Source organism: Zestomonas insulae, assembly GCF_016901015.1.
In the GTDB taxonomy this organism is placed as follows: domain Bacteria; phylum Pseudomonadota; class Gammaproteobacteria; order Pseudomonadales; family Pseudomonadaceae; genus Aquipseudomonas; species Aquipseudomonas insulae.
Window position 1 is genome coordinate 451655 of record NZ_JAFEUP010000003.1, and the last position, 53214, is coordinate 504868.

Annotated in this window: 59 protein-coding genes and 1 pseudogene (2 of these 60 only partly in view); 20 read left to right on the plus strand and 40 right to left on the minus strand. The window is 68.6% G+C overall.

The genetic code is table 11. The annotated features are described in order from the left end of the window. The 5 genes from JQX08_RS11880 to leuS form a co-directional block, all read right to left on the minus strand. A protein-coding gene (locus JQX08_RS11880; RefSeq protein WP_205348585.1) for a lytic murein transglycosylase crosses the window boundary here: on the minus strand, positions 1-1074 show its 5' portion. The gene continues 231 nt to the left of window position 1, outside the view; the window shows 1074 of its 1305 coding nt (coding positions 1-1074); the start codon lies at positions 1072-1074; its stop codon lies beyond the left edge, outside the window. A 55-nt stretch (positions 1075-1129) separates the two neighbouring features. Further along, positions 1130-1279 carry an alternative ribosome rescue factor ArfA gene (arfA, locus tag JQX08_RS11885; protein WP_205348586.1) on the minus strand — a complete coding sequence of 50 codons (150 nt, stop codon included), beginning with the start codon at positions 1277-1279 and terminating at the stop codon, positions 1130-1132. A 77-nt stretch (positions 1280-1356) separates the two neighbouring features. Continuing rightward, complete coding sequence (gene holA, locus JQX08_RS11890; RefSeq protein WP_205348587.1) at positions 1357-2394, minus strand: DNA polymerase III subunit delta; 1038 nt, start codon at positions 2392-2394, stop codon at positions 1357-1359. 37 nt (positions 2395-2431) lie between these two features. Next, positions 2432-3046 (minus strand): LPS-assembly lipoprotein LptE, encoded by a 615-nt coding sequence (locus JQX08_RS11895; protein ID WP_205348588.1) that lies wholly within the window; start codon positions 3044-3046, stop codon positions 2432-2434. Between the two features lie 51 nt (positions 3047-3097). Next, positions 3098-5719: a leucine--tRNA ligase gene (gene leuS / locus JQX08_RS11900; RefSeq protein WP_205348589.1), complete on the minus strand. Its 2622-nt coding sequence runs from the start codon at positions 5717-5719 to the stop codon at positions 3098-3100. 272 nt (positions 5720-5991) lie between these two features. On the opposite strand from leuS, the gene JQX08_RS11905 reads away from it, so the two are divergent. Together JQX08_RS11905 and JQX08_RS11910 are read left to right on the plus strand one after the other, a co-directional pair. Continuing rightward, entirely contained in the window at positions 5992-6441 is a 450-nt protein-coding gene (locus JQX08_RS11905) for a hypothetical protein (protein WP_205348590.1), read from the plus strand. A 24-nt stretch (positions 6442-6465) separates the two neighbouring features. Beyond that, the gene (locus JQX08_RS11910; protein ID WP_205348591.1) at positions 6466-7236 is read left to right on the plus strand and encodes a YdcF family protein; all 771 of its coding nucleotides are present in this window, start codon (positions 6466-6468) and stop codon (positions 7234-7236) included. A 36-nt stretch (positions 7237-7272) separates the two neighbouring features. On the opposite strand, the gene lnt is transcribed toward JQX08_RS11910, so the two are convergent. The 5 genes from lnt to miaB all read right to left on the minus strand — a co-directional run bounded on the left by lnt (position 7273) and on the right by miaB (position 12668). Then, entirely contained in the window at positions 7273-8793 is a 1521-nt protein-coding gene (gene lnt / locus JQX08_RS11915; protein WP_205348592.1) for an apolipoprotein N-acyltransferase, read from the minus strand. A gap of 115 nt (positions 8794-8908) precedes the next feature. Continuing rightward, positions 8909-9748: a CorC family transporter gene (locus JQX08_RS11920; protein WP_205348593.1), complete on the minus strand. Its 840-nt coding sequence runs from the start codon at positions 9746-9748 to the stop codon at positions 8909-8911. Between the two features lie 21 nt (positions 9749-9769). Next, entirely contained in the window at positions 9770-10225 is a 456-nt protein-coding gene (gene ybeY, locus JQX08_RS11925; RefSeq protein WP_205348594.1) for an rRNA maturation RNase YbeY, read from the minus strand. Next, positions 10218-11222: a PhoH family protein gene (locus JQX08_RS11930; RefSeq protein ID WP_205348595.1), complete on the minus strand. Its 1005-nt coding sequence runs from the start codon at positions 11220-11222 to the stop codon at positions 10218-10220. The genes ybeY and JQX08_RS11930 overlap by 8 nt, the downstream gene beginning before the upstream one ends. A 96-nt stretch (positions 11223-11318) precedes the next feature. Next, a complete protein-coding gene (gene miaB / locus JQX08_RS11935; RefSeq protein ID WP_205348596.1) occupies positions 11319-12668 on the minus strand; it encodes a tRNA (N6-isopentenyl adenosine(37)-C2)-methylthiotransferase MiaB in 1350 nt (449 codons plus the stop codon). A 126-nt stretch (positions 12669-12794) separates the two neighbouring features. Here miaB and JQX08_RS11940 point away from each other — a divergent pair, with 126 nt between their 5' ends. Beyond that, positions 12795-13121 (plus strand): DUF1820 family protein, encoded by a 327-nt coding sequence (locus JQX08_RS11940; protein WP_205348597.1) that lies wholly within the window; start codon positions 12795-12797, stop codon positions 13119-13121. A 21-nt stretch (positions 13122-13142) separates the two neighbouring features. On the opposite strand, the gene JQX08_RS11945 is transcribed toward JQX08_RS11940, so the two are convergent. From JQX08_RS11945 to JQX08_RS11965, 5 genes are all read right to left on the minus strand, one after another. Continuing rightward, a complete protein-coding gene (locus JQX08_RS11945; protein ID WP_205348598.1) occupies positions 13143-13691 on the minus strand; it encodes a tetratricopeptide repeat protein in 549 nt (182 codons plus the stop codon). Between the two features lie 91 nt (positions 13692-13782). Further along, positions 13783-14415 carry a hypothetical protein gene (locus JQX08_RS11950; RefSeq protein WP_205348599.1) on the minus strand — a complete coding sequence of 211 codons (633 nt, stop codon included), beginning with the start codon at positions 14413-14415 and terminating at the stop codon, positions 13783-13785. Continuing rightward, positions 14415-15698, minus strand: a complete 1284-nt coding sequence (gene hemL, locus JQX08_RS11955; protein ID WP_205348600.1) for a glutamate-1-semialdehyde 2,1-aminomutase — start codon at positions 15696-15698, stop codon at positions 14415-14417. The genes JQX08_RS11950 and hemL overlap by 1 nt, the downstream gene beginning before the upstream one ends. 52 nt (positions 15699-15750) lie before the next feature. Beyond that, positions 15751-16383 carry a thiamine phosphate synthase gene (thiE, locus tag JQX08_RS11960; RefSeq protein WP_205348601.1) on the minus strand — a complete coding sequence of 211 codons (633 nt, stop codon included), beginning with the start codon at positions 16381-16383 and terminating at the stop codon, positions 15751-15753. After that, positions 16383-17180, minus strand: coding sequence for a hydroxymethylpyrimidine/phosphomethylpyrimidine kinase (locus tag JQX08_RS11965; protein ID WP_205348602.1), 798 nt, complete (start codon positions 17178-17180; stop codon positions 16383-16385). Before JQX08_RS11965 ends, thiE begins: the two co-directional genes overlap by 1 nt. A 288-nt stretch (positions 17181-17468) precedes the next feature. Between JQX08_RS11965 and JQX08_RS11970 the strand changes: the two genes are divergently transcribed. From JQX08_RS11970 to amn, 5 genes are all read left to right on the plus strand, one after another. Further along, positions 17469-19859: a hybrid sensor histidine kinase/response regulator gene (locus tag JQX08_RS11970; protein ID WP_205348603.1), complete on the plus strand. Its 2391-nt coding sequence runs from the start codon at positions 17469-17471 to the stop codon at positions 19857-19859. Between the two features lie 127 nt (positions 19860-19986). Continuing rightward, the gene (locus JQX08_RS11975) at positions 19987-20640 is read left to right on the plus strand and encodes a TetR/AcrR family transcriptional regulator (RefSeq protein ID WP_205348604.1); all 654 of its coding nucleotides are present in this window, start codon (positions 19987-19989) and stop codon (positions 20638-20640) included. Continuing rightward, positions 20637-22289, plus strand: a complete 1653-nt coding sequence (locus JQX08_RS11980) for an acyl-CoA dehydrogenase family protein (protein WP_205348605.1) — start codon at positions 20637-20639, stop codon at positions 22287-22289. The genes JQX08_RS11975 and JQX08_RS11980 overlap by 4 nt, the downstream gene beginning before the upstream one ends. A 72-nt stretch (positions 22290-22361) precedes the next feature. Beyond that, positions 22362-22790: a PaaI family thioesterase gene (locus JQX08_RS11985; RefSeq protein ID WP_205348606.1), complete on the plus strand. Its 429-nt coding sequence runs from the start codon at positions 22362-22364 to the stop codon at positions 22788-22790. 90 nt (positions 22791-22880) lie between these two features. Beyond that, positions 22881-24347, plus strand: coding sequence for an AMP nucleosidase (amn, locus tag JQX08_RS11990; protein ID WP_430472533.1), 1467 nt, complete (start codon positions 22881-22883; stop codon positions 24345-24347). On the opposite strand, the gene JQX08_RS11995 is transcribed toward amn, so the two are convergent. The 3 genes from JQX08_RS11995 to JQX08_RS12005 form a co-directional block, all read right to left on the minus strand. Next, positions 24344-24787, minus strand: coding sequence for a GNAT family N-acetyltransferase (locus JQX08_RS11995; protein ID WP_205348608.1), 444 nt, complete (start codon positions 24785-24787; stop codon positions 24344-24346). The two genes, amn and JQX08_RS11995, sit on opposite strands and share 4 nt — an antisense overlap. Further along, positions 24784-25818: an NADPH-dependent aldehyde reductase Ahr gene (gene ahr, locus JQX08_RS12000; protein ID WP_205348609.1), complete on the minus strand. Its 1035-nt coding sequence runs from the start codon at positions 25816-25818 to the stop codon at positions 24784-24786. The genes JQX08_RS11995 and ahr overlap by 4 nt, the downstream gene beginning before the upstream one ends. Positions 25819-25903: 85 nt before the next feature. Beyond that, on the minus strand, positions 25904-26956 hold the full coding sequence (locus JQX08_RS12005) for an MBL fold metallo-hydrolase (protein WP_205348610.1): 1053 nt from the start codon (positions 26954-26956) through the stop codon (positions 25904-25906). An 81-nt stretch (positions 26957-27037) separates the two neighbouring features. Here JQX08_RS12005 and JQX08_RS12010 point away from each other — a divergent pair, with 81 nt between their 5' ends. Then, positions 27038-27667 carry a pseudouridine synthase gene (locus tag JQX08_RS12010; protein ID WP_239482135.1) on the plus strand — a complete coding sequence of 210 codons (630 nt, stop codon included), beginning with the start codon at positions 27038-27040 and terminating at the stop codon, positions 27665-27667. A gap of 24 nt (positions 27668-27691) precedes the next feature. Here the strand turns inward: JQX08_RS12010 and JQX08_RS12015 are convergent, their stop codons facing one another. The 5 genes from JQX08_RS12015 to JQX08_RS12035 all read right to left on the minus strand — a co-directional run bounded on the left by JQX08_RS12015 (position 27692) and on the right by JQX08_RS12035 (position 30702). After that, complete coding sequence (locus tag JQX08_RS12015) at positions 27692-27910, minus strand: DUF2788 domain-containing protein (protein ID WP_205348612.1); 219 nt, start codon at positions 27908-27910, stop codon at positions 27692-27694. 163 nt (positions 27911-28073) lie between these two features. Next, on the minus strand, positions 28074-28553 hold the full coding sequence (locus tag JQX08_RS12020) for an Lrp/AsnC family transcriptional regulator (RefSeq protein WP_205348613.1): 480 nt from the start codon (positions 28551-28553) through the stop codon (positions 28074-28076). Positions 28554-28876: 323 nt separating this feature from the next. Beyond that, the gene (locus JQX08_RS12025; protein ID WP_205348614.1) at positions 28877-29293 is read right to left on the minus strand and encodes an MAPEG family protein; all 417 of its coding nucleotides are present in this window, start codon (positions 29291-29293) and stop codon (positions 28877-28879) included. A 52-nt stretch (positions 29294-29345) separates the two neighbouring features. Continuing rightward, positions 29346-30239: a cation diffusion facilitator family transporter gene (locus JQX08_RS12030; RefSeq protein ID WP_205348615.1), complete on the minus strand. Its 894-nt coding sequence runs from the start codon at positions 30237-30239 to the stop codon at positions 29346-29348. Positions 30240-30282: 43 nt separating this feature from the next. Further along, positions 30283-30702, minus strand: a complete 420-nt coding sequence (locus tag JQX08_RS12035; RefSeq protein WP_205348616.1) for a polyribonucleotide nucleotidyltransferase — start codon at positions 30700-30702, stop codon at positions 30283-30285. A gap of 131 nt (positions 30703-30833) precedes the next feature. Between JQX08_RS12035 and hrpB the strand changes: the two genes are divergently transcribed. Further along, positions 30834-33341 carry an ATP-dependent helicase HrpB gene (gene hrpB / locus JQX08_RS12040; protein ID WP_205348617.1) on the plus strand — a complete coding sequence of 836 codons (2508 nt, stop codon included), beginning with the start codon at positions 30834-30836 and terminating at the stop codon, positions 33339-33341. Here hrpB and JQX08_RS12045 read toward each other — a convergent pair. Beyond that, positions 33281-34084, minus strand: coding sequence for a substrate-binding periplasmic protein (locus JQX08_RS12045; RefSeq protein ID WP_205348618.1), 804 nt, complete (start codon positions 34082-34084; stop codon positions 33281-33283). The genes hrpB and JQX08_RS12045 overlap by 61 nt on opposite strands. 93 nt (positions 34085-34177) lie before the next feature. Next, the gene (locus tag JQX08_RS12050) at positions 34178-35269 is read right to left on the minus strand and encodes an endonuclease/exonuclease/phosphatase family protein (RefSeq protein WP_205348619.1); all 1092 of its coding nucleotides are present in this window, start codon (positions 35267-35269) and stop codon (positions 34178-34180) included. A gap of 94 nt (positions 35270-35363) precedes the next feature. Here JQX08_RS12050 and JQX08_RS12055 point away from each other — a divergent pair, with 94 nt between their 5' ends. Then, the gene (locus JQX08_RS12055; protein WP_205348620.1) at positions 35364-35603 is read left to right on the plus strand and encodes a CDGSH iron-sulfur domain-containing protein; all 240 of its coding nucleotides are present in this window, start codon (positions 35364-35366) and stop codon (positions 35601-35603) included. Positions 35604-35616: 13 nt separating this feature from the next. After that, entirely contained in the window at positions 35617-36450 is an 834-nt protein-coding gene (locus tag JQX08_RS12060; RefSeq protein WP_205348621.1) for an SDR family oxidoreductase, read from the plus strand. 1 nt (position 36451) lies between these two features. On the opposite strand, the gene JQX08_RS12065 is transcribed toward JQX08_RS12060, so the two are convergent. From JQX08_RS12065 to JQX08_RS12085, 5 genes and pseudogenes are all read right to left on the minus strand, one after another. Beyond that, positions 36452-36856, minus strand: coding sequence for a VOC family protein (locus JQX08_RS12065; protein ID WP_205348622.1), 405 nt, complete (start codon positions 36854-36856; stop codon positions 36452-36454). Positions 36857-36928: 72 nt separating this feature from the next. After that, positions 36929-37585: a YciC family protein gene (locus JQX08_RS12070; RefSeq protein ID WP_205348623.1), complete on the minus strand. Its 657-nt coding sequence runs from the start codon at positions 37583-37585 to the stop codon at positions 36929-36931. Between the two features lie 73 nt (positions 37586-37658). After that, complete coding sequence (locus JQX08_RS12075) at positions 37659-37871, minus strand: hypothetical protein (protein WP_205348624.1); 213 nt, start codon at positions 37869-37871, stop codon at positions 37659-37661. Next, the gene (locus JQX08_RS12080; RefSeq protein ID WP_205348625.1) at positions 37868-38353 is read right to left on the minus strand and encodes a YbaK/EbsC family protein; all 486 of its coding nucleotides are present in this window, start codon (positions 38351-38353) and stop codon (positions 37868-37870) included. Before JQX08_RS12080 ends, JQX08_RS12075 begins: the two co-directional genes overlap by 4 nt. Before the next feature lie 68 nt (positions 38354-38421). Then, positions 38422-38766 (minus strand): annotated as a pseudogene (locus tag JQX08_RS12085) (hypothetical protein); the annotation flags it as partial. Between the two features lie 138 nt (positions 38767-38904). Between JQX08_RS12085 and JQX08_RS12090 the strand changes: the two are divergent. Further along, on the plus strand, positions 38905-39384 hold the full coding sequence (locus JQX08_RS12090) for a LabA-like NYN domain-containing protein (RefSeq protein ID WP_205348626.1): 480 nt from the start codon (positions 38905-38907) through the stop codon (positions 39382-39384). Positions 39385-39426: 42 nt separating this feature from the next. Further along, complete coding sequence (locus JQX08_RS12095; protein WP_205348627.1) at positions 39427-40038, plus strand: exonuclease domain-containing protein; 612 nt, start codon at positions 39427-39429, stop codon at positions 40036-40038. Between the two features lie 140 nt (positions 40039-40178). Here the strand turns inward: JQX08_RS12095 and JQX08_RS12100 are convergent, their stop codons facing one another. From JQX08_RS12100 to JQX08_RS12110, 3 genes are read right to left on the minus strand one after another with little or no spacing between them, the layout of a single operon-like run. Further along, complete coding sequence (locus JQX08_RS12100) at positions 40179-40796, minus strand: TPM domain-containing protein (protein ID WP_205348628.1); 618 nt, start codon at positions 40794-40796, stop codon at positions 40179-40181. A 27-nt stretch (positions 40797-40823) separates the two neighbouring features. After that, a complete protein-coding gene (locus JQX08_RS12105) occupies positions 40824-41570 on the minus strand; it encodes a TPM domain-containing protein (protein WP_205348629.1) in 747 nt (248 codons plus the stop codon). After that, positions 41570-42178: a LemA family protein gene (locus JQX08_RS12110; protein ID WP_205348630.1), complete on the minus strand. Its 609-nt coding sequence runs from the start codon at positions 42176-42178 to the stop codon at positions 41570-41572. The genes JQX08_RS12105 and JQX08_RS12110 overlap by 1 nt, the downstream gene beginning before the upstream one ends. A 199-nt stretch (positions 42179-42377) precedes the next feature. On the opposite strand from JQX08_RS12110, the gene rhlE1 reads away from it, so the two are divergent. Next, the gene (rhlE1, locus tag JQX08_RS12115; RefSeq protein WP_205348631.1) at positions 42378-43697 is read left to right on the plus strand and encodes an RNA helicase RhlE1; all 1320 of its coding nucleotides are present in this window, start codon (positions 42378-42380) and stop codon (positions 43695-43697) included. Positions 43698-43813: 116 nt separating this feature from the next. Here the strand turns inward: rhlE1 and JQX08_RS12120 are convergent, their stop codons facing one another. From JQX08_RS12120 to JQX08_RS12140, 5 genes are all read right to left on the minus strand, one after another. Beyond that, entirely contained in the window at positions 43814-44182 is a 369-nt protein-coding gene (locus JQX08_RS12120; protein WP_205348632.1) for a VOC family protein, read from the minus strand. A 75-nt stretch (positions 44183-44257) separates the two neighbouring features. Beyond that, positions 44258-44872, minus strand: coding sequence for a GNAT family N-acetyltransferase (locus tag JQX08_RS12125; protein ID WP_205348633.1), 615 nt, complete (start codon positions 44870-44872; stop codon positions 44258-44260). A gap of 79 nt (positions 44873-44951) precedes the next feature. Further along, positions 44952-46214 (minus strand): TIGR03862 family flavoprotein, encoded by a 1263-nt coding sequence (locus JQX08_RS12130; RefSeq protein WP_205348634.1) that lies wholly within the window; start codon positions 46212-46214, stop codon positions 44952-44954. Positions 46215-46226: 12 nt separating this feature from the next. Beyond that, on the minus strand, positions 46227-46841 hold the full coding sequence (locus JQX08_RS12135; RefSeq protein ID WP_205348635.1) for a hypothetical protein: 615 nt from the start codon (positions 46839-46841) through the stop codon (positions 46227-46229). A gap of 60 nt (positions 46842-46901) precedes the next feature. Further along, positions 46902-47816: a histone deacetylase family protein gene (locus JQX08_RS12140; RefSeq protein WP_205348636.1), complete on the minus strand. Its 915-nt coding sequence runs from the start codon at positions 47814-47816 to the stop codon at positions 46902-46904. Positions 47817-47870: 54 nt separating this feature from the next. Here JQX08_RS12140 and JQX08_RS12145 point away from each other — a divergent pair, with 54 nt between their 5' ends. From JQX08_RS12145 to JQX08_RS12160, 4 genes are read left to right on the plus strand one after another with little or no spacing between them, the layout of a single operon-like run. Next, complete coding sequence (locus JQX08_RS12145) at positions 47871-48434, plus strand: GNAT family N-acetyltransferase (RefSeq protein ID WP_205348637.1); 564 nt, start codon at positions 47871-47873, stop codon at positions 48432-48434. Next, the gene (locus JQX08_RS12150; protein ID WP_205348638.1) at positions 48431-50047 is read left to right on the plus strand and encodes a SagB/ThcOx family dehydrogenase; all 1617 of its coding nucleotides are present in this window, start codon (positions 48431-48433) and stop codon (positions 50045-50047) included. Before JQX08_RS12145 ends, JQX08_RS12150 begins: the two co-directional genes overlap by 4 nt. Beyond that, positions 50044-50916 carry an acyl-CoA thioesterase II gene (gene tesB / locus JQX08_RS12155; protein ID WP_205348639.1) on the plus strand — a complete coding sequence of 291 codons (873 nt, stop codon included), beginning with the start codon at positions 50044-50046 and terminating at the stop codon, positions 50914-50916. The genes JQX08_RS12150 and tesB overlap by 4 nt, the downstream gene beginning before the upstream one ends. Next, positions 50913-51500 (plus strand): HAD-IA family hydrolase, encoded by a 588-nt coding sequence (locus JQX08_RS12160; protein WP_205348640.1) that lies wholly within the window; start codon positions 50913-50915, stop codon positions 51498-51500. Before tesB ends, JQX08_RS12160 begins: the two co-directional genes overlap by 4 nt. A 13-nt stretch (positions 51501-51513) precedes the next feature. Here JQX08_RS12160 and ypfJ read toward each other — a convergent pair whose 3' ends face one another. Both ypfJ and JQX08_RS12170 read right to left on the minus strand, forming a co-directional pair. After that, positions 51514-52407, minus strand: coding sequence for a KPN_02809 family neutral zinc metallopeptidase (gene ypfJ / locus JQX08_RS12165; protein ID WP_205348641.1), 894 nt, complete (start codon positions 52405-52407; stop codon positions 51514-51516). 66 nt (positions 52408-52473) lie between these two features. Next, complete coding sequence (locus JQX08_RS12170) at positions 52474-52908, minus strand: DUF411 domain-containing protein (RefSeq protein ID WP_205348642.1); 435 nt, start codon at positions 52906-52908, stop codon at positions 52474-52476. Positions 52909-53090: 182 nt separating this feature from the next. Between JQX08_RS12170 and JQX08_RS12175 the strand changes: the two genes are divergently transcribed. Next, positions 53091-53214: the start of an NnrS family protein gene (locus tag JQX08_RS12175; protein WP_205348643.1), read on the plus strand. Its footprint extends 1073 nt past the window's final position; 124 of the gene's 1197 nt are visible here — the first part of the coding sequence; its start codon is at positions 53091-53093; the stop codon falls past the right edge of the window.

Consider the following 53214-nt stretch of genomic DNA (forward strand, 5'->3'; position numbering starts at 1 on the left):
GCTGCGCAGGCCGTCGGCGAGCAGGCCGATGGCCAGCGCGTAGGAGGTCGAGTTGTTGTAGCGCAGGATGCTGCGGAAGTTGTTCAGCACCAGGAACGCCGGGCCGCGATGGCCGGCTGGCAGCAGCAGGGCTGCCGACTGCTGTTCCAGGCCGGCTGCCACCGGCGCCAGCGGCTGCACGCCGAGGGCGCGCCATTCGGCCACACTGCGGCGGCTGTCCGGGTCGGCCAGGCGGTAGTCGAACGCTTGGCCCAATTGCACTTCGAAGCCCCACGGCTGGCCCGGCTGCCAGCCGGACTTGCTCAGGTAGTGGGCGGCGGAGGCGAGGGCGTCGGCGGAGGAGTTCCACAGGTCGCGCCGGCCGTCGCCATCGAAGTCCACCGCGTGCTGGTTGTAGGTGGTCGGCATGAACTGGGTCTGGCCCATGGCCCCGGCCCAGGAGCCGATCAGGCGCTCCGGGGTGATGTCGCCGTGCTGGAGGATCTGTAGGGCGGCGAGCAGCTGTTCGCGCCAGAACGTGGCGCGCCGGCCTTCGTAGGCGAGGGTGGCGAGCGAGCGGATCACGCTGTAGTTGCCGATGTGGCTGCCGAACGCGCTTTCCATGCCCCAGATCGCCACCAGCACTTCTTCCTGCACGCCGTACTGCTGCTGGATACGTTCGAAGGTCGCGCGGTTCTCGGTGATCAGCCCGCGCCCGCGCGAGATGCGGGCCGGCGACACGGCGCTGTCCAGGTACTCCCACACCGGGCGGGTGAACTCCGGTTGGCTGCTGTCGGCGGCGACCACGCTGGGGTCCGGGGTCACGCCGGCGAAGGCGCGGTCGAACAGCCCGGCGTCGATGCCGCTGCGCAGTGCGTCCGCGCGCAACTGGTCGCGCCACTCGGCGAAGCTGAGGGCGGGCGCGGCGGGCAGACTGGACGTTGCTGGGGTGGTCGCGGCAGGCGCCGGCTGGGTCGGGCTTTTCGTCGGGGCAGGCGGGGTGGATTGGGCGGGGCTGCTGGCGCAGGCGCCGAGCAAGCCGAGGTGCAGGCTCAGGGTTGCACAGGCGAGTTTGTGCAAGGGCAGTTTCAACATGGGAAGTCTCATCGCGGTGTTGCCAGCCGCCACCTTAACACGCCCGGCGCGCCTTTCAGGCCGCCAGAAACGACGAAGCCTCCCAGTGGGAGGCTTCGCGGCGGTAGCTGCCTTTACCTTTGCGCGGTTGTTCGCGACGGCAGCGGAACAGGGGTTGGGCGATCAGCGATTTGGCCTTGTTCGGCCGGTGCTTGGCTTTTGCCATGGCGATTCTCCGGTACGGCCTGCGGCACTGCAGGCGCGCGGATCATCGGCCGCGCGCGCGGAAAAGTCCAGTGCGGCTCAGGTACTCGGCAGTGCCAGGCGCTTGCCGGCGAGTAGCAGGCTCAGGCGGCTGAGGCTGGTCCAGGCATCACCCGGCGCCTGGCCCTTGATCTGCGCGTCGATGCGCTGGGCGTCGAGCAGCAACTGGCCCCAGCGTGCCGCCGAATGGCGTTGCAGGGCCTTGCTGATCAGTGGCCGGCGCTTGTCCCACACCGGTGGGCGGGCGGCGGCGAAGGCCTTGTCCAGTGGCACACCCTGGGCCTGCTGCTGCGCCAGGCCGGCGAGCAGGCGCAGTTCGCGGGCCAGGGCCCAGAGGATCACCGCGGTTTCCACGCCTTCGCCGCGCAGCCCCTCGAGGGTGCGCTGGGCGTGGGCGGCATCGCCGTTGAGGGCGGCGTCGATCAGCCCGAACACGTCGAAGCGCGCGCTATCGGCGACCGCGGCCTGCACGGTGGCGACGTCGACCTGGTTGCCCTCGACCAGCAGCTTGAGCTTCTCGATTTCCTGCGCGGCGGCCAGCAGGTTGCCTTCGACGCGCGCGGCAATCAGCTCCACCGCGTCCGGCGTGGCGGCCAGGCCAGCCTGGGCCAGACGCTGGCGAATCCACTGCGGCAGCTGGCTGACCTCGATCGGCCAGATCTGCACGAACTGCGCTTGCGCGCCTTCGATCAGCGCCTTGGCCCACTTGGTCTTCTGCGCGCTGCCGTCGAGCTTGGGCAGGCTGATCAGCAGCACGGTGTCTTCCGGCGGTCGGCCGAGGTACTCGAGGAGCGCTGCGGCGCCCTTGTCGCCGGGTTTGCCGTTGGGGATGCGCAGTTCCAGCAGGCGCTTCTCGGCGAACAGCGACAGGCTGGCGCCGGCCTCGTAGAGCTGCGACCAGTCGAAATTGGCTTCTGCGTTGAACACCTGGCGCTCGCTGAAGTCGCGCTGGCGACAGGCCGCGCGGATGGCATCGGCGGTTTCCTGGCAGAGCAGCGGTTCGTCGCCGCTGACCACGTAGACCGGAGCCAGGCCGGCTTGCAGGTGTTTGCCGAGTTGCGCGGGATTCAGCTTCATGAGCGGCGGGGAGCCCGTGGGCGGGCTCCCGGAGGGCTTAGCGAATCGGCAGCTGCAGCGGCGACTGCTGCGGCTGCGCGTCACGCGCGCGCTGCGCTTCGGCTGCCGCGGCGGCCGCATCGGCTTCCGCCTTGGCCTTGGCTTCGGCCTGCACTTGCAGTTCGTCGAGCTGTTGCGGGGTGATCAGCTGCAGGTGCTGGGCCAGTTGCTGGACCAGGTCGCGACGCATTTCCTGGCGCAGTTGCGCAGCTTCCTGGTCGGAGCCGATCAGGTTGTTGTCGTCCTGCACGTAGTACTTCTGCACTTCCAGCTGGTTCTGGGTGAGCAGCAGGTCCTTGGCGCCACGGATCTCGTAATCCAGGTGCAGGATCATCTGATATTCGGCACTGCGCGCGTTGGTGGTGTAGCTGGCGGTGCGCTGCTCCTGGCTCTCGCGGGCCAGCACCAGGGTATAGGGTGCGCCGCTGTGCACGTTGACGCCGTTGGTCTCGAGTACCTGGCGGACTTCCTTGACGGTGTCGCCGTAGGCGTTACGCGCGCTGAGGTCGAGCTCGTTGAGGGCGAACTGGGTGTTGCCGGTGCCGCGCAGCTGGAAGCCGCAGGCGCTGAGCAGGGCGGCCAGGCCGATTACCATCAGATTCCGTTTGATCATCGCTATCTCCCCTTAACCATTTGTCTGGCGCCCCCGCAGGGGCGCGGCCGCTCAGTTGGCGACGATATTGACCAGCTTGCCGGGCACCACGATGACCTTGCGGATGGCGAGGCCTTCGGTGAAGCGCAGCACGTTCTCGTTGGCGCGGGCGCTTGCCTCGACCGCTTCGCGGCCGGCGTCGGCCGGCACTTCGATATGGCCGCGCAGTTTGCCGTTGACCTGCACCACCAGCTGCAGGCTGTCCTGCACCAGCGCGGCCTCGTCGACCTGCGGCCAGGCGGCATCGATAACCGCGTCGCCGTGGCCGAGCTCGCGCCACAGCTCGTGGCTGATGTGCGGAGTGATCGGAGCCAGCAGCAGGGTCACAGTCTCCAGACCTTCCTGCAGCAGCGCGCGGTCCTCGGCGGTGTCGCTCGGCGCCTTCTCCAGCACGTTCATCAGGGTCATCACCTGGGCGATGGCGGTGTTGAACTTGTGGTGCTGGCCGACATCGGTGCTGGCCTGCTTGATCGCGGCGTGGATGGCGCGACGCACCACTTTCTGCGCATCGCTCAGGCTGGCACCGTTCAGCGCCGCCGGCAGGCCGGCGCTGACGTGCGCTTGGGCCAGACGCCAGACGCGGCGCAGGAAGCGGCTTGCCCCTTCGACGCCGGAGTCGGACCATTCCAGGCTGGCATCCGGCGGCGAGGCGAACATCATGAACAGGCGGCAGGTGTCGGCGCCGTAGGCGTCGATCATCGCTTGCGGGTCGACGCCGTTGTTCTTCGATTTGGACATCTTCTCGGTGCCGCCGATTTCCACCGGCAGGCCGTCGGTCTTCAGGCGTGCGCCGGTGACCTTGGCCTTGGCATCACGCTCGACTTCGACGTCGGCCGGGTTGAACCAGTCCTTGCCGCCGTTTTCCAGGGTGCGGTAGTAGGTCTCGGCGACCACCATGCCCTGGGTCAGCAGGTTCTTGAATGGCTCGTCGGAGCTGACCAGGCCTTCGTCACGCATCAGCTTGTGGAAGAAGCGCGCGTAGAGCAGGTGCAGGATCGCGTGTTCGATACCGCCGATGTACTGATCGACCGGCAGCCAGTGGTTGGCCGTCTCGGGGTCGACCATGCCGCCGGTGTATTGCGGCGAGGCGTAGCGCGCGTAGTACCAGGACGACTCGACGAAGGTGTCCATGGTGTCGGTTTCGCGCTTGGCGGTGGCGCCGCATTTCGGGCAGCTGCAAGTGTAGAACTCGGGCATCTTGGCCAGCGGCGAACCGGCGCCGTCCGGCACCACGTCTTCCGGCAGGACCACCGGCAGCTGGTCTTCCGGCACCGGCACGTCGCCACAGCTGGCGCAGTGGATGATCGGGATCGGGCAGCCCCAATAGCGCTGGCGGCTGATGCCCCAGTCGCGCAGGCGGAACTGGGTGCGCGCCTGGCCCAGGCCCTTGGCCTCGAGCGCGGCGCCGATGGCGTCGAAGGCGGCCTGGTAGCCGAGGCCGTCATAAGGCGCAGAGTTGACGGTAACCACCGAGGCGTCCTTGAGGCCGTACCACTCGTTCCACACCTGGGCGTCGAAATCGTTGGCGGCATCGACCTGGGTGATGACCTGGACGATCGGCAGGGCGTACTTGTTGGCGAACTCGAAGTCGCGCTCGTCATGGCCCGGCACGGCCATCACCGCACCTTCGCCATAGGTCATCAGCACGTAGTTGGCGATCCACACCGGCAGCTTCTCGCCGGTCAGCGGGTGCTCGACCAGCAGCGCGGTGGCGACACCTTTCTTTTCCTGGGTAGCGATGTCGGCCTCGGCCACGCCGCCACGCTTGCACTCGTCGATGAACGCCTGCAGCGACGGATCGCGCTGGGCGGCCAGGGTCGCCAGCGGGTGCTCGGCGGCCACCGCGACGTAGGTAGCGCCCATCAGGGTGTCCGGACGGGTGGTGAAGACTTTCAGCTGGCCGGCGCCGCCGATGCTGGCCACGTCGTAGGGGAAGCTGATCTCCATGCCGCGCGACTTGCCAATCCAGTTGCGTTGCATGGTCTTGACCTGCTCGGGCCAGCCGCTCAGGTCGTCGAGACTGCTCAAGAGTTCATCCGCGTAGGCGGTGATCTTGAAGTAGTACATGGGGATTTCGCGCTTCTCGATCAGCGCGCCGGAACGCCAGCCGCGGCCGTCGATGACCTGCTCGTTGGCCAGCACGGTCTGGTCGACCGGGTCCCAGTTGACCGTACCGTTCTTGCGGTAGATCACGCCCTTCTCGAACAGCTTGGTGAACAGCCACTGTTCCCAGCGGTAGTAGTCCGGCTTGCAGGTGGTGACTTCGCGCGACCAGTCGATGGCCAGACCCAGGCTCTTCAGCTGGGTCTTCATGTAATCGATGTTCTCGTAGGTCCACTTGGCCGGGGCGACCTTGTTCTTCATCGCCGCGTTTTCCGCCGGCATGCCGAAGGCGTCCCAACCCATCGGCTGCAGCACGTTCTTGCCGAGCATACGCTGGTAGCGCGCGATCACGTCGCCGATGGTGTAGTTACGCACATGGCCCATGTGCAGCTTGCCGCTCGGGTAGGGGAACATCGACAGGCAGTAGAAGGTGTCCTTGCCGGCTTGTTCACGGACGACAAAGGACTGCTGCTGGTCCCAGTGGGTTTGGGCGGCGGCTTCGATTTCGCGGGGCTGATACTGTTCGTGCATGGCTACTGGCGCTGAAAAGAGGGTTCGTTTCCGTACGCGGCAAGCGCTGGCGGGCGATCGGGGGCGAAACCCGGACCGGTCGCGGGCTCGGCTTGAGCGGCGCGGGGAAACATAGGGAGCGCCGTAGCATACATGACCCCCCTTGGCCGAGGGAAACCCTGATTGCACCTGCCTTCGGCACGCCGCCGTTGGTCGCGGCGCATGGTCGGCTGCGACCTGGACGCTAAGCTTTCGACAGGGGCGGTGGGATTCAGCCCCCGCGAGGTGTGTGGATGGGCGAGTTGCGGCGAATCGAAGTGGAGGGTGGCCTGTATGAGCGGCTGCTGCAGCGTCTCGCCCTGGCCCTGGACGAAGCCGATACGGCATTGCGGTTGCGCGATGAAAGCTCCGGCGAGCTGGAGTTGCGCGGGTTGAGCAGCGCCGAAGTGGCGTTCATTCATGCCTATCTGGATCACGACCTCAACTGGCTGAGCGGCTGGCACGCCGCCGCCGAAGAACTCGAGCTGATCGAACGACGGCGCTTGCGCCCGCCGAAGGCGCCGCTGCGCAACGGTGCGCGTCCGGTGCTCAAGCCGCTCGGGGCCGCCAAGCCGCTGCTCAAGCGCCGTCGCCAGCTGTGCTGCGCACTGTGTGGCACGCCGGCGAACTGGCAAGCCGGCAGCGGCGTGCAGGGCTGCGACGTGTGCGGCTCGCAGCTGTTCCGCGCCAGCAAACCCCGCTAGGCTCGGGCACCTCGGAGGTGCCTGATGCCGTTTCGCTACATCCTCAAACAACTGTTGCTGCCGCCCGGCGTGTTGCTGCTGTTGCTGCTGCTCGGCTGGTGGCTGCGCCGGCGCTCTCCGCGCCTGGCGGCGAGCTGCTTCGTCCTCGGCTTCGCCGGGCTGTGGCTGATGAGTCTGCCGGTGGTCGTCGAGTGGTCGGCGCGCGCGCTGGAAAGCGAGGCGCCGCTGCCGCAGCCGCAGTGGCCAGGCCTGGCGCAGCGTGCCGAGGTGATCGTCGTGCTGGGTGGTGGCCGCGAGCTGGCGGACCCGGCCTGGGGCGGCGATCAGCCGAGCAGTCTGGCGCTTGAGCGGCTGCGCTTCGCCGCGCGACTGGCGCGGGCCAGCGGCTTGCCGCTGCTGACCAGTGGCGGGCTGCATTTCGGCACCCAGCCGCCGAGCGAGGCGGCGTTGCTGGCGCAGAGTTCGGCCGAGGATTTTGGCGTGGCAGTCCGCTGGCAGGAGTCGAGCAGCCGCACCACCTGGGAAAACGCGCTGAACAGCGCGGCGCTGCTGCGGCCGCAGGGCATCCGCCGGGTGGTGCTGGTCACCCAGGCCAGCCACATGCCGCGCGCGCGCTGGTGTTTCGAGCGCGCCGGCTTCGAGGTGGTGGTGGCGCCGCTGGGTTATTTGGGGGTCGCCAATGGCCGACCGGGTGGCGGCTGGCTGCCGGAAAGCAAGGCGCTGTGGCAGAGCGGGCTGCTGCTCAACGAGGCGCTTGGAAGGTTGCTTTACCCGCTGCTGTACCGCCAGCCATGAGCGGCCAGCCAGTCGGGTGGCTGGCTGGCGTGCGGCTTACAGGGTCTTGGCCATGCGGCTGGCGAGCAGCGCCCAGGCGAACAGCAGGACGCAGAGGATCACCATCGGCCAGGCGCGCCACTGCAGGTAGGGGGTCAGCTGCTGCATCGGCACCACCTCGCCGTACAGCACGCCCTGCTGGAACTGCGGGATGCTGGTGGTGATCCGGCCGAACGGGTCGATCAGCGCGGTGACCCCGTTGTTGGTGGCGCGGATCATCCAGCGCCCGGCCTCGAGGGCGCGCATCTGCGCCATCTGCAGGTGCTGCAGTGGGCCGATCGAAGTGCCGAACCAGGTGTCGTTGCTCACCGTCAGCAGCAGCTGGCTCTGCGCGGCGAGGCTGGCGGCAAACTCCGGATAGACCACTTCGTAGCAGATGTACGGCGCGATGGCGTAGCCCTTGGCCTGCAGCAGCGGCTGCTCGGCCGGGCCGCGGGCGAAGTCGGACATCGGCAGGTCGAAGAAGGCGATCAGCCCGCGCAGCACATCCTGCAGCGGCACGTACTCGCCGAACGGCACCAGCTTCTGCTTGAGGTAGGTACCCTGGCCCTGGCCGGTCACGGTGATGCCGTTGTAGTAGCGCTTCTCGCCCTGCGGGCCGAGCTGGCGAATCGGCACGCCGGTGATCAGCGCGGCCTGGCGGTCGTTGGCGAAGCGGCCCATCACGCTGAGGTAGCCTTCGGCAAACTCTTTGAGCACCGGCACCGCGGTTTCCGGCCAGATCAGCAGGTCGCTGCGCTGCGCGCTGAAGCTCAGCTCGCGGTACAGCTGCAGCTGCGCTTCAAGTTGCGCCGGGTCCCATTTCAGCTGCTGGGCGACGTTGCCCTGGATCGCCGCGACGCTCAGTGGGGCGCCGGCCGGCACGGTCCAGGCATGGCCCTTGAGCGCCAGACCGACCAGCCACGGGCCGGCCAGCAGCACCAGGCCGAGCGCGGCGAACAGCGGGCGGCTGCGCAGGCGCCAGAAGTTGACCAGCAGCGCGGCGCTCAGCGCCAGGACGAACGACACCAGCCACACGCCGCCGAGCGGGGCGAGCCCGGCCAGCGGGCCGTCCAGCTGGCTGTAGCCACTGTACAGCCAGGGGAAGCCGGTGAGGAACCAGCCGCGGAACGCTTCCTGGGTCAGCCACAGCGCAGCGAAGGCCAGCGCGTCGGCCAGCGGCGCCTCGTTGCGGCGCAGCCAGCGCGCCCACAGCCAGGCCGGCAGGGCGAAGAAGAACGCCACGCCGGCACAGAAACCGAGCGTAAGGAAGGCGGCCAGTGGCGCGGAGGCGGCGCCGTAGTCATGGATGCTGACGTAGATCCAGCCGGTGCCGGCGAGGAACAGGCCGAAGCCGTAGCACCAGCCGCGCCACAGCGCCTGCTTGGGCGTCAGCGCGCGCAGGCCGCCGTAGAACACGGCGAGCGATAGCAGGGCCAGCGGCCACAGGGCAAAGGGCGCGAGCGCCAGGGTGGTCAGGGCGCCGGCGGCGAGCGCCAGCAGATTGCCCGGCCAGCCGGGGCGAGTGATCCAGCGCATCGGAAATCCTTAACTGATGTCAGGCGGGCAAGGGTACTGGAAGGCGGCCGGCGAGGGGAGAGGCCGGCCCTGTGCCGGCGGCGTACCCAGGTTGCACGCCCGCCGGTCGGACGCGCTAGCGCTCCAGCGGGGTGACGCGCAGCAGGTGCACGCGGCGGCTGTCGGCGCTCAGCACGCGAAAGCGGAAGTCGCCGATCTCGACGATCTCGTTGCGCTTGGGCAGGTGGCCGAAGGCGTTCATCACCAGGCCGCCGACCGTGTCGAACTCGGCGTCGCTGAAGGTGCTGCTGAACGCGTCGTTGAAGTTGTCGATCGGGGTCAGCGCCTTGATCAGGAAGTCGCCGCTGGGCAGCGGTTTGACGTAGCTGTCTTCCTCGACGTCGTGTTCGTCCTCGATGTCGCCGACGATCTGCTCGAGCACGTCTTCGATGGTCACCAGGCCGGCGACGCCGCCGTATTCATCGATCACCACCGCCATGTGGTTGTGGTTGGCGCGGAACTCGCGCAGCAGCACGTTGAGGCGCTTGGATTCGGGTACGAAGGTGGCTGGGCGCAGCAGATCCTTGACGTTGAAGTCGTCGGTGCTGGCTTGCAGGATCAGCGGCAGAAGGTCCTTGGCGAGGAGGATGCCGATCACGTCGTCCGGGCCTTCGCCGATCACCGGGTAGCGCGAGTGGGCGGAGTCGATGATCGCTGGGAGGAATTCGCGCGGCGACTGGCAGGCCTTGATGCTGACCATCTGCGAGCGCGGCACCATGATGTCGCGGACCTGCAGGTCGGCGACCTGAATGGCGCCTTCGACGATCGACAGCGCTTCGCTATCGAGCAGTTTGTTCTGGTGGGCTTCGCGGAGCAGCTCCAGCAGCTCCTGGCGGTTCTTCGGCTCGTGGGCAAAGGCGTGGGTGATTCTGGTCAACCAGGACCTGTGCCCGTTGCTCGATCGGTCTTCGCTCATAAATGAATGCTCGGTCTCTTCTTATTCGTCATCGCGGTAGGGGTCGGGGTGGCCCAGTTCGGCCAGCAATTCCCGTTCCAGGGCTTCCATTTCTTCGGCTTCGACGTCTTCGAGGTGGTCGTAACCCAGCAGATGCAGGCAGCCATGAATCACCAGGTGCGCCCAATGCGCTTCCGGCGCCTTGCCTTGTTCGGCGGCCTCGCGCTCGACCACCGCCGGGCAGATCACCAGATCGCCGAGCAGTGGGATATCGAGCATTTCGTCAGGTACGTCGGCGGGGAAGGACAGCACGTTGGTGGCGTAGTCCTTGGCGCGGTAGGTGTGGTTCAGCTCGCGCGCTTCCGGTTCGTCCGCCAGACGGATGGTCAGTTCCGAATCACCCTGGCGCTGGCGCAGGGCCAGCTCGCACCAGCGCTGGAACAGTGCGGCGGTGGGGTGGGTGGCGGTGGTGGCGATCTGCAGGTCCAGCTCAACCATTGCGGTTGCCCACCTCGTCGTCGACCTTGCCGTGCAGGCGGTTGTCGTGGCGCTCGTAGGCCTCGACGATGCGCTGCACCAGCGGGTGGCGCACCACGTCCTTGGGTTTGAAGTGGGTGAAGGTGATGCCCGGCACGTCACGCAGCACGTCGATCACGTGGGTCAGCCCGGAGCGCGTGCCGCGCGGCAGGTCGACCTGGGTGATGTCGCCGGTGATTACCGCGGTCGAGCCAAAGCCGATGCGGGTGAGGAACATCTTCATCTGTTCCATCGTGGTGTTCTGGCTTTCATCGAGAATGATGAAGCTGTTGTTCAGCGTGCGGCCGCGCATGTAGGCGAGCGGCGCCACCTCGATGACCTGTTTCTCGATCAGCTTGGCCACCTGCTCGAAGCCGAGCATCTCGTACAGCGCGTCGTACAGCGGGCGCAGGTACGGGTCGATCTTCTGGGTCAGGTCGCCGGGCAGGAAGCCGAGCTTCTCGCCGGCTTCCACCGCCGGACGCACCAGCAGGATGCGGCGGATCTGTTCGCGCTCCAGCGCGTCCACCGCGCAGGCCACTGCCAGGTAGGTCTTGCCGGTCCCGGCCGGGCCGATGCCGAAGTTGATGTCGTGCTCGAGGATCGCCTTGACGTAGCGCTGCTGATTGGCGCCGCGCGGGCGGATGTTGCCCTTGCGAGTGCGCAGGCTGACGCTCGGCGTGGCGCTCGGGTTGACCAACTCTTCGATGCCGGATTCCTGCAGGAACAGGTGCACCAGCTCGGGCGACAGCTCGGTGCTGCCGGTCTCGCGGTACAGGCGCTGGAGGAGGACTTCGGCGGCCTTGGTCTTGTCGGCGGCGCCGATCAACTCGAACTGGTTGCCACGGTTACGGATCTCGATGCCGAGGCGTTGCTCGATCAGACGCAGGTGCTCGTCGAATTGTCCGCAGAGGTTGGCGAAGCGGCGGGACTCGAAAGGTTCGAGGGTGAAGCGAAGCGGATCTGTGGGTGCGTTCAATGTCGTGTGTGCCGCCAGTCGGCAGGGGGGTAAGTCGAAGAATAAACCCAGGCGCCTCGCTGCGAAAGCCGAAGCGCCTGCGGCTTTAGTCGGCCGTCAGTGCAACAGGCCGTTGCCGCCGTCCAGCAGCGTGCCGCGCAGCGAGTGCGGCAGCGCCTCGTCGATACGTACGTCGACGAACTGGCCGATCAGGCGCGGATTGTCGCAGGCGAAGTTGACGATTCGGTTGTTCTCGGTGCGCCCGGTGAGTTTGCCGGGGTCGCGCTTGGAGTAGTCGTTGACCAGGATGCGCTGCACGCTGCCAACCATCCGTCGGCTGATCTCGAAGCCCTGCTGGTGAATGCGCGTCTGCAGGATGTTCAGGCGCTGCTTCTTCACCTCGTCCGGGGTGTCGTCGACCAGGTCGGCGGCCGGGGTGCCCGGGCGCGAGCTGTAGATAAACGAGAAGGAGAAGTCGAAGCCGACGTCCTCGATCAGCTTCATGGTCTGCTCGAAGTCCTTCTCGGTCTCGCCGGGGAAGCCGACGATGAAGTCCGAGCTGATGCAGATGTCCGGCACCGCCGCCTTCAGCTTGCGGATGCGCGACTTGTATTCCAGTGCGGTGTGGTTGCGCTTCATCGCCGCGAGGATGCGGTCCGAGCCGGCCTGCACCGGCAGGTGGACGAACTTCACCAGCTCCGGGACTTCGGCGTGCGCGGCGATCAGCGCGTCGGAGAACTCCAGCGGGTGGCTGGTGGTGTAGCGGATGCGGTCAATGCCATCGATCGCCGCGACCACGCGGATCAGTTCGGCGAAGTCGGCGATGCGCCCATCATGGGTGGCGCCGCGGTAGCCGTTGACGTTCTGACCGAGCAGGGTCACTTCGCGCACGCCGTGTTCGGCGAGGTGGATGACTTCGGCGAGCACGTCGTCGAACGGTCGGCTGACTTCCTCGCCGCGGGTGTAGGGGACCACGCAGAACGTGCAGTACTTGCTGCAGCCTTCCATCACCGAGACGAAGGCGCTGGGGCCGTCGACGCGCGGTTCCGGCAGGCGGTCGAATTTCTCGATTTCCGGGAAGGAGATGTCCACCTGAGCGGTCTTGGTGGTGCGCGCGGCGTCGATCATTTCTGGCAGGCGGTGCAGTGTCTGCGGGCCGAACACCACGTCGACATAGGGTGCGCGGTCGCGGATCGCAGCGCCTTCCTGGCTGGCCACGCAGCCGCCCACGCCGATCACCAGCTCCGGATTCTGCTGCTTCAGTTCGCGCCAGCGACCCAGCTGGGAAAAGACCTTGTCCTGGGCTTTTTCGCGGATCGAGCAGGTATTGAGCAGGATCACGTCGGCTTCCGCCGGGTTCTCCGTGACTTCCAGGGCTTGGTGTTCACCCAGCAGGTCGACCATGCGAGAGCTGTCGTACTCGTTCATCTGGCAACCGTGGGTTTCGATGTAAAGCTTCTTGGTCATGCGCGTCTGTCGGTAATTCGCAGGACCGCGCATTATAGTGGCCGCGCGACGGGGTTCCTAGCGTTGTGTGTCGGAAGCCTGTGCTATGATTCGTGCCCTTTTTTGAAGTGCCATTCCCCGCTGCCCATGAGCAAGAACGATCCGATCTACAAGGTGATTTTCCTCAACCAGGGCCAGGTGTACGAGATGTACGCCAAGCAGATCTATCAAAGCGATCTGTGGGGCTTCCTGGAAGTCGAAGAGTTCGTCTTCGGCGAGCGCACCCAGGTGGTGGTCGATCCCAGCGAGGAGAAGCTGAAGGCGCAGTTCGAAGGCGTGGTGCGCAGTTTCCTGCCGATGCACGCCATCATCCGCATCGACGAAGTCGAACGCCTAGGCACGCCGAAGATCAGCGAAGCCAAGGGCGGCGGCAACGTGATGCCGTTCCCGGTACCGTTGCCGGACAAGAACTGAAGCGGGAGTGTCGCCGCCGGCTCAGGGCAGCGGCGAAAACGGCGTAGCGCCGTCGGCGGTCTGCAGTTCCTGCAGGTAGCTGCGGAAGATCTGCCCGAGCACCTGAGTGGCGATCTCCAGTTCATCGCTGCGCATCTGCGCGGCGACCAGATCGGCACTGTCCATCGCATCTTCGGCGCCATTCACGGCCGCCATCTTCAGCACGATATAGGCTTGCACGTTGTTCGCCGGCACTCCTTCGCCACGGAAGAACATCATGCCCAGACGCTCCTGCGCCTGCGCATGGCCGTGCAGTGAGGCCTGTTCGAACCAGTTGAGCGCCTGATTGAGGTCGCGCGGTGCGCGTTGGCCGTCGTAATAGAACTCGCCGAGTTCGTATTCGGCCTGCAGGTCGCCGTTTTGCGCGGCCTGGCGGCAGTTGGCCAGGGCGTCGGCTAGGGCTTCGGGCGCGGTGTTGAGCGAGCAGCGGCCAGTCGCTGGGATCAGCAGGGAGTTACCGCCCGCATTCGCCAGCAAGGGAGTGGAAAGCAGCAGGCAGCCAAGAATCAGGCTGCGGCCGGTGCGGTTCATGAAAATCCAGGCGCCTCAGACAACCGTGCGGGCGGTGAGCCCACCGACGAAACGCGTCGGCCTTCACATTATGAAATAAGCCGGGCGCTTCTTACAAAGTCTTTACCGTGCTTTCGACCTTCGCGGCGGCCCGCAGTTGCAGCAACAGCCAGGCAAGCAGGCCGTAGGCGAGGGTCAGCAGGGCGTGGAACAAGTCGATGCGGCGCAACGGACCGATAAAGCCGTCGGTGCCGACCGCCAGGCCGGCGCCGAGGAACAGGCCGACCCCCGTGCACGCCGCGGCGAGCGGCGCAATCCGCGGTCGCTGGCGCAGCGCCGCTTCGATCAGCAGGAGCAGCGGCAGCAGGTTGAGGAGAATCCGGTAGCTGCCCAATACGCCGAAATGGCTGGCCAGTGCGGCGCCGATGCCCAGCGCGACGACGATTGCCGACCAGGGCCGCCAGTCACCGGACAGCCCGCGACTCAGCGAGAAGGCCGCCAGGCCGAGCAGTGGCAGGCCGAGCAGGCCGCTGGCCTGGCTGAACGCCACATGCAGCGGGGCGATACTCGGGCTGATGCCGAAGCGCACCACGCCACAGGCGGCCGCCAGCAGCGGCAGGAGAAAACCCAGCAGCAGCGGCGGCGCGTTGTGACCGAGGCGCGGCGCCGCGCGGGCGATGCCGATGATCGCCGCCAGGCAGGCGGCGGCGAGGAAGGCGTCGGACAGCGCGGTGCTGTACTGCATCACTTCAGCGCGGCGAACGCGCGTTCGGCGGCGTCGAGGGTGAGCTGCAGCTCGGTGTCGCCGTGGGCGATCGAAGTGAAGCCGGCCTCGAAGGCGCTCGGCGCCAGGTACACGCCGCCGTCCAGCATCAGGTGGAAGAATTTCTTGAAGCGCTCGGCGTCGCTGGCCATCACGTCATCGAAGGTGACGATGTCGTCGGCGTCGCTGAAGTACAGGCCGAACATGCCGCCGGCCTGGGTGGTGACGAACGGGATGCCGGCGGCATCAGCGCGTTCCTGCAGGCCGGCCAGCATGCGACGGGTGTAGTCGGTGAGTTCGGCATGGAAGCCGGGGCGGCTGATCAGGCGCAGGGTGGTCAGCCCGGCGGCCATCGCCAGCGGGTTACCCGACAGGGTGCCGGCCTGGTAGACCGGGCCGAGCGGGGCGATGCAGCCCATGATGGCGCGCTTGCCGCCGAAGCAACCGACCGGCATGCCGCCGCCGACGATCTTGCCGAAGGTCGACAGGTCCGGGGTCACGCCGTAATGCGCCTGGGCGCCGCCGAGGGCGACGCGGAAGCCGGTCATCACTTCGTCGAAGATCAGCACCACGCCATGCTTGTCGCAGGCTGCGCGCAGGCCCTGGAGGAAGCCCGGCGCCGGCGGCACGCAGTTCATGTTGCCGGCCACCGGTTCGACGATGATGCAGGCCACGCTCTGGCCAACTTCGGCGAGGGTCTGCTCGACGGCGGCCAGGTCGTTGAACGGCAGGGTCAGGGTGTGTTTGGCGAAGTCCGCCGGCACCCCGGCCGAACTCGGCACGCCCTGGGTCAGCAGGCCGGAGCCGGCCTTGACCAGCAGGCTGTCGGAGTGGCCGTGGTAGCAGCCTTCGAACTTGATGATCGCGTCGCGGCCGGTATAGCCGCGCGCCAGGCGAATCGCGCTCATGGTCGCTTCGGTGCCGGAGCTGACCATGCGCACCATCTCCATGGACGGCACGATGCTGCACACCAGATCGGCCATCTCGGTTTCCATGGCGGTCGGCGCGCCGTAGGACAGGCCGTGCTGCAGCTGGTTGCGCACCGCGTCGAGCACTTCCGGATGGCCGTGGCCGAGGATCATCGGGCCCCACGAGCCGACGTAGTCGACGTAGCGCTTGTCGTCCTCGTCAACCACGTAGGCGCCTTCGGCGTGCTTGAAGAACAGCGGCGTGCCGCCGACGCTCTTGAACGCGCGCACCGGCGAGTTGACGCCGCCGGGGATGTGTTTCTGGGCGTTGGCGAACAGGGTTTCGGAACGGGACATAGCGGGCCTCTCGAATGCTAAGGGGCGACGGCCGTGTCGCCCGAAAAAGGGGTCAGGAGTCGCTGAACAGGGCGCTGAAGGCACGCGCGCGCTGTTCGACTTCAGCGGCCGAGGCGGCGCCGAACAGGGCGTGAATCACTGCGATCAGGCTGGCGCCGCGGGCGATCAGGCCGGGCGCGTTGTCCAGGGTCACACCGCCGATCGCCACAATGGGCAGGGCGAAGCGCTGGCGCGCCTCATCCAGGAGCGCCGGGGTGGCGGCTGGCGCACCGGGCTTGGTGGTGGAATTGAAGAAGCGCCCGAAGGCGATGTAGCTGGCGCCCTCGGCGACCGCGCGTTCGGCCAGTTCGAGCTGGGCGTGGCAGGTGCCGCCGACCAGTGCGCTATTGCCCAGGCGCTGGCGGGCGGCGCGCAGCGAGCCGTCGTCCTGGCCGAGGTGCACGCCGACGCCGAGGCGGGCGGCCAGTTCGAGGTCGTCATTGATCAGTAGCTCGGCGCCGTGGCGGGCGCATAGCTCGGCCAGCGCGCTGGCTTCGTCGAAGCGCCGCGCCGCATCGTTGGATTTGTCGCGGTACTGCAGCAGTCGCGCGCCGCCGCGCAGGGCCGCCTCGACGTAGGGCAGCAGTTTGCCGCCGTCCAGCAACTGGCTATCGGTAATGGCGTACAGGCCGCGCAGCGTGCTCATCAGGAGCAGAAGTCCAGCGGCAGGCGGCGCGGCACGAACTGGCCACGACCCGGTTGCTCGGCGTCGCGCAGCGTGCGCCAGGTGTAGGCGAGGGCCGATTCCACCGCGCTGGCCAGCTGCTCACCGAGCGCCAGGCGACCGGCCAGGGTGCTGGCCAGGGTGCAGCCGGAGCCGTGGTAGCTGCCCGGCAGACGCGCGCAGGTGAAGGTGTGGCGGCTGCCGTCACGCGAATACAGGCGGTTGTGCACTTCGTTTTCGTCGCCGTGGCCGCCGGTGATCAGCAGGTGCTCGATCTTCGGCAACAGCTTTTCGGCGCATTCGTCGGCGCTGCCTTCCGGCAGTTCGGCGAGGATGCGCGCCTCCGGCAGGTTCGGCGTGGCGATGGTCGCCACCGGGAACAGCCGCTCGCGGATCGCGTAGCCGACTTCGTCCTTGCCCAGCGCGCCGCCGCCGCCGGCGCGCAGCACCGGATCGCAGACCAGCGGCACGCCCGGCAGCGTCTGCATGATCTCGAGCACCGTCTCGACCATTTCCACCGAGCCGAGCATGCCCAGCTTGACCGCGGCGACCGGCAGGTCGGCGATCACCGCGCGGGCCTGGGCCAGCACCCAGTCGCGGTCGAGCACGCGGAAGTCGCTGACATTCACCGTGTCCTGCACGGTCAGCGCGGTGACGGCGGGAGCGGCATGGCAACCCTGGGCGAGCAGGGCTTCGATATCGGCCTGCAGGCCGGCACCACCACTCGGGTCATGGCCGGACAAACAGAGCACAACGGGGCGGGAGCTGTAGGTAGTCATGGTGCGCGAGCTTAGCTTTTTTTCCCTCGCCGGGCGACTGAATTGACTGCTGCGTCAGCTATTTGGGTGAGCGGCGCGGCGGGGGTGCTGTGCTAGAGTGAGCCACTTTCAATAATCTGGCCGACCGGCCGTGCCGTGGAGGGGAGTGGGGACTCCCGCAGGTTGCGTGACCACTGCTGCGCTGGGGTAGACGGGTGCGACGGCCGGCGGGCCGGAGCCGCGCCGCAACCCGCCGCAACGGCGGCGCCAGCCACCCGGCGTGGCCCGGAACGGTCTCTGCGGGGCTCCATGCGCTACGGCCTGTTTTTCTTCCTGCTGGTGCTGGCCAATCTGGCCGGCGCGGTCGAATTCGACGAGCACACTCGCCAGTTGCCGCTTGGCCGGCAGATCGATGTGTTCGAGGACGTGCGCGGCGCCGCGACCATCGAGGAAATCCTCTCTCCAGCGCTGCAGGCCAGCTTCCGCCGCTCCGAGCGCGACGTGCTCAACGCCGGCTACTCGCGCTCGGTGTTCTGGCTGCGCCTCGATCTCACCTACCGGCCGCAGCAGGCGCAGGGCCAGCAGTCCTGGCTGCTGGAACTGGCTTACCCACCGCTCGATCACGTCGATCTCTACCTGCCCGACGGCCAGGGCGGCTTCCGCCTGGCGCAGAGCACCGGCGATGCACTACCGTTTGCCAGCCGGCAGATCCGCCAGAACAACTACCTGTTCGATCTCGCCCTGCAGCCCGGCCAGCCGCAGCGCGTCTACCTGCGCCTGCAGAGCCAGGGCTCGATCCAGGCGCCGCTGTCGCTGTGGTCGCCGACCGCCTACCTGGAGACCCAGCCGGGGCGCATTTACGTGCTCGGCATCATCTACGGCGTGCTGCTGGTGATGCTGATCTACAACCTGTTCATCTACGTCAGCGTGCGCGACACCAGCTACCTCTACTACATCCTCTATATCGCCTCGTTCGGCCTCTATCAGGTGTCGGTCAACGGTGCCGGCATCGAGTACTTCTGGCCGAGCAACCCCTGGTGGGCGAACGCCGCGACGCCGTTCCTGATCGGCTCGGCGGCGTTGTTCGGCAGCCAGTTCGCACGCAGCTTCCTGCACACCGCCGAGCACAGCCCGTGGGTCGACCGCAGCCTGCTCGGCATGATGGCGCTCGGCGCACTGGCCATGCTGCTGGCGTTGACCGCCAGCTACGACCTGTCGCTGCGCTGGGCGACCTCGGTGGCGCTGCTGTTCACCGTGGTGATCTCCCTCGCCGGCATCTCCGCCTGGCGCCGCGGCATGCGCGTGGCGCGCTACTTCATCATCGCCTGGAGCGCCTTCCTGCTCGGCGGCATCATCAACACGCTGATGGTGCTCGGTTACCTGCCGAACATGTTCCTGACCATGTACGCCAGCCAGATCGGCTCGGCGATCGAAGTCGGCCTGCTGTCGCTGGCGCTCGCCGACCGCATCAACGCGATGAAGGAAGAGCGCGCGCGCATCCTCCAGGAGTCCGGGCGCAAGCTGGAGGCGCTCAACGAGGAGCTAGCGCACAGCAACCAGCTCAAGGACGAGTTCCTCGCCACCGTGACCCACGAGCTGCGCACGCCGATGAATGGCGTGATCGGCTCGCTCGAGCTGCTGCAGACCCTGCCGCTGGACGCCGAGCAGGAGCAGTACCAGCGCACCGCGTCGAGCTCGGCGCGCGACATGATGCGCATGGTCAACGACATCCTCACCCTCACCGAACTGCAGGCCGGCAAGCTCTACCCACGCCGCGAGATATTCAGCCTGCGCGCGCTGTTCGACGGCCTGCGCGGGCAGTTCGCCCCGCGCGCCGAGGCCAAGGGGCTGGTCTTCGAGCTGGAGCTCGACGACGGTCTGCCCGACTTGCTCGAAGGCGACGGTGCCAAGCTCGGCCAGTGCCTCGGCTACCTGCTCGACAACGCGATCAAGTTCACCCCCAGCGGTCACGTGACCCTGCGCGTGTTGCCGGCCGACGCGCGCCACGGCCACCTGCCGCTGAGCGTCGAGGTCAGCGACAGTGGCATCGGCTTCGACGCACCGGCCGAGGCGCAGCTGTACCAGCGCTTCCACCAACTCGACGGCTCGATGACGCGCGAGTACGGCGGCCTGGGCATCGGCCTGGCGATCTGTCGGCAGCTGGTCGGCCTGCTCGACGGCACGCTGACCCACGAATCGCGCCCCGGGCGTGGCAGCCGCTTCCAGCTGCGCCTGCCGCTGGCCTTGCCGCCGCAGGCCTCGCCGGCCGACCTGCAGCGCCCGCGCGGCGCGGCGGTGCGCCGTCCGGAGGAGTGCACCGTGCTGGTGGTGGAGGACAACGCGATCAACCAGCTGGTGACTCGCGGCATGCTGCTCAAGCTCGGCTACCGGGTGCGCTACGCCGACGACGGCGCCGAGGCGCTGGAGCTGCTGCGCCGCGAGAGCGTCGATGCGGTGCTGCTCGACTGCCAGATGCCGGTGATGGACGGCTTCGCCACCTGCCGTGCGCTGCGCCTGCTGCCCGGTTGCGCCGAGCTGCCGGTGCTGGCGATCACCGCGCACAGCCACAGCGGCGACCGCGAGCGCTGCCTGGCCGCCGGGATGAGCGACTACCTGGCCAAGCCGGTCAAGTTCGAGGCGCTGCGCACGCTGCTGCACGACTGGCTGCTGTGTCGCGCGCCGGGGCAGATTCGCGCCTAGCGCGGCCTGCCGCCGCGCGAGGTGCGCCCACCCGCACGAATGAATGCCTGCCCTTTTGACCGAAATAGCCCTTCCTCAAAGGTCTGAATGCTGATTCACTGTTTAAAAATGAATCCGGATTCAGTTTATGGCCTATCGCACCACCCTGGCTCGCCAGGACCGTGACCTCGAGCTGCGTCAGCGCATTCTCGACTGCGCGCTGACACGGGTCGCCGACGGCGGCTTCGCCGTGCTGACCATGCAGGCGCTGGCCGAGGATGTCGGCATCGCCACCGGCAGCCTATACCGGCACTTCCGCGGCAAGGGCGAACTGGCTGCCGAGGTGTTCGCCCGCGCCAGCCAGATCGAGGTCGACGCCCTGGCTGCGGTGCTGCGCGCCCCCGGCCAGCCGGTCGCGCGCCTCGCCGCCGGCCTCGAGCAGTTCGCCGCGCGCGCCTGGCACAGCCGGCGCCTGGCCTTCGCCTTGATCGCCGAACCGGTCGAGCCGGAGGTCGACGAGCAGCGCCTGCTGTACCGCGAAGCCTATGCCGAACTGTTCGTCGAACTGCTCGAGGAGGGCGTGCGTGCCGGCGCCTTCCACATCGAGCAGGTTGCGCTGAGCGCGGCCTGCCTGGTCGGTGCGATCGCCGAGGCGCTGGTCGGCCCGCTCTCGCCGCCGGCCCGCGCGGCCCGCGAGCAGGGCCGGCCGAGCCTGGAACTGGAGCAAGTCAGCCGCACCCTCACCACCTTCTGCCTGCGCGCCGTCGGCGCCAGCCTGCCTGCCGAGGAGACCTACCAATGAGCGTGAGCCACGAGTACGCGGAAACCCACGAAGTGTTCAATCAGGTGCCGCCGCTGGATGGCGCCAACCTCTATCGCGTCGACCTGCCGCTGCAGGAGTGGACGCGGCGCTTCGACGGCGGCTGGGCCGAGGCGCGCATCGAGGCCTACGGCGCGCTGGCCGGCGGGCCGCTGATGGCGGCCGGCTTCCTCGCCAACGAGAACAAGCCGGTGTTCAAGAGCCACGACCGCTACGGCCACCGCATCGACCTGGTGGAGTTCCACCCGGCCTATCACCAACTGATGGCGGCAGCCATCGAGCACGGCATTCCGTCCATGCCCTGGACCGATTCGCGCGCCGGTGCCCAGGTCGCCCGCGCGGCGATGAGTTATATGCACAGCCAGGCCGAGGCCGGCAGCGGCTGCCCGCTGACCATGACCTACGCCAGCGTGCCGGCGCTCAAGCTGCAGCCGGACCTCGCCGAGGCCTGGCTGCCGAAGATCCTCGCCACCCAGTACGACCCGCGCAACGTGCCGATGAGCCAGAAGGCCGGGGTCACCATCGGCATGGCGATGACCGAGAAGCAGGGCGGCACCGATGTCCGTGCCAACACCACCAAGGCCTATCCGGTCGGTATCCCCGGCCCGGGCCAGGCCTACGAGTTGGTCGGCCACAAGTGGTTCTGCTCGGCGCCGATGTGCGACGCCTTCCTGACCCTGGCCAACACCGACAAGGGCCTGACCTGCTTCCTGCTGCCGCGCCATCGCCCGGACGGCACGCGCAACGAGTTCTACATCCAGCGCTTGAAGAACAAGCTGGGCAATTGGTCGAACGCCTCCAGCGAAGTGGAATTTCGCGGCGCGCTGGCCTGGATGGTCGGCGAGGAAGGCCGCGGCGTGCCGACCATCATCGAGATGGTCTCGTTGACCCGCTTCGACTGCATGGTCGGCTCCAGCGCGCTGATGCGTCAGGCGCTGACCCAGGCCGCGCACCACTGCGCGCACCGTAAGGTCGGCGGCCGCGTGCTCAGCGAGCAGCCGCTGATGCAGAACGTGCTGGCCGATCTGGCCCTGGAAAGTGAGGCGGCGTTGGCCCTGACCATGCGCATGGGCAAGGCGCTGGACAACCCGCACGACGCGCAGGAGGACAAGTTCGCCCGCCTGGTCACCGCGGTCGGCAAGTATTGGATCTGCAAACGTGCGCCGGCGATGATCAACGAGGCCGCCGAATGCATGGGCGGCGCCGGTTACGTCGAGGACACCATCCTGCCGAGGCTGTACCGCGAGGCGCCGGTCAACTCGACCTGGGAAGGCTCCGGCAACGTGCAGTGCCTGGACGTGCTGCGTGCGCTGTCCAAGGAGCCGGGAGTGCTCGACGCGCTGTTCCACGAACTGGGCGACGGTCACGGCGATGCGCGCCTGGCCACCTTCATCGGCAACCTCAAGGCCGGTTTCGCCGACACCAGCGACATCCAGTACCGCGCCCGCCAGCTCACCGAGGACGTCGCCGTGGCGCTGCAGGCCAAGCTGCTGCTCGAGGCCGGCAACAGCCTGGTCAGCGATGCCTTCATCGCCAGCCGGCTCGGCCAGGGGGGGCGGGTGTACGGCACCCTGCCACGCGGCATCGACGCCGAAGCGCTGCTCGCGCGCAGTACGCCGCACCTGGTCTGACGCCTGCGCCCCTCGCCCAGTGCTGGGCGAGGGGACGGGGAGAGGGACAACCCGCCTGACAAGGAACACCGCATGCACGCTCATCCGCGCTTCCGCGAACTGGTCGAGGGCGGCTTCGCCGCCGCCAATTTCATCAACGACGTCGGCATCCGCCCCACCGACTGCGGCCCGGGTTGGGTGGAGGCCGAGCTGGTCATCGCCGCCCGTCACCTGCAGCAGAACGGCTATATCCACGCCGGCGTGCAGTCGACCCTGGCCGACCACACCGCCGGCGCGGCGGCGGTCACCCTGGTCGGCGACGGGCAGACCGTGCTGACCATCGAGTTCAAGGTCAACCTGCTGCGCCCGGCGCGCAGCGAACGCCTGTACTGCCGCGCCGAAGTGCTCAAGGCCGGCCGTCAGGTCACCGTGGTCGAGGCCGAGGTGTTCGGCGACGAGCAGGGCGAGCGGCGCCTGTACAGCAAGGCCATGGTGACCCTCGCCGTGGTGCCGATGCCCTGACCCGGCGGCGTGCCGTGCGGCTGGCGGGCGATGCCGGCAAAGGCGCAAGATAGGGCGGTATTCCCGTCAGGAAGTTGCCCTGTGACTGTCATCGAATCCGCCGAATTCCTCGTCGCCGACACCGCTGAAGCAGCGGTGGAGCGTCTGACCCTGCTGCACAAGCACGCCACCGAAGCACTGCGCGGCGCGCTCAAGCGCTACCTCAAGGAACGCACCCAGCCGAGCGCCAGCGAACGCGCGCTGTTCCGCTACCCGGAGCTGCGCCTGACCTACCACTGCCAGGGCGAAGTGCCGAGCACCGTGCGCGCCTACGCCAAGGTCCAGGTGCCGGGCGGCTACAGCGTCACCGTGACCCAGCCGGACGCCTTCCGCGGCTACCTGCTCGACCAGCTGCGGCCGCTGATGGCCGACTTCACGGTGACCGTCGAGGTCGGCGTCAGCCAGCAGAACATTCCCTATCCCTATGTGGTCGAGCAGGGCGACGAGCTGGCCGGCTCCGGGGTGACCGCCGCCGAGCTGGCGCGGGTGTTCCCCAGCACCGACCTGTCCGCCGCCACCGACGGCGTCGCCGACGGCCTCTACGACTGGGCGACCGCCGACCCGATGCCGCTGGCGCTGTTCGATGCGGCGCGCGTCGACTTCTCGCTGAAGCGCCTGCAGCACTACACCGGCAGCGACTGGCGGCATGTGCAGCCGTGGATCCTGCTGACCAACTACCACCGCTACGTCGACCAGTTCATCCGCCACGGCCTGGCCCAGCTGCGCGACGACCCGCGCTACGTGCGGATGGTGCTGCCCGGCAACGTGATCATCGAGCGCGGCACCTCCGACGAGGATGCCCAGGCGGTGGCCGAGGCGGTGGTCTGGCACCGCTACCAGATGCCGGCCTACCACCTGATCAGCAACGACGGGCATGGCGTGACGCTGGTCAACATCGGCGTCGGCCCGTCCAACGCGAAGAACATCACCGACCACCTGGCCGTGCTGCGCCCGCACTGCTGGCTGATGATCGGCCACTGCGGCGGCCTGCGGCAGTCGCAGACCATCGGCGACTACGTGCTGGCGCACGCCTACATGCGCCGCGACGGCATCCTCGATCGCGTGTTGCCGCCGCACATCCCGCTGCCGGCGCTGGCCGAGGTGCAGCTGGCACTGCAGGAAGCCGCGGCGACGGTCACCGGCGAGCGTGGCGAGGCGCTCAAGCGGCGCCTGCGCACCGGCACCGTGCTGACCTACGACGACCGCAACTGGGAACTGCGCTGGGCCCAGGAACGCCCGCTGATCAACCTGTCGCGGGCGGTCGCGGTGGACATGGAAAGCGGCACCATCGCTGCCCAAGGCTACCGTCTGCGGGTGCCCTATGGCACGCTGCTGTGCGTCTCGGACAAGCCGCTGCATTCGGAGATCAAGCTGCCCGGCGCGGCCGGCGCGTTCTACGAGCGGGCGGTGACCCAGCACCTGCACATCGGCCTGGCCGCGCTCGACCTGCTGCGCAGCCAGCTCGACGCGCTGCACTCGCGCAAGCTGCGCAGCTTCGACGAGCCGCCGTTCCGCTAACCCGGCGGCAGGCGCAGGTGCAGCAGCGGGAAGGGTTTGCCGCTGCCATCCAGCGCCGAGCGCCCGACCACCTCGAAGCCGAGGTGGCGGTAGAAGGCCAGCGCGTCCGGGTTCTGCTCGTTGACGTCGAGCGCGCGGGCGTCGTGCTGCGCCACCGCGTGTTCCAGCAGGCGGCGGCCGAAGCCGCGGCCGTGCTGCGCCGGGTCGACGAAGAGCATCTCGATGCGTCCGTCCAGGCACCCGACGAAGCCGGCGACCTGGCCATCCTCGGCGCGCACGCAGGCGAGGCGAATCGGGCTGTCGAAGGCCGCGCGCACCTGCGGCGCATAGAAGCGAATGTCCGCCTCGCTGAGAAAGTGGTGGGTGGCGCGGACCGCCGCTTCCCACACCTCCAGCAGGCGCGGCAGGTCGGCGGCGCCTGGGTTTTCCACGACGTTCATCGGCTGGCGTCGAGTACCACGCGGTAACGCGCCTTGCCGCTGCGCAGGTGGTCGAGCGCCTGGTTGACCTGGCTCATCGGGAACAGCTCGACCTGCGGGACGATCTGGTGACGTGCGCAGAACTCCAGCATGGTCGCCATGTGCCGCGGTGAGCCGACCGGCGAGGCGGACAGGCCCTTCTGCTGCGGAATCAGCTGGAACACGTGGACCGGGATCGCGCTCGGCACGATGCCGACGAAGTGCAGCTGGCCCTTGCCGCGCAGCGTGCCGAGCAGGGCGTTCCAGTCCAGATCGGCGCTGGCGGTGACCAGCAGGAAGTCCAGGCTGCCGGCGATCGCCTTGAGCGCGGCGCTGTCGTTGGAGGCCACCACCTTGTGCGCGCCGAGGCGCTTGGCTTCGTCCTGCTTGCTCAGCGAAGAGGTGAAGGCGGTGACTTCGCAGCCCCAGGCATTCAGGAAGCGCAGCGCCAGGTGACCGAGGCCGCCGATGCCGACCACGCCGACCCGGTCGGTGGGGCGCACGTCGTGTTCGAGCAGCGGCGCGAACACCGTCGAGCCGCCGCAGAACAGCGGCCCGGCGAGGCTCGGCTCGAGGCCCTCGGGCAGCGGCAGGGCCCAGGCCCAGTGTGCGCGCACGCGGTCGGCGAAGCCGCCGTTGCTGCCGCCGATGGTGGTGCGCACCTTGCCGCACAGCTGGTGGGCGCCGTCCATGCACGACGAGCAGTGCATGCAGCTGCTCTTGTACCAGCCGATGCCGACCCGCTGGCCGAGCTGCAGGCCACGCGCCTGGGCGCCGAGGCGCACCACGCGGCCGACCACTTCATGGCCGGGGATGAACGGGAAGCGCGCGTTGCCCCAGTCGTTGTCGATCATCGACTGGTCGGAATGGCAGATGCCGCAGAACTCCACCGCCACTTCCACTTCCTCGGCGCCCAGCGGGCCGGGATCGAAGCTGTGCGGTTGCAGCGGCGCACCGGCGGCCAGCGCGGCCCAGCCGGTGAAAGTGTCGACTACGGATTCGGTTTCGCTCATGGCCGGGACTCCTTGGATCGTCGGGGCAGGGGCGCAAGCATAGCCAGCCTGCCGCGCGCCGCGGGATCGCTCGAAGTGGGGATAATCAGGCCGGCTCCGCGAGCAGCACCGGCACCCGCCACTGTTCGCCCGGCGCCGGGGCGCGGAAGCGCTGCGCATCGACGCCATGGTTGGCCAGCGCCTGGCGCAGCGCGCGCGGCGGGTCGAACTGCTCTTCGTCGGTGAGGCGAAAGGTGGCGAAGTGGATCGCCATGCTGCTCTGCGATTGCAGCTGCAGATGGGCCTGCACCGCATCGTCGGGGTTCATGTGGTGATCGCGCATGAACCAGCGCGGCTCGTAGGCGCCGATCGGCAGGGTGGCGAAGCGGAACGGCCCGAAACGCTCGCCGATCAGCTTGAACTCTTCGCCCAGCCCGCTATCGCCGGGGAACAGCACCGGGCCGTGCGGCGAGTCGAGGACGAAGCCCAGCCACAGGGTCTGGTTGGTGTCGCGGCGGCTGCGCGCCGACCAGTGCTGCACCGGCACGCCGTGCAGGCGCAGACCATCGGCCAGCGGCAGGCTCTGCCACCAGTCCAGTTCGATCACCGTGTCGAAACCGCAGGCCTCGATCAGCGGCCCGTTGCCCAGCCCGGTGACCGCCCGCGCGGCGGGGAAGCGCCGGGCCAGCTCACGCAGGCTCCACAGGTCGAGGTGGTCGTAGTGGTTGTGGCTGACCAGCACCAGGTCGATTGGCGGCAGCTGGTCGAGGCTCAGCCCCGGCGCGTGGTGGCGCTTCGGTCCGGCGAAACTGAACGGGCTGGCGCGCTGCGACCACAGTGGGTCGGTGAGGATGTTCAGGCCGTGCAGCTGCAACAGCACCGTGGCGTGGTTGATGTAGGTGACCTGCAGCTCCGCGCCGCCGACCCGCTCGGCCAGCGGTGAGCGTGGCGCCGCCGGCGGCGCCACCCAGGGCTTGCTCTTGGGCCGGTTGAGCTGCCACTTGAGCAGTTCGCGCAGGCCCTTGTGCGGGGTCGGCGCCAGGTTGCGAAAGCGCTGGCCGTCGAAGTGGTCGCTGGCCGCGCCGGCGTAGGGTTGGTCGTGACGGCCGAGCAGGCTGAGCAGGTTGAGCAGCCATAGCGGGCGCAGGGATGTGGGCATGGGCGGTGCTCTTGCGGTTGGTCAGTGCTCAACCTAGCATGGCCGCTCCGCGCTGCCAGCCGTCCGACACCTTTTGCAACCATGCCCCGTCCTCCGCGTCCCCCTTCGCGCTCCCCCCGTCCCGCCGCCGCGCCGCGCCGGGTGGCCAAGCCGGCGCCGGCCGAACCGCGGCTGATCCTGCTCAACAAGCCGTTCGACGTGCTCACCCAGTTCAACGACGAGCAGGGCCGCGCCACGCTCAAGGACTTCGTCGCGGTGCCGGGCGTGTACCCGGCCGGGCGCCTGGACCGCGACAGCGAGGGCTTGCTGCTGCTGACCAACGATGGCCGCCTGCAGGCGCGCATCGCCGATCCCAAGCACAAGCTGGCGAAGACTTATTGGGTGCAGGTGGAAGGCGAGCCGGATGCCGCGCAACTGCAGCGCCTGCGCGACGGTGTCGAGCTCAACGACGGGCCGACCCTGCCCGCCGAGGCGCGCCTGCTGGAAGAACCGCAGCTGTGGGAACGCCAGCCGCCGGTGCGCTTTCGCAAGAGCGTGCCGACCGCCTGGCTGGAGCTGGTGATTCGCGAGGGGCGCAACCGTCAGGTGCGGCGCATGACCGCGGCGGTCGGCTTGCCGACCCTGCGCCTGGTGCGGGTGCGCATCGGCCCGTGGAGCCTCGACGGGTTGGCACCGGGCGAGTGGCGCGAGGTGCCGGCGTGCCTGCCGTAGCGGGCCGCGTCCAGCTGCGGCGCGTCAGCCGTGGATGCCGCGCGTCACTTCGATGACGTAGCCGATCAGCGGCTTGGCCAGGAAGGCGAACAGGCACAGGCCGAGGCCGAGAAACAGGATCGCGGTGCCGAGGCGACCGGCTTTGGACTTCTTCGCCAAGTCCCAGATGATGAAGGCCATGAACACCATCAGGCCGCCGACCAGGACGTACATCATCAACGCTTCGAGCTGTTCCGGTTCCATCGCTTACCTCCGGGAAATAGGCAGACACAAGGCCAGTGCAGGGACTGGCCGTGGGGGCGGGCGATTGTTGTTGGAACTGCTCTGACGGCGGGGCCACGCGAAATCGGCGGCGATTATACGTGAACAGCCGCGCCGCGCGGTGCGCCTTCGTCGCGCCGGCGACTCAGCTGCGCAGGTGCAGCAGCGGCAGCTCGGTGCTGGAGATCACCTGATCGAGGACGAAGCTCGAACGCACGCTGGACACCCCCTCGATGCGCGTCAGGGTGCCGAGCAGCAGCTTCTGGTAATGGTCCATGTCCGGCACCACCACCTTCAGCTGGTAGTCGGCGTCCATCCCGGTGACCAGGCTGCATTCCAACACCTCCGGGCACTGGCGGATCACCGACTGGAAGTGCTCGAAGCGCTCCGGGGTGTGGCGGTCCATGCCGATCAGCACGAAGGCGGTGAGGCTCAGGCCGAGCTTCTTGCGGTCGAGCAGCGCCACCTGGCGAACGATGTAGCCGTCATCCTCGAGCTGCTTGACGCGCCGCGAGCAGGGCGACGGCGACAGGCCGATGCGCTCGGCAAGTTCCTGGTTGGACAACCGCGCGTCGCGCTGCAATTCGGCGAGAATCTTCAGATCGTAGCGGTCTAGTTTGTTCATCGCAGCACTAATTTGTAGTTGGATTGCTGCCAATCATGCTTCAGGGGTGAAAGATTGCGCAACTGGCCTGCCGGTGAGCAATCTTCGCAATCCGCTGTCGGCAGCGCAGGGTTAAGCTTTGTTCCAGTTTCACGGCCCGGACTCTTGTCCACCCGACTCGCCCAATCAGGTCAGTCGGCGCCGCCGGTCCCACCGGACCGCACCGGCCCCCGGGTCCGCTCTGCCCAATCAGGCAGGCGACGAAAGCGGCGACACGATTGCCAGCACAGGACGACATTATTGAAAGGGCGGCTCCCCGGGGGGAGCCGCCCTTTTTGTTTGCCTCACAGCACGCCGAACAGGCGCAGCAGCCACCAGGCGAGGATCGCCACCTGCACCAGGTAGCCGGCGAAGCGCAGCCAGACGAACAGCGGCGAGGTGCTGATCAGGTGCATCAGCGACTGGAACAGCCGCGCGCCGAGCAGGGTCAGGGCCAGCGGGTCGGTCAGTGCGGTCTGTCCGGCGTGCAGCACATAGAGCAGCACGGCGGCCTGCAGCGGCAGGTTCTCGATGCAGTTGGCGTGGGCGCGCGCCAGACGCTGGCCGAAGCCGGGGGTGCTGCTGCCGTCAGGGGCGAAGGCGTTGACCGCGCGTTTGCCAGCAAGCACCAGCAGGCCGCGGTGATTGACGATCAGCAGGGCCAGTAGCAGGGTCCAGGCGACCAGGCCGAGCAGAGCGATAACGCTGGGGGTGAGGGACATGCGGAGCTCCTTGTTGTTGTTGTGGAGAAGCTCGCGCAGTCTAATGCAGTTTTTAGAGTAAATGCTCTAGTCGTGGCGCCACCGGATCGATGTGCACCAGCACCTCGGCGCGCGGGTAGTGGTTCTGGATCGCTGCGGCGGCCTGCTGGCCGAGGTCGTGGGCGGTGCGCAGCGGCATGTCGGCGGGTAGCTCGACGTGCACCTGGACGAACCAGCGGCTGCCGGAGACCCGCGTGCGCAGCTCGTGCACGCCGAGCACGCCGGGCACCGCCGAGGCCAGCTCGAGCATGCGCGTGCCGACATCGGCCGGCAGTTCCTCGTCCATCAGCACGGCGACCGCCTCGCGGGCGATGCTCACCGCACTCCACAGGATGTACACGGCGATGCCCAGGCCGAACAGCGCATCAACATGCGGCACGCCGAACTGGGCAAGCGCCAGGGCGAGCAGGATGCTGCCGTTGAGCAGCAGGTCGGAGCGGTAGTGCAGCGAGTCGGCGCGAATCGCCGTGGAACCGGTCAGGCGGATCACCCGCTGCTGGAACATCAGCAGGGCGACGGTCAGCGCCAGCGCCAGGAGCATCACCGCCATGCCCAGCGGCCCGCCTTCCAGCGGTTGCGGATCGTGCAGGCGCTCGAACGCCTGGACCGCGATCAGCACCGCACTGCCGGCTATGAACAGCGCCTGGGCCATGGCCGCCAATGCCTCGGCCTTGCCGTGGCCGTAGCGGTGGTCCTCGTCGGCCGGCTGCAGCGCGTAGCGCACGGCGAGCAGGTTGAGGAACGAGGCGGCGCCGTCGAGCAGCGAGTCGGTGAGGCCGGCGAGCAGGCTGACCGAACCGCTCAGCCACCAGGCGATGCCCTTGGCGACGATCAGGATGCCCGCCACGCACAGCGAGGCGAGCGTCGCCTGGCGCAGCAGCTGGGCGTGCTGCTGGCTCAGCGACATGCGCGGTCCCCGCCGAGCCGCGTGGCGCGGGCGCGGTGCACCCTTAGGCGGCCGGCTGCAGGCCGTAGCTGGCCAGTTGCTGCAGGCTGCCGCGCTGCTGGAGCAGGCGCGGGTCGTCGAGCGGCAGGCTGCGCCCGGTTTCGCGTTCGATCAGCGCCTTGAGCTGCTGCTTGTCGACCTGGCCGTCGGCGCCGATGGTCTGCTGCAGGTCCACCGGATCGACCTGCGCGGTCTCGCCGTCGGGCAGGTAGATGGCGCCGGTGGCGAAGTCGATACCGAAGGCGATCAGCCCGGGGATCACATAGAAGAGGATGCCGATGGCATCCAGGGCCGCAACCACCGGGTCGATCTTGCCTTCGATCTGTCCGCGCCGGTCGGGGAAGAACAAGGTGCCGCAGGCGGTGAGCTGGGTGACCAGGGTAACGGTGACGACGCTGCCGATTAGGCGGGACTGCATGCGCATAGGGGCCTCCTGAAATGATTGCGCCACTATACCAAGGCGCGCTGCCGCGAACCTTGGCAATGTGCCATTTCGACCACGCCGAAGCGCAGGCGGTTCGCCGCTATAATCGCCGCCTTGCCGCTGGAGTCCCCATGATCGCCCTGCCTATCGACGCCGTTCTCGCCGACCTGCGCGCCGCGCTCGCCCTTCGTGACGAGGTGGTGCTGGAAGCGCCGCCGGGGGCCGGCAAGACCACCCGCGTGCCGCTCGCGCTGCTCAACGAGCCGTGGCTGGCCGGGCAGACCATCCTCATGCTCGAACCGCGCCGGCTGGCCGCGCGTGCCGCCGCCGAGCGGCTGGCCAGCGAGCTGGGCGAACGGGTCGGCGAGACGGTCGGTTACCGCATCCGCCTGGACAGCAAGGTCGGCCCGCGCACGCGCATCGAGGTGGTCACCGAGGGCATCCTCGCCCGCCGCCTGCAGGCCGATCCGGCGCTCGACGGCGTCGGCCTGGTGATCTTCGACGAGTTCCACGAGCGCAGCCTGGATGCCGACCTGGCCCTGGCGCTGTGCCTGAATGGCCGCGAATTGCTGCGCGACACACCGCTCAAGCTGCTGCTGATGTCCGCCACCCTGGAAGGCGAGCGACTCTCGGCGCTGCTCGGCGCCGCGCCGGTGGTGCGCAGCGAGGGGCGCATGTTCCCGGTGCAGACCCTGTGGGGGGCGCCGGCGCAAGTCGGCGAGGCGCTCGAACCACGGGTGGTGCAGACCGTGCTGCAGGCGCTCGGCGCCGAGCCCGGCAGCCTGCTGGTGTTTCTCCCCGGCCAGGCGGAGATCCGTCGGGTCCATGAACGCCTCGCCGAGCAGCTGGACGGGCGCGCCGACATCCTGCTCTGCCCGCTGCACGGCGAGCTGGACCTCGCCGCCCAGCGCGCGGCTATCGAGCCGGCGCCGGCCGGGCAGCGCAAGGTGGTGCTGGCCACCAACATCGCCGAGACCAGCCTGACCATCGACGGCGTGCGCGTGGTGGTCGACGCCGGGCTGGCGCGGGTGCCGCGCTTCGATCCGGGCAGCGGCATGACCCGCCTGGCCACTCAGCGTATCTCCCGCGCCAGCGCCACCCAGCGCGCCGGGCGGGCCGGGCGCCTGCAGCCGGGCAGTTGCTACCGGCTGTGGTCGCAGACCCAGCACGAGCAGCTGGCCGCCTACGACAGCGCGGAAATCCTCCAGGCCGACCTGGCCGGGCTGGCCCTGCAGCTGGCGCGCTGGGGAGTCAGCCCGGACGAGCTGCTGTGGCTCGACCCGCCGCCGGCGGCGGCCTACGCCCAGGGCCGCGAACTGCTCGGCCGCCTCGGCGCGCTCGATGCTCAGGGCCGCCTGACCGCCCACGGCCAGGCCATGGCCGAGCTGCCGGCGCATCCGCGCATCGCCCACCTGCTGCTGCGCGGTCAGGCGTTCGGCCTGGCCGAGTTGGCCTGCCAGGTCGCCGCGTTGCTCGGCGAGCGGGATATCGGCCCGCGCGGCGCGGGCGCCGACCTGCACAGCCGCCTGGCGCTGCTCGGCGCTGGTGGTCGCGCCGGCGGCGCCACCCAGCGGGTGCGCCAGCTGGCCCGGCAGTTTCAGGGCTTGTTGCCGCGCAGCAGCGTCGCGGCGCAGGCCGACGCCGAGCAGCCGCACTGGCTCGGTGCCTTGCTGGCGCTGGCCTATCCCGATCGCATCGCCCGTCAGCGCCGTGCCGGCGGTGCCGACTACCGGCTGGCCAACGGCCGCGCGGCGCAGTTCGGCGAACCGGACGCACTGATGAAGCACGAATGGCTGGTGGTCGCCGACCTCGGCAGCCGCCAGGGCCAGCGTGAGGAACGTATCTACCTGGCCGCCGACCTCGACCCGGGGCTGTTCGACGGGCTGCTCGCCGAGCAGGTCAGCCCGCGCGACGAACTGGAGTGGGACGAGCGCGAGGGTGTGCTGCGCGCCGAACGCCAGCGCCGGGTCGGCGCGCTGGTGCTGGACAGCCAGCCGCTGCCGCAACTCGACCCCGCCGCGCGCGGCCTGGCGCTGCTCGGCCTGGTCCGCCGCAAGGGCCTGGAGCTGCTCAGCTGGACCCCGGAGCTGCGCCAGTGGCAGGCACGGGTGGCGCTGCTGCGGCGCCTCGACTGGGCGGAGAAGGGCGCCAGCGAGTGGCCGGACTTGTCCGACGCGGCGCTGCTGGCGAGTCTCGAGGAGTGGCTGCTGCCGTACCTCGACAAGGTCAGCCGGCTCAGCCATTTCGCCGCCCTCGACCTGCCCGGCATGCTCGCCGGGCTGCTGCCCTGGCCACTGCCGCAGCGCCTCGACGAGCTGGCGCCGCGCAGCCTGGCGGTGCCGTCCGGCTCGCGGATCGGCATCGATTACAGCGAGGAGCCGCCGGTGCTGGCGGTGCGCTTACAGGAGCTGTTCGGCCTGGCCGAGACGCCGCGCATCGCCGGCGGCCGGCAGATCGTCAAGCTGCACCTGCTATCGCCGGCGCGCCGCCCGGTGCAGGTGACCCAGGACCTGGCGAGCTTCTGGGCCAATACCTACCTGGAGGTGAAGAAGGACCTCAAGGGGCGCTATCCCAAGCACTACTGGCCGGACGATCCGCTGATCGCCGAGCCGACTTCGCGCGCCAAGCCACGGCGCTGATAGTCCGGATCGCCGGGCATGCTGAGGTCGACGCCCTCGCGCTCCAGCGCCAAGTAGGCGGCGTCGAGGTCGTGCAGCAGTTTGGCGGCGTGCGGCTGGTGGCGCGACACGTGCAGGTACAGCGGCAGGCGTTCCAGCTCGACATGCGGCGGCACCGCCACGCCGAGGGATTGCGCGGCATCGTCGACGGCGATCGAGTAATCGAGCAGGTAATCGCCGCGCCGGCGCAGGAGCATTTCCAGCGCCGAGTCGTGCGAGCGGGTGCGGTGCTGGCCGATGCCCATGCCCGGATCGTTGAGGTACTGGTTGATGCTCGCCGAGTAGTTGTAACCGCTGATCATCACCAGCTCGCGGCCGATCAGGTCGACCGGCACCTGCGGCCTGGGCATGTCGGCGCGGTAGTAGAGGTTGAGGTTGATCGCGCTGAGCTGCTGCTGGCCGGTCAGCACATGGGCTTTCAGCAGTTCCTTGTGCGGCCCGGCCCAGATCTGCACGCTGCCGTCCTGCAGGCCGGTGTACAGGCGCGCGCTGGGCAGCGAGCGGAGTTCCAGCGGGTAGCCGGCGCGCTCGAGCAACAGTCGCATCATCTCGACCATCGGCCCTTGCGGCTTGCCGTCGGCATCGGTGTAGATCGACGGCGGGAAATCGTAGAAACCGACCACCACCGGGGCTACGGGTGGGGCGGCGAACGTCATGCCCGCGGCCAGCGCGAGCAACAGCGGCAGACACTTCAATGTACGCATGGACACCATCGCGGCTCGGGCCGTCTTCTTGTCTCTGGCGCTGAGTATGGGCAGAGCTTCTGGCGTTTGGCCAGCCTCGCGGCCGGCAGCTCGTCAGTGCTGCGCCGGCAGGAGGAATCGGCCGACCAGCGGTAGGTGATCGGAGATCTGCAGGGTGTCGCTGCGCCGCACATTGGCGGCCAGACGGGTCAGTTGCGGGCTGTGGAACAGGTAGTCGAGGGTGCGGTCCGGGCCACTGCTCTGCGGGTCGTTGGGGAAGTGTGTGTACCAGTCGGCGCGATCGGTGCCGCCGGCCTCGGCCAGGCTGGGAATCATCGGGTATTGCTTGGCCAGCACCGCCAGCTCGCTGTCCGCCGCGTACCAGCTGCGCTGGCGCAGCCCGAGCCGCTCGTACTGGCCGGGTGGCAGCAGGTTGAAGTCGCCGCCGAACACCCAGGGGGTCTTCTCCGCCTCCAGCTGGGCGAGCAGGCTGGCGCTCATGGCGATCTGCTTGTGCATAGTGTCGTCGCCCTGGGCGAAGGCATCCAGGTGCGTGTTGATCAGCGCGATCTGCCCGCCACCACGCACCGGCAGGTAGCTGAGCAGCAGCGCGCGCTTGAGGGCGAAGGCGCGGGTGATCGGGTCGGCCGGGATCAGCGGCAGTTGCAGGCGCTCGGCGCGGGCGATCTGGAAGCGGCTGAGGGTGGCCAGCTTCATGCCGACGCTGCCGAGGATCTTCGGGTGCGGCACGAACGCCGCCTTCCAGTAGAACGCCTGGCTGGTGCACGGATACAGGTCGCTGAGCCGCTCGCGCAGCAGCGCCAACTGGTCCTGGTAGTCGGTGGCCTTGGCGCCTTCGTGCAGTTCCTGCAGCAGCACCACGTCGGGCGCCTCGTCGCGGATCACCCGCGCCACTTCGTCGAGGGTGAAGGCCAGGTCTTCGGCGGTGGGGCGCAGGTCTGGGCCGCTGCCGTCGGCGAGGTCGTACCAGAACACGTAGCGCTTGCCGGCCAGGTACTGGACGTTCCAGGTCATCACCTTCAGCGCCTGGCCGGGCTGCAGGCTGGGCGCCGGGCCTTCGCAACTGACCGGCAGGTCCTCGCGCGCCGCCGGGTGCCAGGTGAGGATGTAGACCAGGGCGGCGAGACTGGTGGCGATGACCAAGAGGCTGAACAGGATGGGGCGGATGACGCGCGGCAGGGACATGGGCTGGGCCTGTCGGGGCTTGGACTATGCTGAAAGCCTAGGAGCATAGCCGACAGCCCGGTCGCTCCCAACCCCAGTGACGAGGCCTGCGCAGATGAACGAACCGCTGATTGCCCAGCGCGGCCCCTTCGCCGTGCAGGTGCTCGCCGGTCAGGATTACTTCTGGTGCCGCTGCGGGCGCAGCGCCAGCCAGCCGTTCTGCGACGGTGCGCACAAGGGCAGTGGCATCACCCCGCTGAAGTTCCACGCCGAGGAGGACGACCTGGTGTACCTCTGCGGCTGCAAGCACACCCGCACGCCGCCGTATTGCGACGGCACCCACAACCGTCTGTAGAGGCCGCCCGGGCATGCAGCGCAAGGTCTTCGCCAGCAAGGTGTTCGAACGCAAGGTGGTGGTGGTCAGCGGCGGTTGTGCCGGCATCGGTCGGGCGCTGGTGCTGCGCATGGCCCAGGCCGGCGCGCGGCTGGCGATCCTCGACCTCGAGCAGGGCGAACTGGACAGCCTGGTGCGCCACCTCGCCGATCACCACAACGTCGAGGCGCTCGGCCTGCACTGCGACGTCGCCGACGCGACGCAGGCGACCGAGGCCATCGCGCGGGTGATCGAGCGCTTCGGCGGGGTCGACGTGCTGATCAACAACGCCGGCATCACCCACCGCAGCACCTTCGCGGAAACCGACCTGGCGGTGTTCCAGCGGATCATGGCGGTCAACTACTTCGGCGCCCTGCACCTGACCAAGGCGGCGCTGCCCAGCTTGCTGCAGCGCCAGGGGCAGATCATCGTCCTCAGCTCGCTGTCGGGCTTCACCCCGCTGCTCTACCGCAGCGCCTACAACGCCAGCAAGCACGCGCTGCACGGCCTGTTCGACACGCTGCGCTACGAGATCAAGGGCTCCGGGGTCAACGTGATGCTGGTCTGCCCCGGCTTCACCGCCACCGACCTGCGCAAGAACGCGCTGGTCGCCGACGGTTCGGTGACCCGCCATCCGCCGCTGGCGATCGGCAAGGTGGCGGCGCCGCAGGATGTCGCCGAGGCGATCTACCAGGGCGCGCTGCGGCGCCGGCGCTTGCTGGTGCTGTCCAACGTCGACTGGCGCGCGCGGGTCCTGGCGCGCTTCTTCCCGCGGCTGTTCGAACGCGTGCTGCTGCCGCGGATTTCCGGGCTCAAGCCGCAGCGCTAGGTCACTCCAGCGTGCTGTCCCAGAAGGCCGCTTCGATCTTGTGGCCGTCGAGGTCGCGCACGAAGCAGCCGTAGTACGGCGCGCCGTACTCCTCGCGCGGGCCGGGCGCGCCGTCGCCGCTCGCGCCGGCGGCCAGGGCGGCCTGGTAGAAAGCGTCCACCGCTTCCTTGCCGAGGGCGATGAAGCCGAAGTGGGTGCCGTTGCCTAGGCTCGCCGGTTGGCCGTCGATCGGCCGCTGCACCCAAAACTCGGGGAAGTCGCGGCCGTAGGCCACGGCGCCGGGGTGCTCCATGATCCGCTGGCAGCCGAGGGTGGCCAGCACTTCGTCGTAGAAGGCCACGGCGCGCTCGAACTGGTTGGTGCCGATGGACACGTGGGACAGGATGCTGGGCGGGATATCGGTCATTGCGGGGTCCTCCTTGGAAAGTCGCCCGGTTAACCTTAGCGGTCCCGCGTCACCTCTACCCGCCGGTTTGTCTTAAAAGGTTTGCGGGCGGGCGAGCATGAACAGGCGGAACACCACCACGCTGGCGAACAGCTGCAGGAAGCTGCGCAGGCAATCGACCAGCAGCGGCAGCAGGCCCTCGTTCGGCACGCTGAGGTAGCTGAACAGCAGCCAGTCGAAGCCCCACAGCGGCGCCATCACCGCCAGCAGGCAGCTCAGCACCAGCCAGAACTGGCCGTTGGTCAGGCGGAAGCTTTCGCGCAGGGCTTCCAGCGGCGACTGGCGTTCCAGCACCACCAGGTACTCGGCGTAGGCCAGCTTGATCATCACCCACAGCCCGGGCAGCACGAACAGCGAAACGCCGATCATGATCAGCAGGCTGCTCAGCGCGGTGAGCACGGCAAAGCGCGGCCACAGCTGCAGGGCCATCGCCAGCAGGTCGCGGTGCCGCTGCGGGACGCCGCGCGTGCGGCTGTCCAGATAGAGAATCAGCGCGCCGGTGTACAGCGGGTAGAACAGCAGGCCGAGGAGTAGCTCGGAGGCAGCCGGTGCGCTGTCGCCGAGACTGGCCAGCAGCACTTGCCGGGCCAGGCATTCGATCGCCACCAGCGGCAGGCAGAGCAGGGCGATGGCGCCGAGGTGGCGGGAGAAGAAGTACCAGGAGTCGCGGAGGATCGGCAGCGGGTTCATCGGGGACATCGGTGGCAGGAGGACAGGGGCGACACTGTAGCCGATGGTCGCGATGCCGCCCAACGCCACTGTGTTACCGGCGGCGCAGCAGCTGCCAGAGCGCCAGGCCGAGCAGCACCCCGCCGATCAGCCGCGTGCTGTCCGCCGACAGGGCACTACGGCCGATGCCGGTGCCGCTCAGCGGCCGGACCAGGCTGAAGCCGACACCGTGCTCGGCGAACAGCAGGGCGGCGCCGAGGGCGAGCAGGATCAGCCACGGCCAGTTGGCGTGCAGAAAGGCCCTCATGGGGCGCTGGCGTGCAGGTGGTGTACGCGGTTCGGCAGGCTGGCGAGCAGGCGCGGCAGGTCAGCGGTGGCCACCTCCAGGGTCAGCTCCGGCGGGCCGGGCGAATAGAGCAAGTGCTCGTGGCCGAGCAGCGCGTCGTCGAACACCAACTCGATCTCTGCCGCATGGCCGAACGGGCAGGCGCACTGCGGCACGCAGCCGGTCAGCTCGATCAGTTCGGCGTCGCTGGCGACGCTCGGTCGTGCGCCGAGCAGGGTCTTCAGGCGTGGCCAGTCGGCGCGCGCGCCCTCGGCGGTCACCAGCATGGCGTAGCGGCCGTCCTTGAGACGCAGGAACAGGCTCTTGCTCTCCACCCCGCGCAGGCCGAAGCGGGCGCGCACGGCATGGGCGGTCGGGTAGTCGAGCACCGGTTCGTGCTCGACCAGGCGATAGGCGATGGCCTGTGTGTCGAGCAAGGCGAGGTTGCGGTCGTAGAGGGACATGAGCGCTGCGCTGGCGGAAGGGCCGGCCATGATAACCCTGCTCAGGCCGGCAGGCGGATGCGGAAGCAGGCGCCGCCGAGCGACGAATCGCCGAGCTCCAGGCTGCCGCCGTAACTGCCGAGCAGGTTCTGCTGGCGCAGCTTGAGGCCGTGGTCGTTGTCGGAGACGTTCTCGTAGGTCATGTAATAGCGGCCGTCGGCAGTTTCCTGACCGGCGCGCACGCCCCAGGTGCCGCTGTTGCTGATCACGCTGTCGAGCTTGGGCTTGGCCAGGTTCTGGTTCAGCGCATCGGATTTCTGCATGTTGTTGCTGGTTTCTCCCCAGGTCAGGCCGACGAAGTTGTCGGCGGCCTGGGCGCCGACGGCGGCGCCGAGTACGGCAGTGGCGAGGACGAGCTGTGGGAAGATTTTCATGGTCTAGCTCCTATCGAAGGGGTGGTTTGTTTCGACGGAGCTAGGTTACGAAGGGTATCCTGAACGCCTGCTGTCCACTCCCTGAACCGCAGCTGAACGAAGTGGCGCTCGCGCGTCCCCCTTGCATTGGAGCCGGCGATGAAGCGGATTGCAGTGTTCGCCGATGTACAAAACCTCTATTACACCGTCCGCCATGCCTACGCCTGCCACCTCAACTACGCGGCGCTGTGGGCGGACATCGGCCGCGACGGGCAGATCGTCGAGGCCTACGCCTACGCCATCGACCGTGGCGATGCCAAGCAGCAACAGTTCCAGCAGATCCTCCGCAAGCTCGGCTTCACCGTGCGCCTCAAGCCGTTCATCCAGCGCAGCGACGGCTCGGCCAAGGGCGACTGGGACGTCGGCATCACCATCGACGTGCTCGACGCCGCGCCGCGGGTCGACGAGGTGGTGCTGGCCTCCGGCGATGGTGATTTCGCTCTGTTGCTCGACAAGGTGCGCGGCAGCCACGGCATCGAGGCCACGGTGTATGGCGTGCCGAGCCTGACCGCCCAGGCGCTGGTGCGCTCGGCCAGCCGTTTCGTGCCGATCGACGGCGAGCTGCTGCTGAAGAGCTGAGCCGCGCGCCGTCCTTGACCCCGTTTGCCTGAGATCGACCCCGTGGAACCCATTGCCGTCATCGACTTCGAAACCACCGGAATCACCCCCGGACCGAACTGCCGCGCCACCGAAATCGGTGCGGTGATCATCGAGGACGGGCGCATCGTCGCCCGCTTCCAGAGCCTGATGAACAGTGGCGCCTGGGTGCCACCGTTCATTGAGCAGCTGACCGGAATCAGCAACGCCATGCTGCGCAGCGCCCCACCGGCGGCAGAAGTGATGCAGCAGGCCGCCGAATTCGTCGGCAGCACGCCGCTGCTGGCGCACAACGCCGCGTTCGACCAGAAGTTCTGGGACGCCGAGCTGGGCCTGATCCGCCGCAGCCGTCAGCAGCCTTTCGCCTGTTCGCTGTTGCTCGCCCGGCGGCTGCTGCCCGAGGCGCCGAACCACAAGCTCGGCACCCTGAATCGCTGGGCCGGCCTGCCGGACACCGGACGGGCGCACCGCGCGCTGGCCGACGCCGAGATGGCGGCGAACCTGACCCTGCACCTGGCCGCGCGGCTGCGCGAACGCCACGGCCTGGGCGCGGTGTCCCACGCGCTGCTGTGCAAACTGCAGAAGGTGCCGGCGGCGAAGATCGGCGAGATGCTCGGCAAGCTGCGCGCCGGCTAGCCGGCTATTGAAAAACTACCTGCGTTGCCATCGCAGCGTTTAAAACAGGCTCAAAATGCTCATTTACCCCTCGTAAACTGCGTTTTTTCGCCTGTTTTCGCCTTGCGCTGGCTGCCTCGCCAACGTTTTTCAAAAGCCGGCTAGGGCAGGATCACCAGGTGATTGGGTAGCTCGTTGCGGGCGTGGGTAGCCGGCAAGTGCGGTTTGAGCTGCTCGCCGCAGGCCTGAATGCAGTCGAGAAAGCCCTGCAGCGTCTCGCCCTGTTTCACCTGCTGGGTGAAGGCGGCGACGATGGCCTGCCAGGTCTGATCGGGCAAGCGCTGGGAAATGCCGCGGTCGACGAGGATTTCCACATAGCGCTCGGCTTCGGCGACGAAGATCAGCATGCCGGTCTCGCCGCTGGTGTGGTGCAGGTTGTGCTCGAGGAACTGCCGGCGCGCCAGGTTGGCGGCGCGCCAGTGGCGAATGCTGCGCGGCACCAGGCGGCTGGTCAGCGCCGGGATGCGCAGCAGCAGGCCGAGACCGATGAAGGTCGCCCACTGCACCGCCAGCAGTTCGTGGGCGCTCAGCCAGCCGAAGTGGTAGTCCACCGCGCCGGGCACCAGCAGCGCGACGATGCTCGCCCACAGCAGCGGCACGTAGGCGTAGTCGTCGGCGCGCGCCGCCAGCACGGTGACCAGCTCGGCGTCGGTATCGCGCTCGACCCGGGCGATCGCCTCGGCGACCTGTTGTTGTTCGCTTGCGCTCAGTAACGCCATGGCTTCTCTGCACTCATGGGAAGTGAATCACCAGCCGCCGGACGCGCCGCCGCCACCAAAACCGCCGCCGCCCCCGCCGAAACCACCACCGCCGCCGCCAAAGCCGCCGCCACCGAACCCGCCACCACCGCGGCCGACCCCGGAACCCAGCAGGCCGCCGAGCAGCATGCCGCCCAGTCCGCCGCCGCGGCCGAACAGGCTGATGACGATGATTAGCAGCAACAGCAGCAGCGGCGCGAAGGACGGCACCTGCTGCTCGTCCTGCTGGGCGCGGCTGCTCTCGGCCAGCGGCTCGCCGCCGAGCACCTGGAGCATCGCCGCGACGCCGTCGCTGATGCCCTGGGCATAGTTGCCGGCCTTGAACGCCGGGGCGATGACCTGCTGGATGATCACCGAGGACTGCGCATCGGTGAGGCGTTCCTCGAGGCCGTAGCCGACCTCGATGCGAATCTTCCGCTCGTCGCGGGCGATCAGCAGCAGCGCGCCGTTGTCCTTGCCCTTCTGGCCGATGCCCCAGTGGCGGCCGAGCTGATAGCCGAACTCCTCGATGGCCTGGCCCTGCAAGTTGGGCAGGGTGACCACCACCAACTGCTCGCCGGTGGCCTGCTCGTGGGCGGCCAGTTGCGCGCTGAGGCGCGCCTGGGTCGCGCCGTCGAGCATCCCGGCCTGATCGACCACCCGCCCGCTGAGCGCGGGAAACTCGGGCTGCGCCTGGGCCAGCCAGGCGCCGGCGCAGAGCAGCAGGAACAGCGGCAGGCGCAGCCAGTTGGCCATCAGAACTTCACTTCAGGGGCTTTTTCCGCCGCCGGGGCGGTGGCTTCGAAGTTGGTCCGCACCGGCATGCTGCTGTACATCAGACTGTGCCAGATGCGCCCGGGGAAGGTGCGGATCTCGGTGTTGTAGCGCTCGACCGAGGCGATGAAGTCGCGCCGCGCCACGGCGATGCGGTTCTCGGTGCCTTCCAGCTGCGATTGCAGGGCGAGGAAGTTCTGGTTCGACTTGAGGTCCGGGTAGCGTTCGGAGACCACCATCAGGCGGCTCAGCGCACCGCTCAGCTGGTCCTGCGCCTGCTGGAACTGCTTGAGCTTCTGCGGATCGTCGAGGGTGCTGGCGTCGACCTGGATCGAGGTGGCCTTGGCCCGCGCCTCGATCACCGCCACCAGGGTGTCCTGCTCCTGCTTGGCGTAGCCCTTGACCGTCTCCACCAGGTTGGGGATCAGGTCGGCGCGCCGCTGATACTGGTTCTCCACCTGCGCCCAGGCGGCCTTGACCTGCTCGTCGTAGGTCGGAATGTTGTTGATGCCGCAGCCGCTCAGCAGCGTGGCCAGCAGCACCAGCGCCGTCAGGCGTGCGCCGAAGGGGTATCCCGCTCTTGTCTGCATGATCCGTTGGCTTCCTGTAGGTGGGGGAGGGGTGGACCGCGCGGGCTCGGGCGCGCCGTGCGTGCCGGGCCGCGAGTCGGCCTGCGAGGTGATCGCCACGCCTCAAGCGTAGCCAAGCCACGAGAAGCAGGCTGAGCGGCGATGGCCTGTTAAACTTCGCGCCTCGGCTGTTTCGCCTCTTTCATCTTTGGTTACTCCCATGACGTTTGCTTCCCTCGGCTTGATCGAACCGCTGCTGCGCGCCATCGACACCCTAGGCTACGAAACCCCGTCGCCCGTGCAGGGCCAGGCGATCCCCGCCGTGCTTGCCGGCCGCGATCTGATGGCCGCGGCGCAGACCGGCACCGGCAAGACCGCCGGCTTCGCCCTGCCGCTGCTGCAACGCCTGACCCTGGAGGGCGCCCAGGTGGCCAGCAACTCGGTGCGCGCGCTGGTGCTGGTGCCGACCCGCGAGCTGGCCGAGCAGGTGCACGAGAGCTTCCGCCAGTACGGCCAGTTCCTGCCGCTGCGCACCTACGCGGTGTACGGCGGGGTCAGCATCAACCCGCAGATGATGAAGCTGCGCAAGGGCGTCGACCTGCTGGTGGCGACCCCGGGGCGCCTGCTCGACCTGTTCCGCCAGAACGCGATCAAGTTCAACCAGGTGCAGACCCTGGTGCTCGACGAGGCCGACCGCATGCTCGACCTCGGTTTCGCCGAGGAACTGCGCAGCGTCTACGCCGCGCTGCCGAAGAAGCGCCAGACCCTGCTGTTCTCGGCGACCTTCTCCGAGTCGATCCGTCTGCTCGCCGGGCAGACCCTCAACGACCCGCTGTCCATCGAAGTCAGCCCGCGCAACGTCGCCGCCAGCAGCGTCGAGCAGTGGGTGATTCCGGTCGACAAGAAGCGCAAGAGCGAGCTGTTCCTGCACCTGCTGCGCGAGCGCAAGTGGGGCCAGGTGCTGGTGTTCGCCAAGACCCGCAAGGGCGTCGATGCGCTGTGCGAGGAGCTGGAAGCCGAAGGCGTCAGCGTCGACGGCATCCACGGCGACAAGCCGCAGGCCACCCGCCAGCGCGCTCTGGACCGCTTCAAGGCGCGCGAAGTGCAGGTGCTGGTGGCGACCGACGTCGCCGCGCGCGGCCTGGACATCGATGACCTGCCGCTGGTGGTCAACCTCGACCTGCCGATTGTCGCCGAGGACTACGTGCACCGCATCGGCCGCACCGGCCGCGCCGGCGCCAAGGGCAAGGCGGTGTCGCTGGTCTGCGCCGATGAAGTGCAACTGCTCGCCGCCATCGAAGTGCTGACCCGCCAGACCCTGCGCCGCGTCGATGAGCCGGACTTCGAACCGGACCATCGCGTGCCGCAGACCGACGCCAGTGGCCAGGTGCTGAAGAAGCCGAAGAAACCCAAGACCACCGGCAGCAAGGCCGCGCTCGGCCGCTGGGTGGAAAGCGAAAGCGCGCCGGCCAAGCCGCAGGTCAAATCGGTGCGCAATGTGCCGAGCTTCAATACCGGGCCGAAGAAGAAAAAGCCCTGAGGGGCCGCCTGTAGGAGCGAATTCATTCGCGAAGCGCGCTGGCGCCAATCGCGAATAAATTCGCTCCTACCCAAGCGGATCGAGTGCTGCGCGATCTCGCTTCGCGCGCCCCCCGATCAGATGTTCTGCGCGATGCGCCAGAGCACCCCGCTCGGGTCGAACACGATGAAGTCGCGCATCCGCCACGGCTGGTCCTGCGGCGGGATCAGGCGCACGCCATAACGCTCGTCGAGCTTGGCCTCCTGCACCTGTGCCCACCAGGCCTCCACGTCCTCGACCAGCAGATGCATCATGCAGTTCTCCGCCCACTCCTTGACGTAGTAGTTCTGCAGCAGAAAGGCGCAGTGGTCGCCGTGGCTGAAGTAGGCCAGCTGCTCGTCCACCCAGCCCGGTTTGAAGCCGAGGTCGCGGTAGAACTGCTGGCTGAGGGCGAAGTCCTTGGCGGGGACGAAAGTCTTGAGTTCAACGCTGTTGAGATTGCGCATGGAAAAATCCTTGTAGTGGCGGCGAACAGGCTCGGCGGTCGTTCGGTGCGCCTCTGCCGGGCGCTGGCAGCCATCTTAGCTGCTCAGCGGGCGTTCCATGTAGCGGTGCGCAGCCAGCCCAGCGATCGCCGAGGCGCGCTCGGCGCACACGCGAAAGCCCAGGCGCTCGTAGAGCCGCTGGGCCAGCGGATTGCTCGCCGCCACGTCCAGCGCCGCGGTGCGCAGCGCCTGCGGCTCGGCCTGCTGCAGCAGATGGGCGATCAGCTGCCCGCCGATGCCCTGGCCGGTCAGCGCCGGCACCACGCCTAGGTGGGCGAGGTACAGCACGCTGCGGCTCGGCGGGCGGATCAACTGCTCGATGCGCAGGCCGCGGCCGATCACCGACCAGCCGTGGCGCGGCCCGTAGAAGCTGAGAATCTGCCGCAGCGCGCTGATGCTGTTGCGCAGGTTGGCCACCCCACTGAACGCCGTGCCGACCGCCACCACGCGGCCCTCCAGCTCGCCCACCCAGTGCTGGCGAAAGCCGAACTCGCCACGCCCGTCACGGAAGGCAAAGTGCAGGAAGTCCAGGGCACTGCCCTTGGCGGGCTGGTCGAACACATAGTCGAAGGCCAGCGGCCCGGAGCTGTAGATCAGCGGCACGGCCTGGGTGGCGTCGGCGGCGACGGCGGGGCGGAAGGTCAGCGACATGCGGCAATCTCGCGGCGGAGAAGAATTGCCGGAAATTAGCACTATCGTTCCAATTTTGCGAATTGCTCTCGCACCGCGCTCAGCGGGCGCGCAGCCACTCCAGCACGCCCTGTCCGGCGGCGCGGCCGCTGGCGAAACAGGCGGTGAGCAGGTAGCCGCCGGTGGGCGCTTCCCAGTCGAGCATTTCCCCGGCGCAGAACACCCCGGGTAGCGCCTTGAGCATCAGCCGCTCATCCAGTTGCGCGAACGGCACGCCGCCGGCGCTGCTGATCGCCTCGTCCAGCGGGCGCGGGCGCAGCAGGGTCAGCGGCAGGGCCTTGAGGGCCGCGGCGAGGCGTGCCGGATCGGCATAGGTGTCGGCGCCGGTCAGCTCACGCAGCAGGCCGGCGCGCACGCCGTCGATGCCGAGTTGGCCGCGCAGGTGGTTGCTGATCGACTTGCTGCCGCGTGGCTTGCGCAGCGCCGCCTCGACCTGGGCCTGGGATTTCTGCGGTAGCAGGTCGAGGCGCACGGTGGCGCTGTCGTGCTGGTTGATGCGCTCGCGAATCGCCGCCGACAGCGCATATACCAGGCTGCCTTCGAGGCCCGTGGCGGTGACCACGAACTCGCCCTGGCGTGGCGCTTCGCCGTCCAGCGCGAGGGCCACCGGTTTGACCGGTGCGCCGGCGAACTTCTCGGCGAACAGCGCGCTCCAGCTGGCCACTTCAAAGCCGCAGTTGCTCGGCTGCAGCGGTGCCAGGGCGACCCCGCGCGCGGCCAGCAGATCGACCCAGGCGCCATCCGAACCGAGGCGCGCCCAGCTGCCGCCGCCGAGGGCCAGCAGGGTGGCGTCGGCCTGTACCACCAGCTCACCGTCCGGGCCGGCCAGGCGCAGACCGCCGTCGGCGTCCCAGCCCAGCCAGCGATGCCGGGTGTGCAGGCGCACGCCTTGCTCGCGCAGGCGCTTGAGCCAGGCGCGCAGCAGCGGCGCAGCCTTCATGTCGGTGGGGAACACCCGCCCGGAGGTGCCGACGAAGGTGTCGATACCCAGGCCGTGAATCCAGCCACGCAACGCGTCGGCATCGAAGTCGGCGAGCAGTGTAGCGAGCTCCGCTTGGCGCGCGCCGTAGCGGCTGAGGAACTGCGCCTTGGGTTCGGCATGGGTGATGTTCATGCCGCCCACCCCGGCGAGCAAAAACTTGCGCCCGAGCGAGGGCATGGCGTCGTACAGGTCGACCACCAGCCCGGCCGCAGCCAGCACTTCGGCGGCCATCAGCCCGGCGGGGCCGCCGCCGATGATGGCGACATGGAAGGGAGTGGCTGGGCTCATCGACGGCGGTGCGGTGGCGAGTGGGGCCGGCATTCTACCCGAGGCTCAGTCGCGCGCGGGGGTTGCCGCGGGCGGTAGCCAGGGTTCGGCGAGGACCAGCGCGCCGAGGCCGCAGCGGCGCAGGCAGGTGAGCACTTGCAGCCAGGTCAGGTCGGTGCGGATGAAGCTCTCGGCGGGCACGAACAGCAGTTCGCCGGCGGTGCCGCCGGCCGGGCCGGCGTCCGGGCGGTAGACTGCGATCATGCCGTCGCGCGGTTCGTCGCGGGTCACGCAGAACACGTAGCGGCCATCGTCCTCGAGCAGGCCGACCACCAGGCCTTCCTCGTTGTCCAGGCCGGCGACCCGCGAGGCGGTGTCCTTGACCAACTGGTAGCCGGGAATGTTGGCGAGGATGCCATTCTCCAGCGGCTCCAGCAGCTGCCGGGCGAAGCGGGTGCGGGCCAGCAGGCCGGCGAGGAAGCAGATCAGCAGCAGCGCCACGAGGGCCAGCAGGCTGAACAGGGTGACCCCGGCGATGGCATGGTCGGGGAACATCGGCAGCAGCTTGGCGATCGCCGGGCGCAGCAGATGTACGGCCTTCTCCACCAGCACGCCGATCAGCAGCAGCGGCAGGATGAACAGCAGACCGCCCACCACCGTGGTTTTCAGGAATCGCAGCATGGCATCCACTCCATTTGGGGCGCGTTTGCCCAGCGCGGCCGATGCCGCGCGGCATGGTCTTCAGGTTAGCTGCTGTACCACCCGCTGCGCGCTGTGATGCAGCAGGCCATGGCGCCGCGCCAGCGCGGCGCGGTCCTTGTCGTAGCCACCGCCGATCAGCCCGGCGACCGGGATGTCGCGCTCGCGGCAATGGCGCAGTACGGCTTCGTCGCGCGCAGCGATGCCGGCGTCGCTGAGCGCCAGGTAGCCGAGCGCGTCGTCGCGGTGCACGTCGACGCCGGCGTCGTACAGCACCAGATCGGGCTGGTAGAGCGGCAGCAGGTAGTTGAGGCTGTCGTCGACCACCTTGAGGTAATCGGCATCGCCCATGCCGATCGGCAGCGGGATGTCCCAGTCGCTGCTGGCCTTGCGCGCCGGGAAGTTCTTCTCGCAGTGCAGCGATATGGTGATGGCGTCGCGCACGTCCGCCAGCAGGCGCGCGGTGCCGTCACCCTGGTGCACGTCGCAGTCGAAGATCAGCACCCGACCGACCTTGCCGGCCTCCAGCAGGTAGCGGGCGACGATCGCCAGGTCGTTGAAGATGCAGAAGCCCGAGGCGTGGTCGTAGTGCGCGTGGTGGGTGCCGCCGGCCAGGTGGCAGGCCAGGCCGTGCTCGAGGGCCAGTTCGGCAGTCAGCAGCGAGCCGCCCACTGCGCGCACCGTGCGCCGCGCCAGCGCTTCGCTCCACGGCAGGCCGAGGCGACGTTGCTCGGCGCTGGCCAGTTCGCCGCTGAGGAAGCGCTCGATATACGCCGGGCAGTGCACCAGTTCCAGCACCTCGCGCGGGCAGGGCGCAGGACGCAGCAGCGCGGCATCACTGGTCAGGCCGCTGGCCACCAGGTGATCGCGCAGCAGGCGGAACTTGTCCATCGGAAACCGGTGTCCGGCTGGGAAGGGCGGGCTGTAGTCGTCGTGGTAGACCAGCGGTAGCGGCATACAATGCTCCGGTACGGTCCGCGCAGTATGACCGAGCCGCCGCAAGGAGCCGAGATGAACGAGCTGATCGAACTGGAAAGTCCACGCCTGTATCTACGCCGCTGGCGTGCGCAAGACTTGCCCGCGCTGGCCGCGTTGAACGCCGACCCCGAGGTGATGCGCTATTTTCCGACCTGCCTCTCGCGCGAGCAGAGTGATGCGCTGGCGGCGCGCCTCGACTCGCACTTCACCGAGCATGGTTTCACCTTCTGGGCGTTGGAGCGCAAGGACGACGGCAGCCTGATCGGCTTCACCGGGCTGGCGCGGGTCGACTTCGCCGCGCCGTTCACCCCGGCGGTGGAGATCGGCTGGCGCCTGGCCCGCGCGCACTGGGCTCAGGGTTTCGCCCGTGAGGCGGCGCGCGCGGCCTTGGCCTGCGCCTTTGACCGATTGCAGTTGGACGAAGTGGTGTCGTTCACCACGTTGGGCAACCGACCCTCGCGGCGGGTGATGGAGTCCATTGGCATGCAGCGTGAGCTGGCGGGCGACTTCGAACACCCGAACCTGCCGCCCGGCCATCCCTTGCGCCGGCATGTGCTGTACCGGCTGCGCCGCGCCGACTGGCACCTCGCTCTATGAACGACAGCGAGGCAGTGCGTGCCTATCACCAGCTGAGCAAGCACCAGCCGCAGCGTTTTGCGCCGGGGCCGGGGCAGCTCGATTGGGCGACCCAGCCGGCGCCGTTCCGCCATTATGCCGGGGCGCGACTGATCGAGCTGTGGCAACGCCCCCTGGAGGAGTCGCCGCGCTACGACGCGGTATTTGCCGGCCCGCTCGGCGCGCCGGCGCCGCTCGACCGCGCCAGTGTCGCGCAGCTGCTCTACGACAGCCTGGCGATCTCCGCCTGGAAGGAGGCCGGCGGCAATCGCTGGGCGCTGCGGGTCAATCCGTCGTCGGGCAACCTGCACCCCACCGAGGCCTACCTGCTGCTGCCGCCGGGCGCCCTGCACGACACCGCGCTGCTCACCCATTACCGCGCCGATGCGCATGCCCTGGAGGTGCGCGCGGAGCTGCCGGCGGCGCTTGGCGCCGGCTTGCCGGCCGATGGCCTGCTGCTCGGGTTGAGCAGCATCGCCTGGCGCGAGGCGTGGAAGTACGGCGAGCGCGCCTATCGCTACTGCCAGCACGACCTGGGCCACGCCCTCGCGGCGCTGGCGATTGCCGCCAGTGCTCTGGGCTGGCAGGTGCGCCAGCTGCACGGTGTCGCCGAGGCGCGTCTGGATGGCTTGTTCGGCGTCGATCGCGACGGCTTCGCCGAGACCGAACGGATCGACTGCCTGCTGTGGATCGGTGCGCCCCGCGCAGGCGAGCCGTTGCTGGCGGAATCCTTGCTGCGCGGCCTGGCGGCGCTCGAACTGCACGGCGCGCCGAATCGCCTGTCGCGCCAGTACCGCGAGTGGCCGGAGCTGTCCCGCGTGCAGGCGCTGTGCCGCGCCCCGGCCTTGCCCGTGCAGGCGTGGGCGACGCCGTCCGCGCTGGCCCGCGACGACAACCCCGGTTTGCCGCTGCGCCCGTTGCTGCACCGACGGCGCAGCGCGCAGGCCATGGACGGCAAGGCCGGCATCCACGCCGAGCTGCTGTTCGCCTGGCTGCGTCGCCTGCTGCCGGAGCAGTCGCCGGTGCCGTTCGCCGCCAGCGGCACGGCGCCGATGGTCGACCTGCTGCTGTTCGTCCATCGCGTGCAGGGGCTGACGCCGGGACTGTACTGGCTGGGACGCACGCAAGACGCGCCACAGCCCGGGCTGCGCGAGGATTTTCTGTGGCAGCGCCTGGACGGCGAGCTGCCGCTGTATCGCCTGCTCGAAGGCGACTCGCGTGGCCTGGCCGGTTTCCTCGCCTGCGGCCAGGACATCGCCGCCGACGGCTGCATCGCCGTGGCCATGCTGGCGCGCTTCGATGCCGCGCTGGCCGGCGGCGCCTGGCACTATCCCCGGCTGTACTGGGAGTGCGGGCAGATCGGCCAATTGCTGTATCTGGAAGCCGAAGCGGCGGGATTGTCTGCCACGGGCATTGGCTGCTACTTCGATGATGCGGTACATGAATTGCTGGGCGTTGCCGACAGTCGCTGGCAAAGCCTTTACCATTTCACCGTGGGTCGCGCGGTGTGGGACGAACGCCTGACGTCCCTGCCGGCTTATGAAGAATTGCGCAGACCGCCGCCCGTGAGCGGTCGCAAGGGAGACGATCGATGAGTCGAGTGCTGGATGAGCTGGTGTCACTGTTGAGTCTGGAAGCCATCGAGGAAGACCTGTTTCGCGGCAAGAGCCAGGACCTCGGCTTTCCCCAGTTGTACGGCGGACAGGTGATCGGCCAGGCGTTGTCGGCGGTCAGCCAGACGGTCGAGGCGGAGCGCCACGTGCATTCGATGCATGGCTACTTCCTGCGGCCCGGCGACGCGCAGATGCCGGTGCTCTATCAGGTCGACCGCGTACGCGACGGCGGCAGCTTCAGCACCCGGCGGGTCACCGCGATCCAGAAGGGCAAGCCGATCTTCTTCTGCAGCGCCTCGTTCCAGGCCGATGAGCCGGGTTTCGAGCACCAATTGCCGATGCCCGACGTGCCAGGCCCGGAGAACCTGCGCAGCGAGCAGGACATCGCTCGCGAAAACGCCCACCGGCTGTCCGAGCGGATGCGCGACAAGCTGGTGCTCAACGACAAGCCGATCGAGATTCGCCCGGTGAGTCTCGACAACCCTTACGACCGCAAGCCCAGCGAGCCGCTGCAGTACCTGTGGTTCCGTGCCGCCGGCAAGCTGCCGGACGATCCGCTGATCCACAAGTACCTGATGGCCTACGCCTCGGACTTCAACCTGCTGGGCACCGCCTTGCTGCCGCATGGCATCCCGAATTTCGCCCGCGACATGCAGATCGCCAGCCTCGACCACTCGCTGTGGTTCCACCGCAACCTGCGCGCCGACGAGTGGCTGCTGTATGCCATGGACAGCCCTTGGTCCGGCAATGCGCGTGGCTTCAACCGCGGCAGCATCTTCACTCGTGATGGTCAGCTGGTTGCCTCGTCCGCCCAGGAAGGGCTGATCCGCCGCCGCGAGAAGCGTCCGTGAAACTCCGCGAGGCGCGCCACTGGGTGTTCGACATGGACGGCACCCTCACCGTGGCGGTCCACGACTTCGCGGCAATCCGCCGCGCGCTGGGCATTCCGCCGGAGGCCGACATCCTGCATTACCTAGCAGCCTTGCCGGAGGCGGAAGCCGCCGCCAAGCACGCCTGGCTGCTCGAGCACGAACGGGAACTGGCGATCGGCTCGCAGGCCGCGCCCGGCGCGGTGGCGCTGGTTCGCGAACTGCACGAGCGCGGCTGCCGGCTCGGCATCCTCACCCGCAACGCCCACCCGCTGGCCCTGCTGACCCTCGGCGCGATCGGTCTGGGTGACTGCTTTGCCAGCGAGGACGTGATCGGCCGCGACGAAGCACCGCCCAAGCCCGACCCTGGCGGCCTGCTGCACCTCGCCAAGCAATGGGGCGTGGCGCCCAGCGAACTGGTGATGGTCGGCGACTACCGCTTCGACCTCGACTGCGCACGCGCCGCCGGCGCGCACGCTGTGCTGGTCAATTTGCCGGAAAACCCCTGGCCGGAACTGGCCGACGCCTTCGCGCGGGACTGTGGGGAGTTGTTGGCGCAGTTGTAGCGCCAGCGGCGCGCTACAGCCGCGCCACCTTGAACGTATCGCACTTGCCGATCTGCCCACCCTCGAAGCCCATCTTGAACCAGCGCACGCGCTGTTCCGAGGTGCCGTGGGTGAACGAGTCGGGGACCACCCGGCCGCGGGCCTGTTGCTGCAGGCGGTCGTCGCCGATGGCGTTGGCGGCGTTCAGCGCTTCGTCGATGTCGCCGGGCTCCAGCCAGTTCAGGCGCTGCTGGGCGTGGTAGGCCCACACCCCGGCCAGGCAGTCGGCCTGCAGTTCCTGGCGGACCAGCAGGCCGTTGTCGCCTTCCATCTTCTCGCCTTGCTGGCGCGCGGCGTTGATCCGGTTGCTGATGCCCAGCAGGGTCTGCACGTGGTGGCCGACTTCGTGGGCGATCACGTAGGCCTGGGCGAAGTCGCCGGCGGCCGAGAAGCGCTGGGCCATTTCGCGGAAGAAATCCAGGTCGAGGTAGACCTGGCGATCGCCCGGGCAATAGAACGGCCCGGTGGCCGAGGAGGCGAAGCCGCAGGCGGAATTCACCCCGCCACGGAAGAGGATCAGTTTCGGGTCCTGGTACTGCTTGCCGGCCTGCTGGAAGATCGCCCGCCAGGTGTCCTCGGTGTCGCCGAGCACCGCGCCGACGAAGTCGGCCTGCTCGTCGCCCTGCGCCGGGGCGCGACCCTGGGGCGCCGGGGCGCTGACGCTGCCGCTCTGCTGGCCCATGCCGACGATGTTGCCGAGGATCTGCATGGGGTCCTGGCCGCTGAGCAGGCCGATCACCACCACCACGGCCACCGCGCCGAGGCTCAGGCCGCGGCCGCCACCCATGCGCATGCCGCCGCCGGCCGCGCCGCTGTCGTCACGGGCATCGACCACGTTGTCGCTGCGTCGGGCTTTCTTCCAGAGCATGGTGCAGTCCTCTCAGTCATCCGACTGAGTGTTGCCGCTGCTCGGGATCGGCGCCAGTCCGGCCGTCTAGTTGCCGGGGTACTGGTTGAGCACCTGGGTGGCGCCGTCGCGCTGCAGGCCGACCACCTGGTAGGCGTCGCGGCGCTCGCCCATCTCCATGCCCGGCGAGCCGGCCGGCATGCCCGGTACGGCGGCACCGATCAGGTCGGGGCGCTGGCGCAGCTTGAGGATGTCGGCGGCCGGCACGTGGCCTTCGACGAATTTGCCGTCGATCACCCCGGTGTGACAGGAACCGAGGTTGTGCGGCACGCCGAGGCGGGTCTTGACCGCGCTCATGTCGGTTTCCACATGGTCGCGCACGGCGAAGCCGTTGCTTTCCAGGTGGCTGATCCAGGCCTTGCAGCAGCCGCAGTTGGCGTCGCGGTGGACGTCGATGCTGAGCGGCTCGGCAGCCAGGGCGGCGCCGGAGAAAAACAGGGCGAGCAGGGCGGAAAGGCGCATGGCGGAACTTCCTCGGAAATTGATCGGCGCGAGGATACGCCCGGCCCACGCGCCACCCAACCGCCAGGCTGTTTCCAGATGTGGCGAGACCGGGTGCGGCAATCGGCGCCTTGAATCGGCGCGGCGCAGCGGCTGCAATGAGCAGGGCGCTGCCGACTGACGTGGCGCTCCGGGAGACGTCCATGCAGATTCAAGACGCGCGCCAGGCCCTGCGGATTCCGCCGCTGCTGCGCCTGGGTTTTCGACCGTTCTTCCTCGCCGGCACGCTGCTCGCCGCGCTGGCGGTGCCGCTCTGGCTGCTCGCCC

Excerpts from the sequence above, each read along its gene's own strand:
- arfA (WP_205348586.1), bottom strand. The coding sequence starts at position 1,279 with ATGGCAAAAGCCAAGCACCGGCCGAACAAGGCCAAATCGCTGATCGCC.
- holA (WP_205348587.1), bottom strand. The coding sequence starts at position 2,394 with ATGAAGCTGAATCCCGCGCAACTCGGCAAACACCTGCAAGCCGGCCTG.
- JQX08_RS11895 (WP_205348588.1), bottom strand. The coding sequence starts at position 3,046 with ATGATCAAACGGAATCTGATGGTAATCGGCCTGGCCGCCCTGCTCAGC.
- leuS (WP_205348589.1), bottom strand. The coding sequence starts at position 5,719 with ATGCACGAACAGTATCAGCCCCGCGAAATCGAAGCCGCCGCCCAAACC.
- JQX08_RS11905 (WP_205348590.1), top strand. The coding sequence starts at position 5,992 with ATGGGCGAGTTGCGGCGAATCGAAGTGGAGGGTGGCCTGTATGAGCGG.
- JQX08_RS11910 (WP_205348591.1), top strand. The coding sequence starts at position 6,466 with ATGCCGTTTCGCTACATCCTCAAACAACTGTTGCTGCCGCCCGGCGTG.
- lnt (WP_205348592.1), bottom strand. The coding sequence starts at position 8,793 with ATGCGCTGGATCACTCGCCCCGGCTGGCCGGGCAATCTGCTGGCGCTC.
- JQX08_RS11920 (WP_205348593.1), bottom strand. The coding sequence starts at position 9,748 with ATGAGCGAAGACCGATCGAGCAACGGGCACAGGTCCTGGTTGACCAGA.
- ybeY (WP_205348594.1), bottom strand. The coding sequence starts at position 10,225 with ATGGTTGAGCTGGACCTGCAGATCGCCACCACCGCCACCCACCCCACC.
- miaB (WP_205348596.1), bottom strand. The coding sequence starts at position 12,668 with ATGACCAAGAAGCTTTACATCGAAACCCACGGTTGCCAGATGAACGAG.
- JQX08_RS11940 (WP_205348597.1), top strand. The coding sequence starts at position 12,795 with ATGAGCAAGAACGATCCGATCTACAAGGTGATTTTCCTCAACCAGGGC.
- JQX08_RS11945 (WP_205348598.1), bottom strand. The coding sequence starts at position 13,691 with ATGAACCGCACCGGCCGCAGCCTGATTCTTGGCTGCCTGCTGCTTTCC.
- JQX08_RS11950 (WP_205348599.1), bottom strand. The coding sequence starts at position 14,415 with ATGCAGTACAGCACCGCGCTGTCCGACGCCTTCCTCGCCGCCGCCTGC.
- hemL (WP_205348600.1), bottom strand. The coding sequence starts at position 15,698 with ATGTCCCGTTCCGAAACCCTGTTCGCCAACGCCCAGAAACACATCCCC.
- thiE (WP_205348601.1), bottom strand. The coding sequence starts at position 16,383 with ATGAGCACGCTGCGCGGCCTGTACGCCATTACCGATAGCCAGTTGCTG.
- JQX08_RS11965 (WP_205348602.1), bottom strand. The coding sequence starts at position 17,180 with ATGACTACCTACAGCTCCCGCCCCGTTGTGCTCTGTTTGTCCGGCCAT.
- JQX08_RS11970 (WP_205348603.1), top strand. The coding sequence starts at position 17,469 with ATGCGCTACGGCCTGTTTTTCTTCCTGCTGGTGCTGGCCAATCTGGCC.
- JQX08_RS11975 (WP_205348604.1), top strand. The coding sequence starts at position 19,987 with ATGGCCTATCGCACCACCCTGGCTCGCCAGGACCGTGACCTCGAGCTG.
- JQX08_RS11980 (WP_205348605.1), top strand. The coding sequence starts at position 20,637 with ATGAGCGTGAGCCACGAGTACGCGGAAACCCACGAAGTGTTCAATCAG.
- JQX08_RS11985 (WP_205348606.1), top strand. The coding sequence starts at position 22,362 with ATGCACGCTCATCCGCGCTTCCGCGAACTGGTCGAGGGCGGCTTCGCC.
- JQX08_RS11995 (WP_205348608.1), bottom strand. The coding sequence starts at position 24,787 with ATGAACGTCGTGGAAAACCCAGGCGCCGCCGACCTGCCGCGCCTGCTG.
- ahr (WP_205348609.1), bottom strand. The coding sequence starts at position 25,818 with ATGAGCGAAACCGAATCCGTAGTCGACACTTTCACCGGCTGGGCCGCG.
- JQX08_RS12005 (WP_205348610.1), bottom strand. The coding sequence starts at position 26,956 with ATGCCCACATCCCTGCGCCCGCTATGGCTGCTCAACCTGCTCAGCCTG.
- JQX08_RS12010 (WP_239482135.1), top strand. The coding sequence starts at position 27,038 with ATGCCCCGTCCTCCGCGTCCCCCTTCGCGCTCCCCCCGTCCCGCCGCC.
- JQX08_RS12015 (WP_205348612.1), bottom strand. The coding sequence starts at position 27,910 with ATGGAACCGGAACAGCTCGAAGCGTTGATGATGTACGTCCTGGTCGGC.
- JQX08_RS12020 (WP_205348613.1), bottom strand. The coding sequence starts at position 28,553 with ATGAACAAACTAGACCGCTACGATCTGAAGATTCTCGCCGAATTGCAG.
- JQX08_RS12025 (WP_205348614.1), bottom strand. The coding sequence starts at position 29,293 with ATGTCCCTCACCCCCAGCGTTATCGCTCTGCTCGGCCTGGTCGCCTGG.
- JQX08_RS12030 (WP_205348615.1), bottom strand. The coding sequence starts at position 30,239 with ATGTCGCTGAGCCAGCAGCACGCCCAGCTGCTGCGCCAGGCGACGCTC.
- JQX08_RS12035 (WP_205348616.1), bottom strand. The coding sequence starts at position 30,702 with ATGCGCATGCAGTCCCGCCTAATCGGCAGCGTCGTCACCGTTACCCTG.
- hrpB (WP_205348617.1), top strand. The coding sequence starts at position 30,834 with ATGATCGCCCTGCCTATCGACGCCGTTCTCGCCGACCTGCGCGCCGCG.
- JQX08_RS12045 (WP_205348618.1), bottom strand. The coding sequence starts at position 34,084 with ATGCGTACATTGAAGTGTCTGCCGCTGTTGCTCGCGCTGGCCGCGGGC.
- JQX08_RS12050 (WP_205348619.1), bottom strand. The coding sequence starts at position 35,269 with ATGTCCCTGCCGCGCGTCATCCGCCCCATCCTGTTCAGCCTCTTGGTC.
- JQX08_RS12055 (WP_205348620.1), top strand. The coding sequence starts at position 35,364 with ATGAACGAACCGCTGATTGCCCAGCGCGGCCCCTTCGCCGTGCAGGTG.
- JQX08_RS12060 (WP_205348621.1), top strand. The coding sequence starts at position 35,617 with ATGCAGCGCAAGGTCTTCGCCAGCAAGGTGTTCGAACGCAAGGTGGTG.
- JQX08_RS12065 (WP_205348622.1), bottom strand. The coding sequence starts at position 36,856 with ATGACCGATATCCCGCCCAGCATCCTGTCCCACGTGTCCATCGGCACC.
- JQX08_RS12070 (WP_205348623.1), bottom strand. The coding sequence starts at position 37,585 with ATGAACCCGCTGCCGATCCTCCGCGACTCCTGGTACTTCTTCTCCCGC.
- JQX08_RS12075 (WP_205348624.1), bottom strand. The coding sequence starts at position 37,871 with ATGAGGGCCTTTCTGCACGCCAACTGGCCGTGGCTGATCCTGCTCGCC.
- JQX08_RS12080 (WP_205348625.1), bottom strand. The coding sequence starts at position 38,353 with ATGTCCCTCTACGACCGCAACCTCGCCTTGCTCGACACACAGGCCATC.
- JQX08_RS12090 (WP_205348626.1), top strand. The coding sequence starts at position 38,905 with ATGAAGCGGATTGCAGTGTTCGCCGATGTACAAAACCTCTATTACACC.
- JQX08_RS12100 (WP_205348628.1), bottom strand. The coding sequence starts at position 40,796 with ATGGCGTTACTGAGCGCAAGCGAACAACAACAGGTCGCCGAGGCGATC.
- JQX08_RS12105 (WP_205348629.1), bottom strand. The coding sequence starts at position 41,570 with ATGGCCAACTGGCTGCGCCTGCCGCTGTTCCTGCTGCTCTGCGCCGGC.
- JQX08_RS12110 (WP_205348630.1), bottom strand. The coding sequence starts at position 42,178 with ATGCAGACAAGAGCGGGATACCCCTTCGGCGCACGCCTGACGGCGCTG.
- rhlE1 (WP_205348631.1), top strand. The coding sequence starts at position 42,378 with ATGACGTTTGCTTCCCTCGGCTTGATCGAACCGCTGCTGCGCGCCATC.
- JQX08_RS12120 (WP_205348632.1), bottom strand. The coding sequence starts at position 44,182 with ATGCGCAATCTCAACAGCGTTGAACTCAAGACTTTCGTCCCCGCCAAG.
- JQX08_RS12125 (WP_205348633.1), bottom strand. The coding sequence starts at position 44,872 with ATGTCGCTGACCTTCCGCCCCGCCGTCGCCGCCGACGCCACCCAGGCC.
- JQX08_RS12130 (WP_205348634.1), bottom strand. The coding sequence starts at position 46,214 with ATGCCGGCCCCACTCGCCACCGCACCGCCGTCGATGAGCCCAGCCACT.
- JQX08_RS12135 (WP_205348635.1), bottom strand. The coding sequence starts at position 46,841 with ATGCTGCGATTCCTGAAAACCACGGTGGTGGGCGGTCTGCTGTTCATC.
- JQX08_RS12140 (WP_205348636.1), bottom strand. The coding sequence starts at position 47,816 with ATGCCGCTACCGCTGGTCTACCACGACGACTACAGCCCGCCCTTCCCA.
- JQX08_RS12145 (WP_205348637.1), top strand. The coding sequence starts at position 47,871 with ATGAACGAGCTGATCGAACTGGAAAGTCCACGCCTGTATCTACGCCGC.
- JQX08_RS12150 (WP_205348638.1), top strand. The coding sequence starts at position 48,431 with ATGAACGACAGCGAGGCAGTGCGTGCCTATCACCAGCTGAGCAAGCAC.
- tesB (WP_205348639.1), top strand. The coding sequence starts at position 50,044 with ATGAGTCGAGTGCTGGATGAGCTGGTGTCACTGTTGAGTCTGGAAGCC.
- ypfJ (WP_205348641.1), bottom strand. The coding sequence starts at position 52,407 with ATGCTCTGGAAGAAAGCCCGACGCAGCGACAACGTGGTCGATGCCCGT.
- JQX08_RS12170 (WP_205348642.1), bottom strand. The coding sequence starts at position 52,908 with ATGCGCCTTTCCGCCCTGCTCGCCCTGTTTTTCTCCGGCGCCGCCCTG.